Annotated in this window: 55 protein-coding genes (2 of these 55 cut by a window edge); 28 read left to right on the top strand and 27 right to left on the bottom strand. The window is 72.5% G+C overall.

What is annotated here, in order from left to right; translation table 11 throughout:
* The 10 genes from FDO65_RS16360 to FDO65_RS16315 form a co-directional block, all read right to left on the bottom strand.
* Positions 1-106 carry the beginning of an FAD binding domain-containing protein gene (locus FDO65_RS16360; RefSeq protein WP_137450804.1) on the bottom strand. It extends 734 nt beyond the left edge of the window, so only the first 106 of its 840 coding nucleotides appear in the window; it begins with the start codon at positions 104-106; the stop codon falls past the left edge of the window.
* A 68-nt stretch (positions 107-174) separates the two neighbouring features.
* A complete protein-coding gene (locus FDO65_RS16355; RefSeq protein ID WP_137450803.1) occupies positions 175-489 on the bottom strand; it encodes a hypothetical protein in 315 nt (104 codons plus the stop codon).
* Positions 490-537: 48 nt separating this feature from the next.
* Positions 538-1,548 carry an LLM class flavin-dependent oxidoreductase gene (locus tag FDO65_RS16350; protein ID WP_137450802.1) on the bottom strand — a complete coding sequence of 337 codons (1,011 nt, stop codon included), beginning with the start codon at positions 1,546-1,548 and terminating at the stop codon, positions 538-540.
* Positions 1,545-2,690 carry a branched-chain amino acid ABC transporter permease gene (locus FDO65_RS16345; RefSeq protein ID WP_137450801.1) on the bottom strand — a complete coding sequence of 382 codons (1,146 nt, stop codon included), beginning with the start codon at positions 2,688-2,690 and terminating at the stop codon, positions 1,545-1,547. The genes FDO65_RS16350 and FDO65_RS16345 overlap by 4 nt, the downstream gene beginning before the upstream one ends.
* Positions 2,687-3,568, bottom strand: a complete 882-nt coding sequence (locus FDO65_RS16340) for a branched-chain amino acid ABC transporter permease (protein WP_137450800.1) — start codon at positions 3,566-3,568, stop codon at positions 2,687-2,689. The genes FDO65_RS16345 and FDO65_RS16340 overlap by 4 nt, the downstream gene beginning before the upstream one ends.
* Complete coding sequence (locus FDO65_RS16335; RefSeq protein ID WP_137450799.1) at positions 3,565-4,335, bottom strand: ABC transporter ATP-binding protein; 771 nt, start codon at positions 4,333-4,335, stop codon at positions 3,565-3,567. The genes FDO65_RS16340 and FDO65_RS16335 overlap by 4 nt, the downstream gene beginning before the upstream one ends.
* Positions 4,328-5,146: an ABC transporter ATP-binding protein gene (locus FDO65_RS16330; protein ID WP_137450798.1), complete on the bottom strand. Its 819-nt coding sequence runs from the start codon at positions 5,144-5,146 to the stop codon at positions 4,328-4,330. The genes FDO65_RS16335 and FDO65_RS16330 overlap by 8 nt, the downstream gene beginning before the upstream one ends.
* On the bottom strand, positions 5,146-6,432 hold the full coding sequence (locus FDO65_RS16325; RefSeq protein WP_137450797.1) for an ABC transporter substrate-binding protein: 1,287 nt from the start codon (positions 6,430-6,432) through the stop codon (positions 5,146-5,148). Before FDO65_RS16325 ends, FDO65_RS16330 begins: the two co-directional genes overlap by 1 nt.
* An 84-nt stretch (positions 6,433-6,516) precedes the next feature.
* Positions 6,517-8,082 carry a hydantoinase/oxoprolinase N-terminal domain-containing protein gene (locus tag FDO65_RS16320; protein ID WP_137450796.1) on the bottom strand — a complete coding sequence of 522 codons (1,566 nt, stop codon included), beginning with the start codon at positions 8,080-8,082 and terminating at the stop codon, positions 6,517-6,519.
* Positions 8,066-9,157, bottom strand: coding sequence for a DUF917 domain-containing protein (locus FDO65_RS16315; protein ID WP_137450795.1), 1,092 nt, complete (start codon positions 9,155-9,157; stop codon positions 8,066-8,068). The genes FDO65_RS16320 and FDO65_RS16315 overlap by 17 nt, the downstream gene beginning before the upstream one ends.
* 181 nt (positions 9,158-9,338) lie before the next feature.
* On the opposite strand from FDO65_RS16315, the gene FDO65_RS16310 reads away from it, so the two are divergent.
* The 7 genes from FDO65_RS16310 to FDO65_RS16280 all read left to right on the top strand — a co-directional run bounded on the left by FDO65_RS16310 (position 9,339) and on the right by FDO65_RS16280 (position 17,236).
* A complete protein-coding gene (locus FDO65_RS16310; RefSeq protein WP_137450794.1) occupies positions 9,339-10,862 on the top strand; it encodes a PucR family transcriptional regulator in 1,524 nt (507 codons plus the stop codon).
* 27 nt (positions 10,863-10,889) lie between these two features.
* Complete coding sequence (locus FDO65_RS16305; protein ID WP_137450793.1) at positions 10,890-11,225, top strand: YnfA family protein; 336 nt, start codon at positions 10,890-10,892, stop codon at positions 11,223-11,225.
* Between the two features lie 58 nt (positions 11,226-11,283).
* On the top strand, positions 11,284-12,249 hold the full coding sequence (locus tag FDO65_RS16300; protein ID WP_137450792.1) for an aldose 1-epimerase family protein: 966 nt from the start codon (positions 11,284-11,286) through the stop codon (positions 12,247-12,249).
* Positions 12,250-12,395: 146 nt separating this feature from the next.
* Positions 12,396-12,656 carry a phosphoribosylformylglycinamidine synthase subunit PurS gene (purS, locus tag FDO65_RS16295; RefSeq protein WP_137450791.1) on the top strand — a complete coding sequence of 87 codons (261 nt, stop codon included), beginning with the start codon at positions 12,396-12,398 and terminating at the stop codon, positions 12,654-12,656.
* Positions 12,653-13,396, top strand: a complete 744-nt coding sequence (purQ, locus tag FDO65_RS16290) for a phosphoribosylformylglycinamidine synthase subunit PurQ (RefSeq protein ID WP_240757668.1) — start codon at positions 12,653-12,655, stop codon at positions 13,394-13,396. The genes purS and purQ overlap by 4 nt, the downstream gene beginning before the upstream one ends.
* Before the next feature lie 53 nt (positions 13,397-13,449).
* A complete protein-coding gene (gene purL / locus FDO65_RS16285; RefSeq protein ID WP_137450957.1) occupies positions 13,450-15,819 on the top strand; it encodes a phosphoribosylformylglycinamidine synthase subunit PurL in 2,370 nt (789 codons plus the stop codon).
* A gap of 259 nt (positions 15,820-16,078) precedes the next feature.
* Positions 16,079-17,236 (top strand): polysaccharide pyruvyl transferase family protein, encoded by a 1,158-nt coding sequence (locus FDO65_RS16280; RefSeq protein WP_137450789.1) that lies wholly within the window; start codon positions 16,079-16,081, stop codon positions 17,234-17,236.
* 15 nt (positions 17,237-17,251) lie between these two features.
* On the opposite strand, the gene FDO65_RS16275 is transcribed toward FDO65_RS16280, so the two are convergent.
* Complete coding sequence (locus FDO65_RS16275) at positions 17,252-17,908, bottom strand: alpha/beta hydrolase (RefSeq protein WP_166442247.1); 657 nt, start codon at positions 17,906-17,908, stop codon at positions 17,252-17,254.
* A gap of 110 nt (positions 17,909-18,018) precedes the next feature.
* Between FDO65_RS16275 and FDO65_RS16270 the strand changes: the two genes are divergently transcribed.
* From FDO65_RS16270 to FDO65_RS16195, 16 genes are all read left to right on the top strand, one after another.
* A complete protein-coding gene (locus FDO65_RS16270; RefSeq protein WP_137450787.1) occupies positions 18,019-18,678 on the top strand; it encodes a response regulator in 660 nt (219 codons plus the stop codon).
* Positions 18,675-19,895, top strand: a complete 1,221-nt coding sequence (locus tag FDO65_RS16265; protein ID WP_137450786.1) for a sensor histidine kinase — start codon at positions 18,675-18,677, stop codon at positions 19,893-19,895. The genes FDO65_RS16270 and FDO65_RS16265 overlap by 4 nt, the downstream gene beginning before the upstream one ends.
* A 42-nt stretch (positions 19,896-19,937) precedes the next feature.
* Entirely contained in the window at positions 19,938-20,315 is a 378-nt protein-coding gene (locus FDO65_RS16260) for a sterol carrier family protein (RefSeq protein ID WP_166442246.1), read from the top strand.
* 205 nt (positions 20,316-20,520) lie between these two features.
* Positions 20,521-21,714: an SIS domain-containing protein gene (locus FDO65_RS16255; protein ID WP_137450785.1), complete on the top strand. Its 1,194-nt coding sequence runs from the start codon at positions 20,521-20,523 to the stop codon at positions 21,712-21,714.
* On the top strand, positions 21,711-22,586 hold the full coding sequence (locus FDO65_RS16250) for a carbohydrate kinase family protein (RefSeq protein ID WP_137450784.1): 876 nt from the start codon (positions 21,711-21,713) through the stop codon (positions 22,584-22,586). The genes FDO65_RS16255 and FDO65_RS16250 overlap by 4 nt, the downstream gene beginning before the upstream one ends.
* A complete protein-coding gene (locus FDO65_RS16245) occupies positions 22,583-23,305 on the top strand; it encodes an aspartate/glutamate racemase family protein (RefSeq protein ID WP_137450783.1) in 723 nt (240 codons plus the stop codon). The genes FDO65_RS16250 and FDO65_RS16245 overlap by 4 nt, the downstream gene beginning before the upstream one ends.
* Positions 23,302-24,873, top strand: a complete 1,572-nt coding sequence (locus FDO65_RS16240; protein ID WP_137450782.1) for an amidohydrolase family protein — start codon at positions 23,302-23,304, stop codon at positions 24,871-24,873. Before FDO65_RS16245 ends, FDO65_RS16240 begins: the two co-directional genes overlap by 4 nt.
* Complete coding sequence (locus FDO65_RS16235) at positions 24,870-25,781, top strand: polysaccharide deacetylase family protein (RefSeq protein ID WP_137450781.1); 912 nt, start codon at positions 24,870-24,872, stop codon at positions 25,779-25,781. The genes FDO65_RS16240 and FDO65_RS16235 overlap by 4 nt, the downstream gene beginning before the upstream one ends.
* Positions 25,778-27,403, top strand: coding sequence for an ATP-binding cassette domain-containing protein (locus FDO65_RS16230; RefSeq protein WP_166442245.1), 1,626 nt, complete (start codon positions 25,778-25,780; stop codon positions 27,401-27,403). Before FDO65_RS16235 ends, FDO65_RS16230 begins: the two co-directional genes overlap by 4 nt.
* Positions 27,400-28,263 (top strand): ABC transporter permease, encoded by an 864-nt coding sequence (locus FDO65_RS16225; protein ID WP_137450779.1) that lies wholly within the window; start codon positions 27,400-27,402, stop codon positions 28,261-28,263. Before FDO65_RS16230 ends, FDO65_RS16225 begins: the two co-directional genes overlap by 4 nt.
* Positions 28,264-28,268: 5 nt before the next feature.
* A complete protein-coding gene (locus FDO65_RS16220) occupies positions 28,269-29,261 on the top strand; it encodes an ABC transporter permease (RefSeq protein WP_137450778.1) in 993 nt (330 codons plus the stop codon).
* A gap of 133 nt (positions 29,262-29,394) precedes the next feature.
* Complete coding sequence (locus FDO65_RS16215; RefSeq protein ID WP_137450777.1) at positions 29,395-31,002, top strand: ABC transporter substrate-binding protein; 1,608 nt, start codon at positions 29,395-29,397, stop codon at positions 31,000-31,002.
* 124 nt (positions 31,003-31,126) lie between these two features.
* On the top strand, positions 31,127-31,888 hold the full coding sequence (locus FDO65_RS16210) for a GntR family transcriptional regulator (protein WP_137450776.1): 762 nt from the start codon (positions 31,127-31,129) through the stop codon (positions 31,886-31,888).
* Between the two features lie 224 nt (positions 31,889-32,112).
* Complete coding sequence (gene purF / locus FDO65_RS16205) at positions 32,113-33,687, top strand: amidophosphoribosyltransferase (RefSeq protein WP_240757666.1); 1,575 nt, start codon at positions 32,113-32,115, stop codon at positions 33,685-33,687.
* A gap of 82 nt (positions 33,688-33,769) precedes the next feature.
* Positions 33,770-34,906 (top strand): phosphoribosylformylglycinamidine cyclo-ligase, encoded by a 1,137-nt coding sequence (gene purM / locus FDO65_RS16200; RefSeq protein ID WP_137450775.1) that lies wholly within the window; start codon positions 33,770-33,772, stop codon positions 34,904-34,906.
* A gap of 195 nt (positions 34,907-35,101) precedes the next feature.
* The gene (locus tag FDO65_RS16195; RefSeq protein ID WP_240757665.1) at positions 35,102-36,055 is read left to right on the top strand and encodes a magnesium transporter CorA family protein; all 954 of its coding nucleotides are present in this window, start codon (positions 35,102-35,104) and stop codon (positions 36,053-36,055) included.
* Between the two features lie 16 nt (positions 36,056-36,071).
* Here the strand turns inward: FDO65_RS16195 and FDO65_RS16190 are convergent, their stop codons facing one another.
* Together FDO65_RS16190 and FDO65_RS16185 are read right to left on the bottom strand one after the other, a co-directional pair.
* Positions 36,072-37,100: an AraC family transcriptional regulator gene (locus tag FDO65_RS16190; protein WP_166442244.1), complete on the bottom strand. Its 1,029-nt coding sequence runs from the start codon at positions 37,098-37,100 to the stop codon at positions 36,072-36,074.
* Positions 37,101-37,232: 132 nt separating this feature from the next.
* Entirely contained in the window at positions 37,233-38,666 is a 1,434-nt protein-coding gene (locus FDO65_RS16185; RefSeq protein ID WP_205850106.1) for a purine-cytosine permease family protein, read from the bottom strand.
* A 195-nt stretch (positions 38,667-38,861) separates the two neighbouring features.
* Between FDO65_RS16185 and FDO65_RS16180 the strand changes: the two genes are divergently transcribed.
* Entirely contained in the window at positions 38,862-39,365 is a 504-nt protein-coding gene (locus FDO65_RS16180) for a VOC family protein (protein ID WP_137450772.1), read from the top strand.
* A 91-nt stretch (positions 39,366-39,456) separates the two neighbouring features.
* Here FDO65_RS16180 and FDO65_RS16175 read toward each other — a convergent pair whose 3' ends face one another.
* From FDO65_RS16175 to ygfZ, 5 genes are all read right to left on the bottom strand, one after another.
* Positions 39,457-39,669, bottom strand: a complete 213-nt coding sequence (locus FDO65_RS16175) for a hypervirulence associated TUDOR domain-containing protein (protein WP_137450771.1) — start codon at positions 39,667-39,669, stop codon at positions 39,457-39,459.
* Positions 39,670-39,747: 78 nt separating this feature from the next.
* Positions 39,748-39,981 carry a DUF3073 domain-containing protein gene (locus FDO65_RS16170; RefSeq protein WP_137450770.1) on the bottom strand — a complete coding sequence of 78 codons (234 nt, stop codon included), beginning with the start codon at positions 39,979-39,981 and terminating at the stop codon, positions 39,748-39,750.
* 161 nt (positions 39,982-40,142) lie between these two features.
* Complete coding sequence (locus FDO65_RS16165; RefSeq protein WP_205850105.1) at positions 40,143-41,114, bottom strand: asparaginase; 972 nt, start codon at positions 41,112-41,114, stop codon at positions 40,143-40,145.
* Complete coding sequence (locus tag FDO65_RS16160; RefSeq protein ID WP_166442230.1) at positions 41,111-42,139, bottom strand: threonine ammonia-lyase; 1,029 nt, start codon at positions 42,137-42,139, stop codon at positions 41,111-41,113. The genes FDO65_RS16165 and FDO65_RS16160 overlap by 4 nt, the downstream gene beginning before the upstream one ends.
* Complete coding sequence (gene ygfZ, locus FDO65_RS16155; protein ID WP_137450768.1) at positions 42,132-43,298, bottom strand: CAF17-like 4Fe-4S cluster assembly/insertion protein YgfZ; 1,167 nt, start codon at positions 43,296-43,298, stop codon at positions 42,132-42,134. Before ygfZ ends, FDO65_RS16160 begins: the two co-directional genes overlap by 8 nt.
* Before the next feature lie 147 nt (positions 43,299-43,445).
* On the opposite strand from ygfZ, the gene coaA reads away from it, so the two are divergent.
* Positions 43,446-44,495 (top strand): type I pantothenate kinase, encoded by a 1,050-nt coding sequence (coaA, locus tag FDO65_RS16150; protein ID WP_137450767.1) that lies wholly within the window; start codon positions 43,446-43,448, stop codon positions 44,493-44,495.
* A 42-nt stretch (positions 44,496-44,537) separates the two neighbouring features.
* Complete coding sequence (locus tag FDO65_RS16145; RefSeq protein ID WP_166442243.1) at positions 44,538-45,482, top strand: aminotransferase class IV; 945 nt, start codon at positions 44,538-44,540, stop codon at positions 45,480-45,482.
* Positions 45,483-45,497: 15 nt separating this feature from the next.
* On the opposite strand, the gene FDO65_RS16140 is transcribed toward FDO65_RS16145, so the two are convergent.
* The 6 genes from FDO65_RS16140 to FDO65_RS16120 form a co-directional block, all read right to left on the bottom strand.
* Positions 45,498-45,980 (bottom strand): hypothetical protein, encoded by a 483-nt coding sequence (locus tag FDO65_RS16140; RefSeq protein WP_137450765.1) that lies wholly within the window; start codon positions 45,978-45,980, stop codon positions 45,498-45,500.
* Between the two features lie 64 nt (positions 45,981-46,044).
* Complete coding sequence (locus FDO65_RS16135; protein ID WP_137450764.1) at positions 46,045-47,031, bottom strand: hypothetical protein; 987 nt, start codon at positions 47,029-47,031, stop codon at positions 46,045-46,047.
* Positions 47,028-50,015 carry a helix-turn-helix transcriptional regulator gene (locus tag FDO65_RS16130; RefSeq protein WP_137450763.1) on the bottom strand — a complete coding sequence of 996 codons (2,988 nt, stop codon included), beginning with the start codon at positions 50,013-50,015 and terminating at the stop codon, positions 47,028-47,030. Before FDO65_RS16130 ends, FDO65_RS16135 begins: the two co-directional genes overlap by 4 nt.
* Before the next feature lie 115 nt (positions 50,016-50,130).
* Positions 50,131-50,298: a hypothetical protein gene (locus tag FDO65_RS22250; RefSeq protein WP_166442242.1), complete on the bottom strand. Its 168-nt coding sequence runs from the start codon at positions 50,296-50,298 to the stop codon at positions 50,131-50,133.
* A 167-nt stretch (positions 50,299-50,465) separates the two neighbouring features.
* Positions 50,466-50,741 carry a DUF2277 domain-containing protein gene (locus FDO65_RS16125; RefSeq protein ID WP_137450762.1) on the bottom strand — a complete coding sequence of 92 codons (276 nt, stop codon included), beginning with the start codon at positions 50,739-50,741 and terminating at the stop codon, positions 50,466-50,468.
* Between the two features lie 73 nt (positions 50,742-50,814).
* Entirely contained in the window at positions 50,815-51,957 is a 1,143-nt protein-coding gene (locus FDO65_RS16120) for a GTP-binding protein (RefSeq protein ID WP_240757663.1), read from the bottom strand.
* A gap of 145 nt (positions 51,958-52,102) precedes the next feature.
* Between FDO65_RS16120 and FDO65_RS16115 the strand changes: the two genes are divergently transcribed.
* The gene (locus FDO65_RS16115; RefSeq protein WP_137450761.1) at positions 52,103-52,384 is read left to right on the top strand and encodes a DUF1490 family protein; all 282 of its coding nucleotides are present in this window, start codon (positions 52,103-52,105) and stop codon (positions 52,382-52,384) included.
* 4 nt (positions 52,385-52,388) lie between these two features.
* Complete coding sequence (locus FDO65_RS16110) at positions 52,389-54,668, top strand: heavy metal translocating P-type ATPase (protein WP_137450760.1); 2,280 nt, start codon at positions 52,389-52,391, stop codon at positions 54,666-54,668.
* On the opposite strand, the gene FDO65_RS16105 is transcribed toward FDO65_RS16110, so the two are convergent.
* The 3 genes from FDO65_RS16105 to FDO65_RS16095 all read right to left on the bottom strand — a co-directional run.
* Positions 54,657-54,977 (bottom strand): putative quinol monooxygenase, encoded by a 321-nt coding sequence (locus tag FDO65_RS16105; RefSeq protein WP_137450759.1) that lies wholly within the window; start codon positions 54,975-54,977, stop codon positions 54,657-54,659. The two genes, FDO65_RS16110 and FDO65_RS16105, sit on opposite strands and share 12 nt — an antisense overlap.
* Positions 54,978-55,036: 59 nt before the next feature.
* A complete protein-coding gene (locus FDO65_RS16100; RefSeq protein ID WP_137450758.1) occupies positions 55,037-56,416 on the bottom strand; it encodes a glycoside hydrolase family 30 protein in 1,380 nt (459 codons plus the stop codon).
* A gap of 240 nt (positions 56,417-56,656) precedes the next feature.
* Positions 56,657-57,107 carry the 3' end of an acyltransferase family protein gene (locus tag FDO65_RS16095; RefSeq protein WP_166442241.1) on the bottom strand. It continues 1,661 nt past the right edge of the window, so only the last 451 of its 2,112 coding nucleotides appear in the window; its start codon lies beyond the right edge, outside the window — the gene reads right to left on this strand; it ends in the stop codon at positions 56,657-56,659.

The following is a 57,107-nucleotide window of genomic DNA, read 5'->3' as shown; positions in this document are numbered from 1 at the left end:
GCTGCCGGTCACGCATCAGCCAGGTGCCGCCGGCCAGGAATGCCCCGTGCCGGCCCAGGTCGGCCGCCCGGCGGAGGGCGTCGGTCATCGACGTGGGCACCACCACGGCCGGACGCTGCAGCGGGTCGGTGCCGACCGGCCCGGCGCCGGTCCGAACTGCCGTCGGAGATCCCACTACTGCACGACCGTCCCGGCCACCGCGTCGAAATCGGCGATGTAGCTGCGGAACTGGTCGAAGAAGTCCGGCGGCGCGGTGGCGATGGACTGCTTGTACAGCTCGAGGTCGCTCAGCTCGATGATCTCGATGTAGCTGTAGGTCGGCAGCGCGACCCCGTCCATCACCGGACCGCTGAGTCGGACGACCCGGTACCGGTCGACGCCGGGCAGGTTGTCGGCCAGCGGTTGGTCGACCTCCTTGACCCAGGTCTCGTAGGCCTCGCGGACCTCCTCGGAATGCAGGGTGGTGAGAAAGAAGACGATGTCGCTCATGGGTTCTCCTGACGGCCGGGCTGGTGGGGATGTCCGCGCGGGGTGGGTCTAGAGGTGGGGCAGGACCTGCTCGGCGGTCAGCGCGAGGATCTCGTCGTTGGCCGCGGCCGGATAGGGAGCCAGGACGACGGAGGTGGCCCCGGCGGCCAGGAACTCCTTGATGCGGTCGACGCATTCGGGCGGGGTGCCGCAGATGGTGAAGGTGTCGACCCACTCGTCGGGCAGGGCATCGGTGATCGCCGCGAGGTCGCCCAGCGCCAGGATCTCGCCCAGCTGGTCGTTGATGCCGTAGACCCCGGTCATCGGGGTCGGGCCGACGGCCTGCAGGTAGAACGCGAGACCCTCGCGGGCGGATCGCCGCGCCACGTCCCGGTCGGTGTCCACCCGGTAGATGACGAACGTGGGCATGGCGTGCGGCTGCCCCTCGCGCGGCGAACCGACCGCCCCCTTCGCGATGGTGGTGCGGGCGTAGTCCAGGTACTTCGGCGCGGCGATGACCGACATGATCGTGCCGTCGGCGATCCGACCGGACAGTTCCAGGGACTTGGGTCCGATGACGCCCGAGTACAGCGGCACCGCACCGGGATTCGGGTGGGTCAGGGTGACGTTGTCGAAGACGTAGGGGCCCTCGTCGATGGTCAGCGTCTCGCCGTCCAGCAGGGCCCGCACACTGTCGATGACGACCTGCAGGGACTTCAACGGCGACTTCGGGTACAGGCCCATCTGCTTGGTCCAGAACGGCACCCCGTGGCCGATGCCGGTGATCAGCCGCCCGGGATGGGCCAGCGACAGGGTCGCCACCTCCATCGCGGTCACCGCCGGGTGGCGCACCACGGCGGACAGGATGCCGATGCCGACCGGGATCTCGCGCGTGCCCTGCAGGGCCAGCGCGGCGCTGGTCGGTCCGCCGAGCAGGAAGTAGTCCTCGGCCAGCCAGACCGCGCCGAAACCGGCGTCCTCGATCCGTCGACAGACCGGGACCAACTGATCCGGCTTGGTGTCGCCGTGCACGAGGACCCCGATGGGCGGGCGGGCGGTCACCGGTGGGGCGGCGGTCATCGGGTGTCCTCTCGGTGGGCCGGGACGGCGACGGGCGACCCGGTGGGCAGGGCGGTGGCGGGAACAGCGGCGAGACCCGCTTCGGTGGAGGGGAACTCGTCGGTCGGGACGGGCTTGGCCCGTCGCCGCCGGCGCAGGGCCAGTTCGCGGCCCCGGGTCAGACCGCCAGGCCGGCGGATCAGCATGACGATGAGGACGACGCCGAGGATGACGTCGGCCAGGCCCGGTCGGGCCGGGACATCCAGGCCGAACAGCGAACCGCCCTCGGCCCGGCGGAGCACCTCGGCCAGCGCCGACACCAGCACGCTGCCGGTCACCGCCCCGGTCAGGGACCCGGCACCGCCGAGGACCAGCATCGTGATGATGAGGAAGGTGTAGTCCAGGTAGAAGACGTCCGGGTTGAGCGAGCCCAGCTGCAGGGCGAACAGCGCCCCGCCGATGCCGGTGATGAAAGCGCTGAGCACCAGGGCGATCCCGCGCTGGATCGGGACCGAGATCCCGCTGGCCGCGGCAGCGATCGGGTCGGCCTTGGCCGCGCGCAGCCGGATACCCCAGGACGATCGCTGGTAGGTCCAGGCGATGAGCAGGACGACGGCCAGCCAGGTCAGCGCCACGGTCAGGGTCGTCGAGGTGGGGATGGACGACAGACCCTTCTGACCGCGGGTCACCGACTGCCACTGGGCGGCGACCACGGTGAAGGCGATCAGCAGCGAGACGGTGGCCAGACCGGCCGACAGGCCGCCGATGCGGGCCAGCGGGACGGCCACGACCACGGCGACCAGGGCGGCGGCCAGCCCGCCGATCACCACGGCCAGCACGGGGGTGGTCGACAGGGAGCGGACCAGGTCGGGCGCGTCGGGCAGCAGCTGGTTCTTCAGGCGGGCGGGCAGCGCCAGCAGGCCCGCCACGTACCCGCCGACGAGGGCGAAGCTCATGTGGCCGAACGACCAGACCCCGGAGTTGCCGACGAAGGTGTACAGGCCGACGACCAGGATGACGTTGACGACGGCCGCGATGGTCAGCCGGCCGATCGACGCCGGCCCGGTACTGGCCAGCAGGGCCAGCACGGCCACCCCGGCGAACAACACGACCGGTATGCCGACGGCGTCGGTCAACCGGCGGACGACGGTCGGCGCGGTCACACCCGCACCCCCTGCCGGGACGAGATGAGGCCCTGCGGGCGCACCACCAGTAGTCCGAAGACAGCGGCGAAGAGCAGGGCGTCCCGGAACGGCGCCAGCCCGACGGGCAGCAGTTCCTGCAGCAGTTGGCTGGTCGCGCCGAGGACGAACCCGCCGAGCACGGCCCCGGGCAGGCTGGACAGCCCGCCGACCACGGCGGCGATGAGACCGAACAGGACCGCGTTGAAGCCGAAGGTCGGGGTGACCGACCCGTTGGCGCCGAGCAGCAGGACCGCCGCCGCGGCGGCCAGCACTCCGCTGATGGCGAAGGCCAGGCTGATCACCCGGTCGGCCCGGACGCCCATCAGCCGGGCGGTGGCGAAGTCCTCGGCCGCGGCCCGCATCCGCAGACCGGCCGGGGTGCGGGTGAGGAACAGGCCGAGCCCACCGATCAGCAGGACCACGACCGCGATGGTCACCACGTTGATCTTCGGCAGGTACACCGAACCGAAGGTCCAGCTCTCCCGGAAGATCGGGTCGACGTCGGTCGACTTCGGCAGCTGACCGAACAGCGACTCGGCCAGGCTGGCCAGCACCATGCTGACCGCGAATGAGGTGACGAGCATGGTCTCCGGCGCGGCCGACCGGACGCCGCGGAAGGCGACCAGTTCCAACAGGACCGACAGGCCGACGCAGACGGCGACCGTGATGACCAGCCGCAGCACCAGCGGCAGACCGTCGGTGAAGACCATGGTGTAGCCGCCGGCCATGATCAGGCTGGAGTGCGCGAAGTTGACCAGCCGCAGGATGCCGAAGATCATCGCGACGCCGAGGGCGTAGAGGGCGTAGAGGCCCCCGAGGTTGAGCGCGTTGACCAGCGCCTGGACGAGGGAGCTCACGACGAGCTGCCCGGCGCCGCGGTGACCGGATCGCCGGGCCCGCCGAAATACTCGGCCGCCATGGCGGCGCCGCCGCCGAGTTCGGCGGCCGTGCCGATCCGCACCACCCGGCCGGTGCGCAGCACCGCGGTCCGGTCGGCCAGCTCGACCGCCCGTGTGGCGTTCTGTTCGACCAGCACGATGGTCAGTCCTTCCTGGCGCAACTGGGCCACGGTGTCGAAGACGAGGTCGACCAGGCGGGGGGCGAGGCCGAGGGACGGTTCGTCGAGCAGCAGCACCCGGGGCCGGGACATCAGGGCCCGGGCGATGGCCAGCTGCTGCTGCTCCCCCCCGGACAGCAGCCCGGCCTGCTGGGTGTAGCGCTCCCGGAGGATGGGGAACCGGTCGAGCTCGCGTTCGAGAGTCGCTGCGGTGTCGCTCTTCCCGTGGTGGATGGTGGCGCCGAGGGCGAGGTTCTCGGCGACCGTGAGGGAGGTGAAGATGTTGCGGCCCTCGGGGACGAGGGCGACCCCGGCGCGGACGATCCGTTCGGGTGGCCGCCCGGACACCGTCTCACCGAGGACCGTGACGGTGCCGGCGGTCGCCCGGACCAGACCGCTCACGGCGGCCAGGGTGGAGGACTTGCCGGCCCCGTTCGGGCCGACGATGGCCAGCAGCTCGCCGGCGGCCACGTCCAGGTCGATGCCGTGGACCGCGGTGACCGAGCCGTAGCGGACGGTCAGACCTCTGATGGACAGGGCGATTTCAGTCGATGCCGGCTCAGCCATGGCGGGTCACCTCCGGGACACCGGCACCGGGGACGGCGTCGGGGTGTTGCGCCGCGGCGGCGCCCAGGTAGGCCTCGATGACCGCGGGGTTCGCGCGGACGTCGGCGGGCGAGCCGCTGGCCAGCGTCCGGCCGTGGTCGATGACGTGCAGTCGGTCGCACAGTCGCATGATCAGCCGCATGTCGTGCTCGATGACGACCAGGCCGCAGCCGAACTGCTCGGGTACGGCGCGCAGCCGGCTGAGCAGCTCGTCGCTCTCGGTCTCGTTGAGCCCGGCGGCCGGTTCGTCCAGGACGACGTACCGGGGTTCGCCGACCAGGGCCCGGGCCACCCCGAGCCGCCGCTCCAGCCCATAGGGCAGAGCGGCGGCATCGTCGTCGGCGTGACCGCTCAGGTCGAAACGCTCGAGCAGGGCGGCGGTGTCCGTCCGGGCGGCCGTCCGGGACAGGCCGACGCCGAGGGCGGCGGCCTCCAGGTTCTGGGCGACGGTCATCCCGGTGAACAGTCGGACGTTCTGGAACGTCCGGCGCACCCCGGCCCCCGCCAGGCGTTGCGGGGACCAGCCGGTGACGTCCTGACCGTCGACCGCGACCGCGCCGCCGTGCCGCTGGAAGCCGGTGAGGACGTTGGTCAACGTCGTCTTCCCGGCCCCGTTCGGGCCGATCAGTCCGAGGATCTCGCCCCGGCCCACGGACAGCGACACGTCCTGCAGCGCGGTCAGTCCGGCGAAGCGGACGGTCACCCCGGTGGCCGTCAGGCCCTGGACGGGCGTCGGGCGCTGGGCGGTCTGGGTCGTCACCGGATGGGCCATCAGCAGGGCGCCTGACCCATCAGGGACTCCACGGTGCGGGTCTCGACCACCTGCGGCTTGCCGTCGGTGTAGGTCTTGATCAGCATCGGGCGCTGCGACGGGATGTGGCAGGTGTCGGTGAACGTCGTCGGACCGAGGATGACGTTCTCGTCGGTGAACTTGTTGAGTTCGGCGGCCACCGCTTCGGTCTCGGTGCTGCCGGCCCGCTCGATCGCGGTGGCCAGGGCCTGCACGTAGGAGTAGCCCTCGAGCGGGTAGTTCGCGCTGGCGACCGGTTCGCCGGTGGCCTGCTGCAGCCGGGCGAAGAAGTCGTTGCGGGCCGCGTCCGGGTCGTCGCCGTTGGTGGCGCCGGCCGAGGGGATGGTGAAGTCCGACAGTCCGGGGACCGCGTCGATCCAGTACGTGCCGTCGAACGCGGCCGCACCCAGCAGCGGCTGGGTCAGGCCGGCGGCCCGCAGCTGCCGCAGGAGCGTGGCCCCGCCCGGCGGGTAGCTGGCCACGAGGATGACGTCCGGGTTCGCCTGCTGTGCGGCCGATATCTGCGCCGCCGCCGACTCGTCGCCGTTCTGGTAGGTCGCCTCACCGGCCAGGGTGCCGCCCAGGTCGGCCCACCGCTTCTTGAAGAAGTCGCCGACCACCTGGGTGTACTCCAGGGTCTGGTCGGTGATGACGAACGGCTTGGTGTAGCCCTTGGACTTGGCGTACTCGGCCAGCATCGCCCCCTCGGTGGGGGAGCCCTGGTAGAAGTTGTAGGTCAGCGGGCCGATGCCGTCGTAGCCGTAGAGCGGGCCCCCGGCGCAGCCCATCGCGATGATGTTCGCGTCGTTGGCCACCCGTGCGGCGGGGCCACCGATGTCGAAGTCGCAGGACGTGACCACGAAATTGGCGCCCTGGTCGATGATGTCCTGCGCCGCGGTCTGGATCTTCGACGTGTCGGTCTCGTTGTTGGTGGTGATCATCTTCAGCGGCCGGCCGAGAACACCGCCCTTGGCGTTGATGTCGTCGATGGCCAGCTGCATGCCCTGCTGCACCGGGATGTCGAACACCGACATGAAGCCGGTCAGACCGGCGGTCTGGCCGATGACGATCGGGTCGCCGGTGGGCGCGGCACCGGAGGACCCGGTGTCGGCCGACGAGCCGGCGGCTGAACTCGTCCCGGTCCCTGGGGCCGAGCTGGCGCCGGTGCTCCCACCGGACGCAGTCTCGGATCCGGAGGAACAGCCGGCGGCCAGCAGGGCCAGGACGGCGAGGGGCGCGAGCAGGCGCGCCGTTCGGGTCAGTCTCATGGGGGTGGGGCTCCGTTCGGCGGGGGAGGTCGGGCAGGAGAAGAGGCAGGTGGATGGGGGAAGAGGCCGGCAGGGGAACGGCTGTCACATCTGACTGAGCGGGCCCGCGGCCTTCACGCGGATCCGCACCACGGGCTCGGTGAGGTAGGCCATCGGGATCTCCTCGACCTCGACGATCTCCACCGCCCGCGGATCGGCTCCGGCGCTGATGGCTTCGTCGCGGGCCGCCCCACAGGCCAGGTCCAGCACCTCCTGCCGGTCGCGTCCGGCGAGCTTGAAGACCTTGTCGACCTGTCCGGAGACCGACGCGATGGCGGCCCCGATGGCGTTGGCGACGTCATAGTTCTCCGGGCGGATAATCTCGGCCACGCCGGCGATCTCGTCGGGGAGGATGACGCTGCCGCCGCCCACCGCGACCAGCGGGATCGGACCGCGGGCGGTCTTGATCTGGTCGGTGGCCACCGCGACGAGCTCGTCGGCCCGGGTCAGGGCCGCAGCGAGCAGCTCCTCGCGGCCGGCCAGCGCGGCGGCGTCGCCGAATGCGGCCCGTCCGCCGGCCACCGCGGCGTCCGACAGGGTCGGGGTGGAACCGCCGAAGATCAGCGCCTCCTGGCGGAGCCGGTAGCCCACACTCTCCGGGCCGACCATCACCGCGCCCGGGGTGCCGGCGACCTTGGTCCCGCCGCCGACCGCGATGGCCACCAGGTCGGGCATCCGGAAATTGGTGCGCACGCCGCCGATGTCGGTCGGGGTGCTCGACTCGCGGGGAAAGCCGTTGAGCAGCATGCCGACGTCGCTGGAGGTGCCGCCCACGTCGACGACCACCGCGTCGGTGACGTCGGCCAGGAAGCAGGCGCCGCGCATGCTGTTGGCCGGCCCGCTGCCGATGGTCAGTACCGGGAAACGCAGGACGTAATCCAGGCCCATCAGCGTGCCGTCGTTCTGGGTGAGGAAGGCGACGGGGTCGATCCCGTTGCGGGCCAGCGCTTCCCGCAGCCCGTGCACGACCTTGTGGGCGACGCCGACCAGGGCCGCGTTGAGGATGCAGGCGTTCTCGCGCTCGAGCAGACCGAGCGCGCCGATGCCCTGCGACAGGCTGATCGGGATGTCGGGCCCGAGGATCTCCCGGGCGATCTGCTCGGCCTGCTGCTCGTGGTCACCCGATACCGGTGAGAACACCGCGGAGATGGCCAGGGCCTGTGCGGTGCCCTTGACCTTCTCGCAGAACCGGGCGACCTCCTCGGGCACGAACGGCACGATGGGCTCGCCGGTGACCTCGCAGCCGCCCGGCACGATCGCCTCGCCGGCCGACACCGCGTCCCGCAGGTCGTCCGGCCAGTCGGAGAACGGCGGGATGGAGATGGTGGCCGGCGCCCCGATCCGCAGCACCCCCACGCGCAGCAGGTCGCGGCGCTCCAGGATCGCGTTGGTGGCGTGGGTCGTCCCCAGCATGACGTGGGTGATGCGCTCGATCGGCTGGTCGACCTGTCCGAGCACCGCCTCCAGGGCGGCGTGGATGCCGCTGGTGAGATCCGGCGTGGTCGGCGTCTTGTACTTGGCCAGCAGGGTGTTCGCGGCGTCCAGGACGACGGCGTCGGTGTTGGTCCCGCCGACGTCGATCCCGATCCGCAGGTCAACCGACCCGGGCATGGCGGTCCTCCACAGGGACGTAGTCGATGTCGTAGCCGAAGGCGCGCGGTCCGACGGTGGCCAGGCCCCGTTCGCTGCGCCACTGGTCGGGCGCCCGGAACACGCCGATGACAACCCGCTGGCCGTAACGGATGTGCTCGGTGACGATGCCGTGGGCGGTGTGCCGGTCGAGCAGCGTGATGATGTCGGGGACGGTGGCCAACGCCTCGCCGTCCTCCATCGCGACCAGGTTCTCGTTCTGGAACTCCAGGCGGACCAGCCGCCCAGCGTCCTTCTCGGTGCCCTCGATGACGGCCGAGCCACGGACGAAGCCGCCTGCCGTCCGGCGGTCGACATCCAACACCTTGCCGGTCAGCAGCGGGTACAGGCCGACGGTGTCGTCCAGCGCCCGGAAGGGGTCGTCGCCGGCCTGCCGGATGGTGCGACCGATGTGGACGGCCCGGCTGACCGTGCCGGCCAGCATGGGTGTCGCCGCGGTGCGGGCGTCCATGGGGTACAGGCCGGCGCAGGCGCAGCCGCCGAGCCGGGACACCGCGTTGCGGGCCAGGCGTTCGCCCCAGATGTTGTCCATCGTCTCGAATGTCATGACCTGCGACCGTTCGTCGACGACGACCAACGGGGACACCGGGATGTCGTAGAGGTGCGGGGTGCACATCTGCAGTTCGGGGAACGCCCGGCCCATCAGGTCGCCGTCGACCAGCGGCAGGCCGGCGATCGCCGCCCAGGCGACGGGGAGGACGCCGTTGATGCCGCCCATCTCCATCGGCATCAGGGCGGCGACCGGGCGGCCGAGGCGCGCCTCGTAGGCGGCCCGGATGACGTCGCCCTCCCGGCCGTGCGGAATCTTCTCCACCATCACGGTGGGGGCGCCGATCATGCCGGCGGGGATCACCAGGTCGTCGGGATCGAGGTCGTCGAGGGCCACCAGGGGGACGGGTCCGGTGCGGCGGATGGCGCCGAGGGCCATCAGCACGCCGATCCGCGGATCGCCGCCACCCCCACCGGCCAGCACCGTGCACCCGACGGACAGGTCCAGCAGGTCCTGTTCGTCCAGACGGTCGAGGGCGGAGGTCATGGGGGACAGCCTGGGTCGGCATCACCCGGACGGCTATGGCCACATCGACAAGACTGCTGCGATTCTTGGGCAGATCGACAAATAGTTTCCGGCGGGGAACGCGGTGGTTTCCGGTCACACCTGCGCTGTCTGGGTGACGAATCCGGCGGAAGGGGCAGTCGCACATGATCGGGACGTCTCGATGAACACGCTGCAGGAGGTGGTCGACCAGCTCCGTGACCGGCACCCCGGTGAGATCGAGGTGCTCGTCGGGCCGCTGCACCGACGCGTCGGCGAGATCCGGATCGTGGAGTCCGTCGAGCAGGTCGACGAAGCCCCGTCCGACGCCGTCGTGGTGCTGGAACGGGGACTGTCGGCACTGGCGTCGGACTATCGGTTCGACGTCCTCGTCCGCCGCGCGGCCGCCCGGTCGGCCGCCGCGCTGCTGCTGATCGGGCCGGCCGACCTGCGGGTGTCGATGACCGCGATGGCGTTGGCCCGACGGGCCGAGGTGGCGATCGTCCGCCTCGGGCCCGCTGTCGAACTGGCCGAGGCGGTCGGATCACTGGTGCGACGGGCCTCGGACCGGCTCGCCGTCACCGTCGACCGGGTGCGCGCGGTGTGTGCGGCCGTCGACGCCGGCTTTGCCGACGTGGAGGGCCTGCTGGAGTCGGTCGGTCTGCTCTTGGGGCGGCCGGTGCTCCTGATCGACGAAAGCTCCGAGCCTCCGCATCCGGACGTCGCGGTCGGCTTGAGCGTGCCGGCCGGTCCCGAGGGGGCCGCCCGCCTGGCCACCGAACGGCCGGGGGACGACGAGGCCGACGCCCTGCTGGAGATGGTGCTGTGGCGGGTCGCCGCCGAGGTCACCCGGCTGACTGCTGCCCGGGTCCGGGCCCAGCAGACGACCCGGCGCTCCACCGGGGAGGTGCTCATCCAGCTGGTCGACGCCGACCGCGCGACCCGAGCGGCCGTCGCTCCGTCCGCGCGTCGACTGGGCGTGCCCATCGACGACTGGCACGTGCTGACCCGCATCGAGTTGGACAACCTGCTCGAGGTGGCCGGCGACGATGTCACCGCCTACGAGATCCGGGACCGACTCGCCGATCTCGCGCTCCTGGCGGCCCGGAGTCTCGCCGGTAGCTGGCATGTGGGGCACGACCCCGGTGTGCTGCTCCTGCTGTGGACCGGGGAGGTGCCTCCCTCGGACGACGACCGTTCCCGCTTTCGACGTCAGATCGATTTCGTCCTGGCCACTCTCGGTCGGCATGTACCCCGACTGCGGATGTACTGCGGCTCCGGTACGCCCCGCCCCGGGGTGGCCGGTCTGGCCTCGACGGCCACCGAGGCCCGTCTGGCCGTGTCGTCCGCCCGGTTTCGCCGCCGACCCGGCACCCCGGTCTTCTACGACGCCGTGGGCATGCGCGCGACGCTCCTGGAGTGGTACGGCTCGCCGACCGTCCAGCAGTCCATGGACCGGCTGTTCGCGCCGCTGGCCGACCTGCCGCCCGGCAAGCGGCAGGCGTTGATCGACACCCTGGCCACCTACCTGGATCTGCAGGGGTCGGCGGCGCGGGCCGCCGAGGTCCTGCACCTGCACCGCAACGCCGTGCGCTACCGGGTACAACGGGGGCTGACCCTGCTGGGCATCGACGAGCAGGACGTCGATCAGCGGCTGTTCCTGCACCTGGCCTGCCGGGCGCAGCGTCTGGGCGACGAGATCTCCTGACCCGTCGATGGTCTGAAGGAGGCAGGCATGACCGTGGTCCGCTCGGTGCTGCTGTTCTTCGTCGCTGCCGTCTTCGAGATCGGCGGCGCCTGGTTGGTCTGGCAGGGGCTCCGCGAGCACCGGGGCTGGCTGTGGGTCGGCGGCGGGGTCGTCGCCCTCGGGCTGTACGGCGTGTTCGCGACCCTGCAACCGGACGCGTCCTTCGGGCGGATCCTGGCCGCGTACGGCGGGGTGTTCGTGGCCGGCAGCCTGCTCTGGGGGGCGCTGGTCGACGGCTACCGGCCGGACCGCTGGGACGTCGTCGGCGCCCTGATCTGTCTGGCCGGGATGGCCGTCATCATGTACGTGCCGCGATCGGGCTGATCGGGACGTTCCGGACCGGGAGTTGCCTCGCGGTCGTGCACCCGCCAAGGTCGGCCCCATGAGTGCCCCCGCCGATCCTGCTCCCACCCTGCTCACCGCCGACGCCGACCCGTTGCCCGGCGGCCCCGAGTGGACGATCAGCGGTGGCGGCTACACCGCTGTGATCTCCGCCGTCGGTGCCACCACGCGCGTACTCACCCACGACGGCCGCGATCTGGTCGTGCCCTTCGACGCCGACCGCATCCGGCCGGTGTTCCGCGGCGCCACCGTGGCCCCGTGGCCCAATCGCATCGTCGACGGGCGCTACACCTTCGGCGGGGTCGAGTACCAGGCCCCGATCAACGAGGTGGACCGCGGCCACGCCCTGCACGGGCTGGTCAGCTGGGTGCGGTGGACCGCCGCCGAGGTGACCGGCGACCGGCTGGTGCTGCGGCACAACCTGGTGCCGGTGCCCGAATACCCGTTCCCGCTGATCCTCGAGCTGACCTGCACCGTCGACGCCGACGGCTTCCACTCCACCCTCATCGCGGTCAACACCGGCGAGGGCGACGCCCCCTACGGCTGCTGTCCGCACCCGTACCTGCGGGCCGGATCGTCGCCGCTGGACACCTGGGAGCTGACCCTGCCGGCCGCCACCCGGCTGGAGGTGGACGAGCGACTCGCCCCGGAGGGCACCGCGGCAGTCGACACGGTGGACGCCGACTACCGCGCGGGCGCCGTCATCGGGGACCGGTTCATCGACCACGCCTTCACCGATCTGACCGCCGGCGCGGACGGGGTGGTCCGGGTCGAGCTGCGTGACCCGGCCGACGGCACCGGTGTCGCGCTGACCTGGCCGGACGACTGGGCGCCGTGGGTGCAGATCCACACCGGCGACCGACCGGAACCCGAGCACCACCGCGCCGGGCTGGCCGTCGAGCCGATGACCTGCGCGCCCGATGCGTTCAACGACCCGGCCGGGCCGCCCGTCATCGCCGCCGGGGAGCGGTCGGTCTCGCGGTGGACCATCGCCGCCCTGGGCTGATCCGCGTCGGTCGACAGGTCGACCCGACGGGCAGCCCCGGGCGGCCCCGGGACACCGGGAGAACGGCGTCGCCCCCCGCACTAGACTGGACGCGGTCGGATCGCGCGTGATCGGCCGTCCCAAGACCCGATACCTGGGGGTGTGTGGTGGCTCGCGTGGCCGTCGACGTCGTGATCAAGCCCGAAATCCTGGACCCGCAGGGCAAAGCCATCGTGGCTGCCCTGGCCCGGACCGGACACCCCGGGGTGAGCTCCGTCCGCCAGGGCAAGCACTTCGATCTGGAGGTCGACGACTCGGTCACCGACGCCGACCTCGAGGAGATCGCCGAGAACCTGCTGGCCAACCCGGTCATCGAGACATGGACGATCACCCGCCTGCAGGACGCCGACGCCCCGGTGGCCCGGTGACTTCCGGCTCGGGCGCCCCTCGGATCGGCGTCGTCACCTTCCCGGGCACGCTCGACGACGTCGATGCCGCCCGGGCCGTGCGGTACGCCGGCGCCGAGGCCGTCCCCCTCTGGCATGCCGACGGCGACCTCAAGGACGTCGAGGCCGTGGTCATCCCCGGCGGGTTCTCCTACGGCGACTATCTGCGGGCCGGGGCCATCGCCTCGCACGCCCCGGTGATGCGCTCGGTCGTCGACGCCGCCCGCGGCCCCCGCAAGCTCCCCGTGCTCGGCATCTGCAACGGCTTCCAGGTGCTGTGCGAGGCCGGACTGCTGCCCGGCGCGCTGATGCGCAACGCCGCCCTGAAATTCATCTGCCGCGACCAGTGGCTGCGGGTCGAGAACGCCGACACCGCCTGGTCGTCCCGGTTCGACACCGGCGCCGAGATCCTGGTGCCGCTGAAGAACGCCGAAGGCCGCTACGTCGCCGACGACCACACCCTGGACGAGCTGGAGGGCGAGGGGCGGGTCGTGTTCCGCTACGTCACCGACGGCGCCCAGGACGGCGCGACCAACCCCAACGGCGCGCTGCGCGACATCGCCGGGATCAGCTCGGCCGACGGCCGCATCGTCGGTCTGATGCCGCACCCCGAGCACGCCATCGATCCGCTGACCGGCCCGACCGACGACGGTCTGGGCCTGTTCCTCTCGGCGCTGGACGCCATCACCGGCGCCCCGACCCTCACCGGAGCCTCCTCGTGACCGTGCGCCCGGAGCAGTTGCTCGACATCACCGATCCGGTCGGCGCCGTCGACCTGGTCGAGGAAGATGGAGTCGGCTCGAGCGGTGACACCGTCGCCCGGGCCGAGCAGACCCCCGACCAGCCGCAGCCCTACCGCGAGCTGGGCCTCAAGGACGACGAGTACGCCCGCATCAAGGAGATCCTCGGCCGTCGACCCACCGACGCCGAGCTGGCCATGTACTCGGTCATGTGGTCCGAGCACTGCTCGTACAAGTCGTCCAAGGTGCACCTGGGCTACTTCGGCAAGACCACCACGGCCGAGATGAAGAGCAAGATGCTCGCCGGTATCGGCGAGAACGCCGGCGTGGTCGACATCGGCGACGGCTGGGCGGTCACCTTCAAGATCGAGTCCCACAACCACCCGTCGTTCGTCGAGCCGTACCAGGGCGCGGCGACCGGCGTCGGCGGCATCGTCCGCGACATCCTGGCCATGGGTGCCCGCCCGGTCGCCGTCATGGACCAGCTCCGGTTCGGCCCGGCGGATGCGCCCGACTCGCAGCGCGTGGTCCCCGGCATCGTCTCCGGTGTCGGTGGCTACGGGAACTCCCTCGGCCTGCCCAACATCGGCGGCGAGGTCGTCTTCGACGCCAGCTACGCCGGGAATCCGCTGGTCAACGCGGCCTGCATCGGTGTCCTGCGGGTGGAGGACCTGCACACCGCGCACGCCAGCGGTGCCGGCAACAAGATCATCCTGTACGGCTCGCGGACCGGTCTGGACGGCATCGGTGGGGTCTCCGTGCTCGCCTCCGACACGTTCGCCGCCGACGATCCGGCTGCCGGGACCACCGGCTCCGGCGGGTCGCGCAAGAAGCTGCCGTCGGTCCAGGTCGGCGACCCGTTCGCCGAGAAGGTGCTCATCGAGTGCACCCTCGAGGTCTTCCACGCCGGCCTGGTCGTCGGCATCCAGGACCTCGGCGGCGCCGGGCTGTCCTGCGCGACCAGCGAGCTGGCCGCCGCCGGAGACGGCGGCATGCACGTCGAGCTCGATGCGGTGCCGCTGCGCGCCGAGGGCATGACCGCCGCCGAGATCCTGTCGAGCGAGTCGCAGGAGCGGATGTGCGCGGTCGTCACCCCGGACAAGGTCGACGCCTTCCTCGCCGTCTGTGCGAAGTGGGACGTGCAGGCCGACGTCATCGGTGAGGTGACCGAGACCGGCCGCCTGGTCATCGATTTCCAGGGCCAGACCGTCGTCGACGTGCCGCCGCGCACCGTCGCCCACGAGGGCCCGGTCTACGAGCGGCCGATCGCCCGCCCCGAGTCGCAGGACGCGCTGCAGGCCGACACCACGGCGTCGCTGGCCCGCCCGGAGCTGTCCGAGCTGCGCGAGCTGGTGCTGCGGATGATCGCCTCGCCGAACCTGTGCGCCCGGAACTGGATCACCGACCAGTACGACCGGTACGTCCGCGGCAACACCGTGCTGGCCCAGCCGGCCGACGCCGGGATCGTCCGGGTCGCCGAGTCCTACGGCGCCGACTCCGGGGACGGCCCGGAGCGGGGCGTGGCCATGGCCACCGACTGCAACGGTCGCTACACCCAGCTCGACCCGTACGCCGGGGCGCAGCTGGCGCTGGCCGAGGCCTACCGCAACGTGGGCACCACCGGCGCGGTGCCGATCGCCGTCACCAACTGCCTGAACTTCGGCTCGCCCGAGGATCCAGCCGTGATGTGGCAGTTCTCGCAGGCCGTCCGCGGGCTGGCCGACGGCTGCGCCGAGCTGGGGATCCCGGTCACCGGCGGCAACGTCAGCTTCTACAACCAGACCGGCGGCACGGCGATCCTGCCGACCCCGGTGGTGGGCGTGCTCGGCGTCATCGACGATGTCCGCCGCCGCACGATCCCCGGCATCGGTCACGACACCGGTGAATCGCTCATCCTGCTCGGCGAGACCCGCGACGAGTTCGACGGTTCCGAGTGGGCGTCGGTCGTGCACGGCCACCTCGGCGGCCGCCCGCCGGTGGTCGATCTGGCGGCCGAACGCCGGCTGGCTGAGGTGCTGGTCGCCGGTTCCCGGGACGGCATGATCTCGGCGGCCCACGACCTGTCCGAGGGCGGGCTCGCGCAGGCGGTCGTCGAGATGTGCCTGTCGGGCGAGACCGGGGCGCGCGTCGTGCTGCCGGTCGATCCGGACGAGGACTTCGGGGCCGCGGCGTTCCGGTACCTGTTCTCCGAGTCCACCGCCCGGGTGCTGGTCGCGGTGCCGCGCACCGAGGAGCTGCGGTTCACCGAGATGTGCTCGGCCCGCCAGCAGCCGTGGGCCAAGGTCGGGGTCGTCGACGCGGACAACCCGGCCGGGCCGACGCTGGAGATCCAGGATGTCGCGTCGTTCCCGTTGGCCGAGCTCCGACAGGCGTGGGCGGGAACACTGCCGGCGCTGTTCGGCTGACGCCTACCGCAACGAGGTGAGGGGCGTCACGGCCGGGAAAGCGGTCGAATCCTCGCGATTCAGTCCCCGGCCGTGACGACCGTGTAACACAGGGTGGCGCGAAAGTGGCTGTGGGTGATTGACTGTCACCCGGTCAGGATTGGATGGTCGTCGCGCTTGTCGCTCTGACGACCAGTTCCCGATCGGATGACCAGCCGGAGGCTGACAACGAGGTAGACGACCGGCGCGCCCCTGACATCGTTCGAGAAGGACGTGCCCCGTGAAGTCGACTCTGCCACCGGCGGCCCGCCGGGATGCCCGCTCGTCGGACGGGCTGGACACGACCGGTCCGGCCATCTTCCTGTCCCTGTTCGGTCAACACGACAACCTCGGCGACTCGGTGCTGCGGCGACCCTGGTACGAGTCCTTCCGGGGGCTCGGGCCCATCCACGCCGCGGTCGGTGACCACGCCGAGGACTATCTGTCGGCCTTCCCGCTGGACCGGCGGACCGCCCTCTACTCGTCGAACCTGAAGTGGACGGCGGCCGCGCTCTGGTCCGCGGCCCGCCGCCGCACGGTGATGGCTTTCGTGGCCGGCGAGGTCGTCACCACCCCCAAGTCCGCACTGGTCTATCTGATCTACGGCGCCATCGCCCGGGCGGCCCGGATCCGCGGTGGCCACGCGGTGTTCGCCGGGGTCGGCGTCAAGATCAACTCCCGTCCGTGGGTCGTGCGCGTCCTGCGGTGGATGATCGAGCCCTGCGAGATCGTCGTCGCCCGCGACCCGGCCAGCGCCGCGCTCCTCGGCACCGACAACGTCGGACCCGACTGGGCGTTCCTGGACGGTCGGACGACCGCGCCGGCCGCGGCCACCGGCCCGCAGGACCGGCGAACGGTGGCCGTCAGTCTGCGGGGCGACCAACCCGCGCCGGCGGCCGACACTGTGTCCGCGCTGGGGCGGGCGGCCAAACTGGCCGATCTGGATGTGGTCGTCATCAGCCAGGTCCGCCGGGACAACCAGCGGTGCTGCGACCTCGCCGCCCAGCTGGGCCGCGAGGTGCCCACCACCGTGGTCACCTGGGAGAGCGGGAACCACGCCGAGCACGAACGACTCGTCCGCGAGGTCTACGGGCGTTCCGCGGTCGCCGTCGGCGACCGGCTGCACGCTCTCATCGTCGCGATGACCGAGGGTGCGGTCCCGTTGACCCTGGGCAGCGAGTTCAGCCGCAAGGCCGAGAACGCGCTGCGGGCCGTCGGGTACGAGCTGCCCGGCGGTGGCCTCGGACCGGCGGTGCCCGGGGGAGGCGAGGCGATGGCCGAGGTGCTCCGTCAGGCCGCCGGATCCTCGGCGGCCAGCTGGGCCTGCGTCGAGCGGGCCCGCCGCCAGCTCCGGCAGACCCGCTCCCGCATCCGCGGTCTGCTCACCGACGGTTCGTGAGACCGGCCGGCCCCGTCAGCGGGTCCGGGCAGCCGCGTGCCGCACCCAGCTCACCCCGGCCGTCGTCGCGGTGTGCCATCGGCGCCAACCGCGCAGCATCGTGTGATCACCGCCGTCGATGACGGTCTCGTCCAACTCGGCCCCGGCCGCCGCGGCCCGGGCAAGCCAGGGCCGGGTGGTGGGCTCGGGGATGGTCCGGTCGGCCGTGCCCTGCACCACCGCCAGGGGGACCCCGTCCAGGTGGTCCACCGGATCCTGCTCGACGGCCCAGGGGGCCAGACCCACCGCGCCGATCACTGCAGTGGCACCCGCCGGCCCGGCCAGCCGGAACGCGACCCGGCCGCCCAGGGAGTGCCCCACCAGCACGATCGGCCGGTCCGGTCGCCGCGTCGAGGTCCGGGAGATGGTCTCGATCGCGGTGCGGGCGTCGTCGAGCACCGCGCGTCCGTCGCCGTTCCAGCCCCGCACCGAGTTCCGCAGGCGGTAGACCGCGGGCCGTTCCGGGCCGCGGGCGATCGCCCAGGCCACCGGGATCAGGCGCGCCGCGGCCAGGCTGGTCCGGGCGACCGGTTCGAAGGAATCGGACGAGCCGCCGTGCAGGACGAGGACGGCCAGGTCCGCCTCCGGACGGTCGGCAACCGGGACGAGGACGGCTCGGGGATCACTGCTCACCACATCCAGTATCCGGGGCCACGCGACCGGCGGATGGGTCCGCGCTTCGCACCCCTTCGTGTACGGGTGCAGGCTGGTGATCGCCGAGGGCGGCATGCCAAGCTCGTCCGATGCGCGGCGGCTCGCAGACCAGCGACGATCTGGTCACCGTTGGGGTGGTGGACGATCACCCGTTCTTCCGGGACGGCCTGATCCGCGGACTGACAGCCAGCGGCCGCGTCCGCGTGGTGGGGGACGCCGGATCCGCCCAGGAGGGTCTGGAACTGATCCGCCGCGAGCGTCCCCAGGTCGCGGTCGTCGACTACGCCATGCCCGGCATGACCGGGGCCGACCTGGTCCGGATCGTCACCCGGGACGCGCTTCCCACCCGGATCCTGATGTTGTCGGCCGACGTGGACGGGTCCGTCGTCTACCAGACCCTGCAGGACGGGGCGTCGGGTTACCTGTCGAAGGATTCCCGTCGGAGCGAGATCGTGGCCGGTGTGCTGACGGTCGCGCAGGGCCGCACCGTGCTCCCGCCCGAGCTGGCCGTGGGTCTGGTGGATCAGATCCGGTTGCGCCGCGAGACCGTGGCCGTGTCCCTGAGCGAGCGGGAGAGTCAGGTGCTGGCCGGATTCGCCGCCGGCAAGAGCATCCCGGCCCTGGCCAAGGAGCTGTTCCTGGAGCCGAGCACGGTCAAGACCCACACCCAGCGGCTGTACGAGAAGCTCGGGGTGTCCGACCGGGCGGCGGCGGTGGCCGAGGGTATGCGCCGGGGGCTGCTCGAGTGACCGGTCCGGTCCTGCGCTGGCAGGTCGGCATCCGGATCGCCCTGGCGGTCTTCGTCCTCTTCACGCTGGTCGTCCTGCCGCCGGGGGACGTGGCCGGACCGGCGTTGTTCGTCGGCCTCGGCTACGCCGTCGCGGTGGCGGCCACCTCCTGGTGGTTGCTGCGACCCGGTCCACCCGGCGGGTCGGCCGACCGGTGGGGGTGGACGGTCGCCTACCTGGACCTGGTGGCCCTCAGTGCGTTGACGATCATCAGCACCATCACCGCGGACCTGGACTGGACGGCGGACGTGCTGCAACGGGCCATCTTCGTGCTTCCCGTGCTGGCAGCCATTCAGCTCCGGCCCGCGGTGTGCGTGAGCGTGTGCGGTCCGACAGTGGTCCTGTACGTCGTCACCGGCTTCCTCACCCAGGCCGACAACGACGAGCCGACCGCCTCGATCCTGCTGCGGACGCTGCCGCTGCTGATCGTCTGCGCGGCCGCGATCGGCCTGTCCGTCGTGCAGGCCCGGAACCTGCGCGGCATTCGGGACCTGTTGCGGCAGCGGTCCGTGCTGATCGCCGACCTCGCCGCCGTCGGCCGGCGGGAACGGCGCCGGCTGGCCGACGACCTGCACGACGGCGCCCTGCAGTATCTGCTGGCCGCCCGGGGTGATCTGGAGGACCTTCGTGACACCGGCGACACGGTGGCGGCCGATCGGGTCGACGAGGCGCTGCGGCTCTCGGCCGAGCTGCTGCGCGGGACCGTCCGGGCCCTGCATCCGGCGGTGGTGACGGAGAGCGGGTTGCCCGCCGCGCTGCCGTCGCTGATCGCCCAGGTCGCCCCGCACGGTGACGAGGCACCCGAGGTGACGCTGAGCGTCGTCGACTGGCCGGCCGACCTGCGCAGCACCTCCGACCAGCTGGTCTACCTGACGGCGCGGGAACTGCTGATCAACGTCGTCCGGCACGCGGGTGCGCACCGGGTGACGGTCGACCTCCGGAAGGACCACGGCGATGCCGTGCTGGTGGTCGCCGACGACGGTCGCGGATTCGACGAGGAACGCCGCCGTCGTCGGGTGGCCGAGGGACACGTGGGCCTGGAGTCCCGGCGGGTCCGCATCGAGGCGTCCGGGGGCCGGATGTCGATCGGGCCCACCCCGGGTGGGGGGACCACCGTCACCGTTCGGGTACCGCTGGAACCGCCCGCACCGGTGGTGCCGGCGTCGTCCGCCGTCTGACGCCGGGGGAGAACGGCACGATCTGCTCCCTAGGCTGACGGGATGGCCCGCCGCACCGTGACCCCCACTGAACTCACCGAGGCCCTGCTCACCGCCCGGGACCTCACCGAGCCCGGGGCCGAGCCGGATCGCCCGACGCTGGCGGCGACGGTCCGGACCACCCTGACCGGGTTCGCGCAGCAGCATCCCGGCCGGTCGGTGGAGGTGCGGGTCCCGCCGTTCGCGGCGGTCCAGGCCATCGAGGGGCCCCGCCACACCCGCGGCACCCCGCCCAACGTGGTCGAGACCGACGGGGCCACCTGGCTGGCGCTGGCCTCCGGTCGGCTGGCCTGGGACGAGGCGGTCGCCGAGGGGCGGGTGACCGCCAGTGGAACGCGGGCGGATCTGTCGCCCTGGCTGCCGCTGGTCGCCGCCGGCTGACGGTTCGCGGGTTTCGGCCAGGACGACGGAACACCTCGGTCGGTGCGCGTCGAGGTGGCCCGGGTTCCGACGGTCGCCGGGTCCGCGAGGGCGCTCTCCGTTTACCGGAACGGCATCGGCGGCCATCTGCTGGAAACACAAACGGTATACCGTTTTTCTCGTGATCGGGAGACAGTCCTGATCTCCTCCCGATCCGAGGACGGCGATGACGGTACTGGCCACTCCCTTGCTTGATCCCGCCGCGACGGTCCTGGACGACCGGCAGCGAGCGGTGGTGCAGCGGGTCTCCGACGCCGAGCGAGCCCACATCCTGGCCCTGCCCAGCAACGACCCGCTCGATGCGAAGCTGCGGGCCCGGGTGCTGGCGACCGGCCCGGAGCTGACCGCCCAGCCCGATGCCGTCACCGCCACGCTGCGTTGCAATACAACAACTCTCGATGACGTCGCCGACCGGCTGGCGGGGGGCTTCGACCGGATCGTCCTGGTGGGTTGCGGTGACTCGCTGGCCGTCATGATGGCCGCCCGGTCCGCCCTGGAGGCCGCGCTCGGGGTGCCGTGCGAGCCCCGGCAGAGCCTGGAGTTCGCGTATTACGGACGGGACCTGCTGTCGCCGCGGACCGCGGTGCTCACGCTGTCGAGTTCCGGCGAGACCACCCGCACCGTGGAAGCGCTGATGGTTGCCCAGGGAGCCAAAGCGTATACCGTCGCCCTCACCAACGCCCCGTCCTCGACGCTGGCCACCGAGGCCGACGTCGCCCTGCTGGTACAGGCGACCCGGGTCGGCTGGCCGACCCAGTCGTCCACCGCGGCGCTCGCGCTGCTGTTGGAGCTGGCCGTGCGGATCGCCGAGCGACGCGAACTGGCGGTCGCCGCTGTGTGGCGGACGGCCCTGGACGCCCTGCCCGGCCTGATGGCCGACACCATCGCCCGGCTCACCCCGGCGATCGCCGTGATCGCCGCGGCCGAGATCGCCGCCGGGGTCGGCACCGTGCTGTTCGCCGGGGCCGGACCGAGCCTGGCCGCCGCGGTGATCGGCGCCGCCAAGGTCAAGGAGTGCACCCAGCTGCACGCGGCCGAGATCCAGACCGAGGAGTTCCACCACTACAACTCGCAGAAGGCGGGCGAGCCGCTGTTCCTCACCGCGCCGAGCGGACCGGTGGTGCCGCGGTCGGTGGACACCGGCCGGGACGCCCATCGCTGGGGTGGTCGGCTCTACGTCGTCACCACCGCGGGCGAGACCGCCTTCGACGACCTGCATCCCGAGGCGGTACTCACCGTTCCGGCCGTCCCCGAGGTGCTGTCGCCGCTGCTCACCGTGCTGCCGGCGCAGCTCGTCGGGTATCAGCTCGGCCTGGCCGCCTACGCCGCGGCCGAACGCGCCGCCGGAAGCCGATCATGAGCGGGACCCTCTGCTGCGTCGGCAATCTCACCATCGACGTCGCCGTTGCTCCGGACCTCTCGGCCGTCGAGTCGGCCGGCGGCGACGCCCTCTACGCCGCGCTGGCCGCCCGGCTCGTCGGTGGCCGGCCCCGGGTGCTCGCCCCGATCGGCGCCGACGCCACCCCCGCCCTGGTCGATGCGATCCGCGCGAGCGGCACCGACCCGTCCGCCCTGCCGCGCCGGGCCGACCCCACCGTGCGCAACGTCGTCCGCTACGACGCCACCGGCGGGCGGACCTGGGAGCTGGTGCACGGCGAGGCGAACTTCGAGGCGATGTCCGTCTGGCCGGCCGATGTGGACGACGAGGCCCGGCAGGCCGACGGGATCCTGCTGTCGGCCATGGCGTTGCGCCCCCAGGTCGAACTGGCCGGCTGGCTGCGGCCCCGGACCGCGGCGGTCGTCTACTTCGACCCGCAGGAGGACTACATCGCCGGGAACGAGGACGCCGTCCGCGCCGCCGTCGCCGGCTGCGACGTCTTCCTGCCCAGCGAGGTCGAGGCCCACGCCCTGGCCGGCACCACCGATCCGGCCGTTGCCTGCCGGGAGTTCCTGGCGCTCGGCCCCCGCGTCGTCGTCATCACCCTGGCCGAGAACGGGTGCTGCATCGCCACCGCCGAGGCGCCCCAGCCGGTCTTCCTGCCGGCCGAGCGGGTCGAGCCGGTCGACAGCACCGGAGCCGGGGACGCCTTCGCCGGCGCCTTCGCGGCCGTCCACCTGCGCACCGGCGACCCGATCGCCGCGGCGCGGGCCGGGTCCCGGGCCGCCCGGGCCGCGGTGTCCGGCCACGGGATCGACGGTCTGCTGACCGCCACCGCGGAGCCGGCCCGATGACCCGCATCACCGTCGTCAACCCCAACACATCGGCCGAGCTGACCGCGGCGATCACCACCGCGGCCCAGGCGGTCGCCCCGCTCGGCGTCGAGATCCACGGTGCGCAGCCCGATGTCGGGGTGCCCAGCGTGGAGAGCCACACCGAGGAGCAGTTCGCCGCCGTCGGCGTGCTGGAACTCGTCCGTCGGCACGATGCCGTCACCGACGCGTTCGTGGTCGCCTGCTTCGGGGACACCGGGGTGGCCGCCGCCCGCGAGGTGGCCTCCGGCCCGGTGATCGGGATGACCGAGGCCGCGTTGCAGACCGCCTGCCTGGTGGCCGAGCGGTTCGCCGTCATCACCCTGCCGCCGCGCACCGCGGCCCACAGCCACCGCGTCGTGCACGCGCTCGGGCTCGGACACCGCTGTGTGGTCTCCGCGGTCGACACCGGGGTGGCCGACCTGCTGGACGGGTCGACCCACCTGCTGGAGACCTTCGCGACGGCGGCCTGGGCGGCGCGGGAACAGGACGGCGCCGAGGCCATCGTGCTCGGCTGCGCCGGACTGGCCGACCTGGTCGAACCGCTCTCGGAAACGGTGGGAATGCCGGTCATCGACGGGGTCGCCGCCGCGGTCGGCCTGGCCAGCAGCCTGCTGGCCATGGGCGTGGGCACCTCCCGGGCCCAGACCTTCGCGCCGATGACGGTCCCCGCCCTCCGGCTGGCCGAGGGCATCGCATGACCACCCTGTTCCGCAACGTCCTGGTCTACGACGAGACGGCCCCCGCCGGGATGACCGGGCCGACCGACGTGCTGGTCGTCGGTGACCGGATCACGGCCGTCGCGCCGGCCCAGCTCCCGCCGGACGGTGCCCGGGTGATCGACGGTGCCGGGCGACACCTGGTGCTGCCTGGCCTGATCAACGCCCACTTCCACTCACCGGCCAACCACCTGCGCGGTTCGGTCCCCAGTCAGCCGCTCGAGACCTTCATGCTGGCCGAGTCTCCCGCCGACCCGGCCCTGGCGCCCACCCCGCGCGAGGCCTACCTGCGCACCATGCTCGGGGCCATCGAGATGCTGCAGCGCGGCATCACCACCGTGCAGGACGACGCGTTCCTGATGCCCACCCCGGACCCGGAGATCATCGACGCGGTCGCCGCCGCCTACCGCGACAGCGGCATCCGGGCCTGGCTCGCCCTGGATCAGCCCGAGCTGGCCGAGGCGCAGAAGCTGCCCTTCGTCGACGAGATCACCGACCCGGCCATCCGTTCGACCTTCGACGCCCCGGCCCCGGCGCCGGCGTCGGAACTGCTCGCCGCCTACGACCACCTGATCGGCACCTGGCACGGCGCCGCGGACGACCGCATCCGGGCGGCGGTGTCCGTCTCCGCCCCGCAGCGGGTCGGGCTTGGCTACTTCGCCGCGCTGGACGACCTGGCCCGCCGGCACGACATCCCGCTCTACGTCCACATGCTCGAGACCAAGGTGCAGCGCACCCTGATGACCGAGCAAGCCCGCTTCGGCGGACGGTCGGTGGTCGGCTGGACCGCGGACGCCGGGCTGCTCGGGCCGCAGACCAACGTCATCCACGCCGTCTGGGTCGACCACGTCGACATGGCGACCCTGGCCCACAGCGGCGCCACAGTCGTGCACAACCCGGTCAGCAACCTGCGGCTGGGCAGCGGCGTGATGCCCTGGCGGGCCATGCTCGACCACGGCGTCCCGGTCGCCCTCGGCACCGACGAGGCCATCTGCGACGACACCATCAACGTGTGGACCGTGGCCAAGCTGGCCGGCCTGCTCCACAACGTCGCCGGCCGTGGCATGGACGAATGGCCCACCGCCCGCGAGGTGCTCGACGCGCTGTGGAGCGGCGGTGCGCGGGCCGTCCGGCGCTCCGGTGAGCTGGGGGTCGTCGCCCCCGGCGCGCTGGCCGACCTCGCGCTGGTCGACCTGCACGGCATCGCGTTCACGCCCTTGAACGACCTACGCCAGCAACTGGTCTACGGCCAGGACGGCCGGGACGTCGTGCTGACCATGGTCGCCGGGACGGTGGTCGCCGAGCACGGCCGGCTGTCCCTGGTCGACCAGGACGCCCTGCTCGACGAGGCCCGCGACACCTTCGCCCGCCGGCAACCCGCCCTGGCGGCCGCCCGGGCCGAGTCCGGGAAGCTGCTGCCCGCCTACCGCCACATCGCCGACCGCGCCGCGGCCACCGACGTCGGGTTCAGCCGCTGGCTGGTCCCCGCCCCCGGTGATGCGAGCCCCGCGCCCGTCGTCCCGCACGCCTTCCGGAAGGACACACCATGACCAGCCCAGCGGGGTACCGGTACTCGGCCCTGCCCACCCGCCCGCACGGCCACTGGCCCCGCGGGAAGTCGCTCGCCGTCGTGGTCTGCGTCGGGGTCGAGGCCTACCGCTTCGGCGACGGTCACACCGAGGACGTACTGCCCGGTGTCCCGGCGCCCGACCTGGTGAACACCGCCTGGCGCGACTACGGCAACCGGGTCGGGGCGTTCCGGCTGTTCGACCTGCTCGGCCGCCTCGGCATCCCGCCGACCGTGCTGCTGAACACCGACGTCTACGACGAGGCGCCGCAGGTGCTGGCCGCCGCCCGGGCGATCGGCGGCGAGATCGTCGCCCACGGCCGGTCCAACTCCGATTCCCTGGCCGGGATGAAGCCGGACGCCGAGGGCGCGTACCTGGCCGACGTCGCCCGGCGCATCGAGCAGGAGGAGGGCGCCGCACCCGGCGGCTGGTCGAGCCCGTGGCTGACCCACACCCCGGCGACGCTGGATCTGCTGGCGGCCAACGGCTATCGCTACCTGCTCGACCTGCGGCTGGACGACCAGCCCGTCTGGTTGCCGACGGCGTCGACCCCCCTGCTGGCGATCCCGTACAACGCCGAGATCAACGACTCGTCGACGATGATCGGCCGGCAGGTCGGACCGCACGAGTTCGCGGCCATGATCGACGACGAGTTCGCGGTGCTCCGCGCGGAAGCCGCCGAGCGGCCCCTGGTGATGAGCATCGTCCTGCACTCGTTCATCAGTGGGGCCCCGTTCCGGGCGCACGCGGTCGGTCAGGCGCTGCAGCGGCTGGCCCGCGACGGGTCGGTCTGGTTCACCACCCCGGCCGCGTTGCACGAGGCCGTCATGGCCCAGCCCGAGCTGTTCCCGCAGCCGGTCGACCGGCTGCCGGCCGGGGCCGCGTCGTGAAGCGCGGTCGCGGGGCAGTCGGGAAGACGGCCACCCCCGGGTCGACCCCCGACGGGCCGGTCGCGGTGGTGCGGGACTACTCGTTGTCGCTGGTGCGCAACGGTGTTCGTAGCGAGGTGCTGCACGGGATCGACCTGGAGATCGGCCGCGGCGAGGTGCTCGGCCTGGTCGGCCAGTCCGGATCGGGCAAGAGCATGCTCGCCCTGAGCCTGCTCGGGTTGCTGCCGGCCGACTCCCAGCCGCAGACCGGCGGATCGGTCGTCGTCGCCGGGGTCGACATGGTGTCGGCGCCGGAGTCGCAGCGCCGGGCCGTGCGGCGCGACTCGCTCGGCGCGATCTTCCAGGACCCGATGACGTCGCTGAACCCGACCATGCGGATCGGCCGGCAGATCGGCGAGGTCACCGGCGACGACGCCGTCTCGATCGGGCTGCTGCAGACCGTCGGCGTCCGGGACGCCCCGGCCCGCCTCACGGTGTTCCCGCACGAGCTCTCCGGTGGGCTGCGCCAGCGGGTGATGGCCGCGATCGCCGTCGCCGGGCGCCCCGCGCTGGTCGTGGCCGACGAGCCGACGACCGCGTTGGACGTCACCGTCCAGGCCCAGCTGCTGGAGCTGCTCCGCGAGCTGCGGGACGACTTCGGCTGTTCCGTCCTGCTCATCACCCACGACCTCGGCGTGGCCGACCAGATCGCCGACCGGCTGGCCGTCCTGCACCACGGCGAACTGGTCGAGGTCGGCCCGGCCGCCGCCGTCGTCCGCGACCCGCAGCACGAGTACACCCGCTCCCTGCTGGCCGCCCGGCTCACGCTGCGGATGCCCCGTGACGACCGGTTCGACCGCGCCACCGACGCCGACGACGCGACGGACACCCCGCCGGCGGTCCGACTCACGTCGGTGCGCAAGGAGTTCCGCGTCCGGGCCGGCCGGCGCCGGGGGACCACGCTCATTGCGGTGGACGGCGTCGACCTGGACATCCCGCCCGGCGAGTCGCTGGCCGTGGTGGGGGAGAGCGGCTCGGGCAAGTCGACCCTGCTCCGCATGATCGCCGGGCTCGAGCAGCCCACCGCCGGGTCGATCACCCTGCACGGCCCCGGCGGTGGGCCGCAGATGGTCTTCCAGGACGCCGGGTCGTCGCTCACCCCGTGGCTGACCATCGGCGAGCTGCTCGGCGAACGGCTGCGCGGCGAGCACCTGAGCCGCACCGCGACCCGGGAACGGGTGGTCGCCGCGCTCGGCGCGGTCGGTCTGCCCCCCGAGGTCGCCGACGCCCGGCCCGGTGAGCTGTCCGGGGGCCAACGGCAGCGGGTCGGCCTGGCCCGGGCCACCATCGTCCCGCCCACCGTCCTGCTGTGCGACGAACCGACCAGCGCACTCGACACGTCGATGGCCCGCACCGTGCTCGCCCTCATCCGTGACCTGCGGGCCCGGCTGGGGATGACCGTGCTGTTCGTGACCCACGACCTGGCCGTCGCCCGGCTGATGGGCGACCGGATCGCCGTCATGCAGCAGGGCCGGGTCGTCGAGCTGGGACCGGCCGAACAGGTCATCGCGGAACCCCGCGAGGAGTACACCCGGACGCTGCTGGCGGCCGTGCCCGAGATCGTCGGAGAGGTGGCCTCATGAGCAGTATCGCGGTGGCCGCGCCGTCCCGGTTCCGACGGTCCGTGGTCCGGGCCGGCGGCATGCCCCGGCCACTGGCCCTGGCCGGGGTCGGACTGCTGGCCCTGATCACCCTGCTGGCGCTGACCGCCCGGCTGCTCGCGCCGCACGACCCGGTGCAACCGGTCGGCGCGATCAACCTGCCGCCGCTGTCCGCCGGGTTCCCGCTGGGCACCGACGGGATCGGTCGGGACCTGTTGTCCCGCACGCTGGTCGGTATCCAGGTCAGTTGGCTCTCCGCGCTGGCGGTGGTGGCCAGTGGCCTGATCATCGGCGGCCTGGTCGGGCTCGTCGCCGGCGCCACCGGCGGCTGGGTCGACACCGTCCTGATGCGCGTCACCGACCTGTTCCTGGCCCTGCCCGGCGCTCTGGTGGCCATCGCCATCGTCGCCGCCCTCGGCCCCGGTCTGACCAACACGCTCGTCGGTGTGGCCATCGTGTGGTGGCCGTACTACGCCCGCATCGTGCGGGGTGAGGTGCGGGCGCTGGCCGTCCGGCCGCACGTCGAGGCGGCCCGGCTGGCCGGAGTCGGACCGGTCCGGATCGTCACCCGCCATCTGCTGCCCGGCATCGTGCCGACGGCGATCGTCACCGCCAGCCTGGACATCGGCAACGTCGTCCTGCTGCTGGCCGGGCTGTCGTTCCTGGGGTTGGGCCAGCAGGCCCCGGCCCCCGAACTGGGCGCCGACAGCGCCCGGGCGCTGTCCCAGGTGCTGTCCCAGTGGTGGGTGCCCGGCATCCCGGGTCTCGCCGTCCTGCTGCTGTCCCTGGTCGCCAACGTCGGCGGCGACGCCGTCCGCAGTCTCGTCCCGGTCCGGAGGTAACGGCCATGCTCTCCTTCCTGGCCCGACGGGTCGCCGCCGCGGCGGGCATCCTGCTGGTGCTGACGTTCGTCATCTTCTGGCTCGGGCAGATCGCGCCGGGCGACCCGGCCCGGGCGTACGTCGGCGCGAATGCCTCGCCCGAGGCGGTCGCAGCGGCCCGGCAGCAGCTGGGGATGAACGACCCGTTCCTCACCCAGTACCTGCACTTCCTGGGCGGGTTGCTCACCGGCGACTTCGGCCAGTCGCTGCGGACCCGTCAACCGGTCGCCGCCGACCTCGGCGTCTACGTCCCGGCCACGGTGCAGCTGGTGCTGGTCGCCTTCGTCATCGCGCTGGTTCTGGCGGCGCTGTACGCGATCTCGTCCGTGCGGGGCTGGCTGGGGGGCACCGTCGGCCGCAGTGCGCTGCTGCTGCTGGCCACGGCGCCGCCGTTCCTGCTGGCCATCGTCGGGATCATCGTGTTCTTCGGCCAGCTGCACTGGCTGCCCGCCCGCGGCGCCGGCGACTACGAGGACCCGGGGCCGACCGGGATGCTGCTGGTGGACACCGCGCTGCACGGCCAGGTCGACGCCTTCCTGGACGCGCTGGCCCACGTGGTGCTGCCGGCCACCGTGCTGGCCATCGCCCCGGCCGTGGCCATCGGCCGGATCCTGCGGTCGTCCCTGGAGGGGGTGCTGCACATCGACTACGTGCGCACCGCCCGGTCCAAGGGCCTCACGGAGGGCCAGGTATTGCGCCGGCACGTGGTGCGCAATGCCATCGGCCCCGGTCTGTCCATGGCCGGTCTGCAACTCGGGTTCATGTTCGCCGGGGTGGTCGTCGTCGAGCAGGTCTTCTCCTGGCCCGGCATCGGCAACTACCTGGCGGCGTCGATCCCGGTCGACGACTTCCCGGCCATCGCCGGGGTGACGCTCGTCCTCGGAACCATCTACGTCCTCACGACCCTCGTCGTCGACCTGCTGCAGGCCGTCGCCGACCCCCGGGTCGCCACCGGCTGACGCGACCCACCCGCGCCCGCAGTGTCGCGGGACTGCTCCACCCGCACCCGTCCGCACCGTCCAACGGTGCTTGCCGCACGCCCCCGTGCCTCCCGTCGTCCCGCGCCCACCTCGCCCCGCCAAGGAGTCTGTCGTGTCTGCTCGCCGTCCACTGCGCCGGATCGGCTGCGCTGCAGCCGCTCTCGCGCTCGTCCTGTCCGTCGCGGCCTGCAGTTCAGGCACCAAGACGTCGTCGGCCGCGGCCAGCGACCCGGCCGCCGCGCCGACCGACGGGGTGCTCACCGTCGGCCTGCTCGGCGACATCGGCCAGCCGCCGGACCCGGACATCTACTACGCCAACAACGGCACCGCGATCATGATCAACGCCTACGAAGGCCTCGTGCAGTACAAGAACGACACCGACCAGGTGGAGATCGCACCGCGGCTGGCCGAGTCGTGGGAGGTCAACTCCACCAACGACGTCTACACCTTCCACCTGCGCAAGGGCGTCACGTTCCACGACGGCACCCCGTTCACCTCGGCCGCCGTCGACGTCGCCTTCCAGCGCCGCATCGCGGTCAAGGGCGGCGCGGCGTACATGGTCGCCGGGGTGACCAAGGTCGAGACCCCCGACGACTACACCGCTGTCGTACACCTGGACGCTCCGAACACCGCGTTCCTGAGCTACCTGGCGTCGCCGTTCGGCCCGAAGATGGAGTCGCCCACCGGGTTGCAGGCCAACGCCGGCTCCGACAACGCCCAGACCTACCTCACCACCCACGATCTGGGCACCGGGCCCTACCAGCTGACCACCGCGCAGACCGGGGTGAAGTACACCCTGACCCGGTACGACGGCTACTGGGGCACCAAGTCCCCGTTCACCACCGTCGAGCTGCCGGTCTACACCGACCCGTCCGCGCTGGAGCTCGCCTTCGACAACGGCACGGTGGACACCATCGTCGCCGCGCTGCCGTCCTCCAGCCTGGGCAAGTACACCGGCAACTCAGCCGTCTCGAACTACTTCCTGCCGACGCTGCAGGGCGCCATGGTGACGGTCAACCCGAGCCACGCGTTCTTCGCCGACGCCCCCGCCCGGGTCGCGTTCCTCAAGTCCATCGACCAGTCGGCGCTGGTGTCCCAGGTGCTCGGCCAGCGCTCCGAGGTCGCGACCACCATGTACGCCAAGGGCATGATCCCCGGCGGTCAGGACAAGCAGGCGATCTCCTACGACGCCTCGGCGCTGAAGGACTACGTCGCCGGGCTGCCGGCCGGGACCGAGAAGAAGCTGGTCATCGGCTACGCCAACGGCAACGTCAACGCCCAGTCGATGACCAACATCGTGGTGGCCAACCTGCAGGCCGCCGGGCTCGACGCGTCGGCCCAGGGCTACGACACGTCGACCGTGTTCGGCTGGATCAACGACCCGACCCAGGGTCCGGACGCCTTCATCGACGGCAACAACGGCCCGGACGGCGGTGATCCGTACATGTGGGGTCACGTGTTCTGGGACGCCTCCGGCGGCATCAACTACTTCGGCTGCCAGTCCACCGAGGTCAACGACCTGCTCAATCAGGCCGTCGGCACCGGTGACACCGCCACCTACGTGAAGGCCGGTGACCTGTACGGACAGACCGGCTGCTTCCTCAACCTGTCCTACAACAAGGACTGGGTGGTGGCGCGGCCCTGGCTGACCGGGGTGCCGGCCAGCCAGAATCTGGGGGCCAACGAGCTCAACTTCTCACTGCTGGGCATCGGCAGCTGACCGGACGCGGGCCGGGACCGTGCCGTCACGGTCCCGGCCCGCGCACCATCTGCGCCGTCCGCGACGATCGGGTGGCCGCGCAAGACCGCCGGGCACCATCCGGCGGAACCACAGAGGGGGATCGATGACCGGGACCGCGACGCCGATCGGGGCGGCCGCCGGCGCGGGGCGGGCCACCGCCGTCGACGCCGGCCCGCCGGGGGACCACGCTGCCGCCGCGGGCGACGGGCGCTCGCCGTCGCTGTCGCGCAGCATCTACGCCACGGTGCGGGAGCGCATCATCCTCGGCCAGTACCCGCAGGGCAGCCGCCTGCCGGAGGCCAGGATCGGTGAGGAGCTGCACGTCTCCCGGGTGCCCCTGCGCGAGGCGGTGCCGCTGCTGGAACGCGACGGATTCGTGCACACGTTCCCGCGGCGTGGCGCGGTCGTGGCCAGCTGGGACGGCAAGGCCATCGACGACCTGTTCGACGTGCGGCTCGCCCTGGAGGTCGGCGCCGCCCGTCACGCCGCCCGGCGCGCCGCGCTCGGCCGCTCGCTCGATCCGCTGGACGCGGCCCTGGCGGCCTCCCAGCGGGCGGTCACCGCGGGGGACGCCTACGGCATCGCCTGCGCGTCCACCGCCTACCACGAGGCCGTCGTCGCCGTCGCCGCCAACGACCTGCTGCTGCGCATGATGCGGACCATCTCCGGGCGCATCACCTGGCTCTTCTACCTGTCCAGCGGACTGCCGGCCGACGATGCGCTGACCGAACACGTCGCCCTGCGCGACGCCATCGCCTCGGGCAACGAACGCCTCGCCGAGTCCGTGGCCTACGCCCACATCGAGCACGACCGCCGCCCGACCTTCGCAGCCATGGGGATGGCGGCGGACGTCGTCCGCCCGTGAGGGGATCGGCACTCTCACACCGGTCGCATCTTCCGGGAGCCCTCCGGCCAGGTACAGTGGGGTACCGCTGATTCCCCCGCAGTCGCCCGGCAGAGGAGCACGGTTTCGTGGGTAAAGGTCCGTCTCCGGCCCTGACTAGTTCCGATCCCCTACCTTCGGCTCGATCCCTCCCGATCACCCCGGTCACCGGGAGTCCGGGTTGTGGTGGTCCGTCCGGTATCGAGGTGGACGCCGACCCGCGTGAGGAATGCGGTGTCTTCGGCGTCTGGGCCCCGGGTGAGGAAGTCGCCAAGCTCTCCTACTACGGCCTGTACGCGCTGCAGCACCGCGGCCAGGAGGCCGCCGGCATCGCCGTCGCCGACGGCTCGCAGATCGTGGTGTTCAAGGACCTCGGCCTGGTCTCCCAGGTCTTCGACGAGCAGACGCTGTCGTCCCTGCACGGGCACATCGCCGTCGGGCACTGCCGGTACTCCACCACCGGGTCCACCACCTGGGAGAACGCGCAGCCGACGTTCGCCACCACCGAAGTCGGCTCCGGTATCGCGCTCGGCCACAACGGCAACCTCGTCAACACCGTCGAGCTGGCCGCCCGGGTCGCCGCCCTGCCGGACACCTTCCGCCGCGGCAAGTGCTCCACCGATTCCGACGTCCTGACCCGGCTGCTCGCGGCCCAGTCGGCCGACTCCGGGTTGGAGGCGGCGGCCATGGAGCTGCTGCCCACCCTGGAGGGCGCGTTCTGCTTGGTGTTCTGCGACGAGCACACCCTCTACGCCGCCCGCGATCCGCACGGCGTCCGCCCGCTGGTGCTCGGCCGGCTCGACCGTGGCTGGGTCGTCGCCTCGGAGACCGCGGCGCTGGACATCGTCGGCGCGTCCTTCGTCCGTGAGGTCGAGCCGGGTGAGCTGCTGGCCATCGACGCCGACGGTCTGCGCAGCGAGCGGTTCGCCAACCCCACCCCCAAGGGCTGCGTCTTCGAGTACGTCTACCTGGCCCGCCCGGACACCACCATCTCCGGCCGCGGGGTGCAGGCCACCCGCCTGGAGATCGGTCGCCGGCTGGCCCGGCAGTCGCCCGTCGAGGCCGACCTGGTCATCCCGACCCCGGAATCGGGTACGCCCGCGGCCATCGGGTACGCCGAGGCCTCCGGCATCCCCTACGGCCAGGGGCTGGTCAAGAACGCCTACGTCGGACGGACCTTCATCCAGCCGTCGCAGACGATCCGTCAGCTCGGCATCCGGCTCAAGCTGAACCCGCTGCGCGACGTCATCCGCGGCAAGCGGCTCGTCGTGGTCGACGACTCGATCGTCCGGGGGAACACCCAGCGGGCCCTGGTCCGGATGCTGCGGGAGGCCGGCGCGCTCGAGGTGCACGTCCGCATCGCTTCGCCGCCCGTGCGGTGGCCCTGCTTCTACGGCATCGACTTCGCCTCCCGCGCCGAGCTGATCGCCAACGCCGGGGACGTCGAGTCGGTCCGCCGGTCGATCGGTGCCGACACCCTCGAGTACGTCTCGATGGACGATCTGGTGGCCGCCTCCGAACAGCCGAAGAACCGGCTCTGCGCGGCGTGCTTCACCGGCGAGTACCCCATCCCGATCCCCGCCCAGGTCGGCAAGCACGTCCTGGAGGGCATCGCCCGCGGCGTGTCCAGCCCGAACGGGGTCACCGCCGTTCCCGGCCGCCCGGCCAGCGATCCGCACCTGCGGCCCGGGGTCGGTGAACCCGCCCGCGGTGTGGCCGGGCCCGCCGCCCCGGTGACGTCCGCCGGCTACGGCGCCGAGGACGCGCTCAGCCGACCCTGACGGCGTCGCTCCGGCCGGAGCGCGCCCCCTGTTCCCCTGCACCAGTCGTCACCGACGACCCCAGCCGGAAGGCGACCCACCAGTGAGCACGCGACACCCCATCGGATCCGGCGCCACCTATGCGGGAGCGGGTGTGTCCATCCAGGCCGGTGAGGACGCCGTCGACCTGATCCGCCCGCACACGCAGCGGACCCACCGGTCCGAGGTCATCGGCAGCATCGGCGGGTTCGCGTCCCTGTTCCGCATGCCGCAGCACAAGTACCGCGACCCGCTGCTGGCCTCCTCCACCGACGGCGTGGGCACCAAGTCGGCCATCGCGCAGGCGATGGACGTCCACCACACGATCGGCATCGACCTGGTGGCGATGGTCGCCGACGACCTGGTCGCCTGTGGTGCCGAACCGCTGTTCCTGCAGGACTACATCGCCTGCGGGCAGTTGGATCCCGAGAAGATCGCCAAGGTCGTCGAGGGCATCGCGACCGGTTGCGTGCAGGCCGGCTGCGCACTGGTCGGCGGCGAGACCGCCGAGCACCCCGGTCTGATGGCCCCCGAGGACTACGACCTGGCCGCCACCGCGGTGGGGGTCGTCGAGGCCGAGAACGTCCTCGGCCCGGAGCGGGTGCAGCCCGGTGACGTGGTGCTCGGCCTCGGCTCCTCCGGGATCCACTCCAACGGCTACTCGCTGGTCCGCCACGTGCTGCTGGACATCGCCCGGTTGCCGCTGGACGGGCACGTCGAGGAGTTCGGCCGCACCCTGGGCGAGGAGCTCCTGGAGCCCTGCCGGATCTACGCGCTGGACTGCCTGGCCCTGGCCCGGGAGACCGACGTGCACGCCTACGCCCACATCACCGGCGGCGGCCTGGCCGGCAACCTGGCCCGCGTGATCCCGGCCGGACTGACCGCGCACCTGGACCGGCGGGCCTGGACTCCGCTGCCGGTCTTCAACTACATCGCCAGCCACGGGCGGGTGCCCAAGGAGGAGATGGAGTCCGCCTTCAACATGGGCATCGGCATGGTCGCCGTGCTGCCGGCCGAGGACGTGGACCGCGCTCGCGCGATGCTGACGGCCCGGCACGTCTGGAACGTCGTCCTCGGGACCGTCGAGAAGGCCGACGGCGTCAAGAGCGTGGACGCGGCCAAGGTCGACGGGGCGGCGAAGACCGCCACCCGCGCCAACGTCGACCGGGTCGTCATGACCGGGGAGCACCCGCGCTTCTGAGCGCCACCCCGGGTCGTCCCCAGCGATTCCGTCGCGCCGGTCGACAGGTCCGGACGTAGGCTCCGTGACCGGTCGGCCGCCCGGGCGCCCCAGCCCGGGTGCCGGTGGGAGGCACCTGTGGACATCCGCTTCGTTCGGACGGCGCACCCGGCCCCGGGGTCGCCGGCGCCCGACGGGCCGGTGACCGAGGGGCCGGTGACCGATCACGAGCCGGCCGAGCTGCCCGTGCTGCTCACCCGGACGGACGGCATCGTCTGGGTCGACGTCCCGACATGGGACGACGCGGCCGAGCGCATCCTCGCCGACGCCTTCGCCTTCCACCCGCTGGCCATCGCCGACTGCCGCGAACGGCGTCAGGTGCCCAAGGTGCACGTGTATGGCGACCACGTGTTCGTCGTGCTGCACGCTCCGTCGGCGGGTCGGGCCGGTCACGTGCACTACGTCGAGCTCGACCAGTTCATCGGGCCGAACTATCTGGTCACGGTGCACGGCCCGTTGAACCCCGCCGTCGACCCGGACGAGGCCATGGTCGAGGTCAGGTCCGCCCTGCGCCGGATCGTCGACGGCCGGTTCCGGCCGGAACTGCCCTTCGAGATCTCCTATGCGTTGGTCTCAGCGCTGTGCGGGCGGCTGCGCGACTACACGGCCACGCTCACCGGTGAGGTGTGGGACCTCGAGAAGCGGGTGACCGGGGGACATCTCGGTGACGTCGAGCAGTTCCTGGAGGAGCTGTTCCGGACTCGTCACGGCCTGATCACCGTCCGCACGATGGCCGCCCTGAGCCGGGAGGTGTACGCGCGGATGGCCCGCATCAATGTTTTCGGCACGAAGCGGGGGCACCGCCTGCTGCAGGACACCGTCGACCAGTTCGATCGGCTGGCCGCGATGGCCCACAGCCAGAAGGACTACCTGCAGGGCACGATCGAGTTCTACCAGACCCGTACCAACACCAAGATGACCATCGCCGCCGAACGGTTGGCCGTCATCGCCGCCGTGACGCTGCCGATCACGGCCCTGTCCTCGGTGCTCGGGATGAATCTCATCGTCAACGACGAGACCCACTACGTCAGCCTGTCGGTGACCCTGACCGTCATGCTGATCATGTCCGTCACGCTGCTGGTGTGGGCCAAACGCAAAGGCTGGTGGTGACCTCCCGGTCGGCCCTTCAGGAGCGCAGGGTGGTCGACGGGGCCTCCCCGAAACGACGCCGGTAGTCGCCGGCGAACCGTCCGAGGTGCGTGAACCCCCAGCGGAACGCGACGTCGGTGACGGTCAGGGAGCTGCGATCGGCGGCCCGCAGGGCGGTGTGCACGCGTTCCAGGCGGACGTCACGCAGGTACTCGGTGGGCGTGGTGTCGAGGTACTGCCGGAAACCCTGCTGCAGGGCCCGCACGCTCATCCCGGTGGCCTGCGCGATGTCCTCGACGGTCAGCGGTTCGTCGGCGTGATCGTCTATGAGTTCCGCGGCCCGGCGGACGAGCCGGGGGATCGGGGCCCGGGCCGGCCCGTGCAGGGCATCGCTATGGCTGTGCGGCTGCAGCGTGAGGAGCTGGGTGAGCAGCAGACTGCGGAACTGCAGCAGGGCCGCGGCGTCGTGCACCAGGGTGCCCTCGTCGTCCGCTTCCAGCCGGAACAGGTCGACCAGCCGACGCCAGGATCGCGCGGCGGCCGTGGTGAGGTCCAGCTTCGGCGAGAAGCGCAGCGGGCCGCGCACCACGGACCCGGTGAGGGCCCGCAGCTGCTCCTCCAGCGCGGCGCGTTCGATCCGGACGATCAGTTGCGGGCTGTGGGCCGCGCGGCGCACGGTGGTCGGTTCCCGGAGTGACAGGACGGCGCCGGTCGACCGGTCCGCGTCGACGGTGTCTCCCGCGCACGTCACGGTGGAGTGGCCGCCGAGCGGGATCTCGACCAGGATCACGTCGCCCGAGCCATGGGTCGTGATGTGCACGGCGGCGCCGTAGTCCAGGACGGTGACGCCGATGTCGCCGGCCTGGACCGCGCGGTAGCGGGTGGCCAGCGGGGCCGAGCGGTCGGCGAGTTCGAGGGTGTGCGGGCAGAAGGCGGCACCGACGACCTCCCGGGTCTCGTCGACGTCGGCGCTCCGCAGCACCGTGCGGGCGAGCGTCGGCAGCGGCCGGGGCCCGCGGAGTCCGGGATGCGGGGCGGGTGCACGTTCGGCGGTGGCGGCGGTCACGGGGCTCACACTCCTTCACGACGGCGGACGTCGCGGGCGGAGCGTATGACTGTTTTCGATCGAACGTCAACGAAATGACATGTCGACGGTGTAACGAACGGGCGGCCGGGGCTACCCGGCCGCCCGTCCCGATCAGCGGACGGCGACCCGGCGGTCGGCCGGACGGAGCACGGTCGTCCGCAGAGCCGGGTAGGCGATGAGCACCACGACGAGCGCGACCACGAAACCGAGGGACGTCACCCCGGTCTCCTGCAGGACGCCACCGAGGACGGCCGCGCCGACCACGGAGATCACCCCGGCCCAGTTGACCGACTCGGTCTCGGCCGGGTCGGCCACCCGGCGGCGGCGGACGATGAAGTAGTCGGCGATGATCACGCCGGCCAGCGCGGTGGTGGTGACACCGAGGATGCCCAGGTAGCTGCCGATCAGGCCGAGGATGTCGCCGGCGACCATGATCAGGGCGATGACGTTGCCGACGACGACCATGGTGACCCGGCCCGGGCTGCGGCCGAAGAGCCCGTCGGCCAGGTTCGACAGCGAGAGCGAACCGCTGTAGGTGTTCAGCACCTGCGCCTTGACCTGCGCGACGTACATGAGGATGAAGCCGAGGGTGCCGGCCAGCACGATGAAGAACGCGCCGGAGTTGTTGGCGATCATCCAGGCCAGCTTGTCGGCGACGGTCTCGCCCTGCTGGGTGGCCGCGATCGCCGGATTGGCGGTGAGGTAGTCGCTGACCACGCCGGACCCCGCGTGGATGAGGATGGTGCCGAGCACCACGACGACGACGTCGATCATGATCGCGCCACCGACGGCCAGGATGCCGACGTCCCTGGTCGACCGGGCGTACCGGGCGAAATCGGCATCGACCAGGGCCAGCGCGCCGGCTGAGCCGGCCAGGATCGACAGCACCGCGGTGAACCGGGCCCCGTCGCTCTCGAAGCCGGGCACCGCGGGTCCGGCGGCGAACAGTTCACCGAGGGACAGCGACGAGTCGCGCAGCGCCACGAAGGCCAGGACGACCGTGAGCGCGACGAACGCGACCAGCAGGATCATCGACGTCTTCTGCACCAGGGGCAGCCCGAAGACGGTCAACGCGATCCAGACCAGGGTGAGCACGCCGTAGATCAGCACCGCGTTCAGCAGGCTCGGGGCCCACCCGAACATGAACAGCGTGCCGTAGTACAGCAACGCGTTCTCCAGGGCCAGGAAGCCCAGGATCATGAACGCGAAGATCAACGAGGCCAGTGCCGATCCCCGCGTGCCCAGACCGTAGAAGCGGGCCGTCACCGTGCTGGACGTGCCCGACTTGTACGCGACGTGACCGACGAGCCAGCCGAGGGTCCCGCCGAACACCGTCACCACCACCCCGGCCAGCAGGCCCCACCAGACACCGGCGATCAACGTCACCGTTCCGCCGATGGCCAGCTGGATGAGGGTGGAGGCGATGCCGGCCGTGTTGGTCATCAGACCCCACCCGGAGCGCCGTTCGGAGTCGGGGACCGCGGTGAGGGCGTGATCCTCCATCTGGGCCCGGCGGGCCGGCTCCGCCGCGAAATCGTCTGCCATCGGTCGTCCTTTTCGAAGGTGGGTCCTGCGAGTGGGCGAGACGTTAGGGGTCCCACCCGGACCGCACCATCCGCCCGACGCGCCCGTTGTCCGCATTCCGCCGACGACCTCAGCGGCGCGTTGACAGCGCTGTGACCAGCCCTTTCGATGCCCACATCCCGCTCGACACCCCGTGCTGCGCAAGGAGTCCGATCCATGACCGAGCCCGTAGCGGCGCCCCGCGTCTCACCCGCCTTCTCGCACGTGGGGGTGACCGTGCCGGATCTGGACGCCGCGATCCGCTGGTATACCGAGACGCTCGGCGCCTACCTGCTGACCGGCCCGCTCGAGGTGCGCGAGGACGGCTCGCCCCTGGGCGACGCCGCCGCGACCGTCTACGGCCGGGGGTTCCGGCGGTTCCGCTTCGCGCACCTGGCGTTCGCCGACGCCGTCGGCCTGGAGCTGTTCCATTTCGACGAACCGGCGACGGCGGCCCGCGAGGACAACTTCGAATTCTGGATGACCGGGATCAACCACTTCGCCCTGACGTCACCGGACCTGCACGGCCTGTCCGACCGGATCGTCGCGGCCGGGGGACAGCGCCGAGCCGCACCCGTCGTCATTGACGCCGAGAAGGGGTACGCCATCGTCTACTGCCAGGACCCGTGGGGGACCGTCATCGAGATCTGCTCCCACCCGTACGCGCAGATGTGGGGCTGATCGCCCGGCGGGTGGGCGAAACACCGCGCCCCGCAGCACAAGTCGGACGGTGACGAACGAGGACCGGGGGTGAACCCCCGGTCCTCGGCGCCTACTTCTTGTCCAACGCGTCGGGCTTGTGGACTGCGTCCTTACCCGATTTGTCACTCTCGACGAGGTACTGCGGATCGTCCTTGGACGCCCGCACGGTCCGACCAGCGGCCTCGGTGTCCTCGGTGATCTTCTTCTTGACGGTGCCCTCGACGGTGCTGCCGTGCGACTTCCACGTCACGTCGTCGCCGCGGCTGAGATCATCGTCGGCCATGGTCCACACCTCTCGTTCGACAGTTCGGTCGAACGGCGTGTACCCCGGCGGCAATGACCTCAGCGCGCGGGTGGACGGTCAACGACGGCGTGCGTAATCCGGCTCGTCGTCGTCCTCAGCCACGAACTTCGCGTAACTGGCGTATGGATCGTCATCATCGTCGTCGTCATCGACGACCGGTGGTGATTGCTGCGGGGAGAACGTGCCTCCACCGAGCTCGCGCTGCAAGGCATTCACGTCGATCGACGAGGAGCTGTACTTCAACTCCCGAGCGACCTTCGTCTGCTTAGCCTTCTGACGGCCGCGCCCCATGGCCGACCCCCTTGCAGTAAGAAGCGGGGCGGCCGAAGAACGGCGGCCCCGGAATCAGATATTTGTCGTGAGACCCAGAGTACAGGCTCCGACGCCCCGGACCTACCCGTCCGGGAGAGTCGACGCGCCGCCCTTCGTGCGGGCATCCGGGCGCGGCCGGATCACCAGAGCCCGGGTGCCACCGACACGGTGCCGACCGGCTGCCCGCCGCCCAGCACCGTCCCGGTCCCGAGCTGGTCGAAGACCGGGTCCGGACCCAGTCCGAGCTCCCGGAGGGCACCAATCAGGACCGGCATCCGGGCCCGGTCACCGCCGTCGGCGATCTTCACCGCCACGCAGGTCCCGTCGGGCAGGGCGGCGCAGTGGACGCCCTCGGCGCCGCCCTTGACCAGCACGCCGGGCAGGGCGGTCATCAGCAGGGTGTCGTCCCGACCTGTGCCGCCCACCATCTCCGGCGCGGCCCGCATCGCCGACGCCACCTGCTGCTCCGTCGAGCCCGCCGGCGCGGCGTTGACCCGCCCGAAGGCGCGGGCCAGCCCGGTCAACGAGATCGCGAACAGCGGGGCCCCGCACCCGTCGATGCCCACGGCCGACGGGGTCTCACCGGCCAGCCGGGCGACCACGGCACCGACCCGCTGTTGCAGCGGATGGTCGGTGGACAGGTAGCCGGGCAGGTCCCAGCCCTGCACCCGGCTGGCCCGGAGCATCCCCGCGTGCTTGCCCGAACAGTTCATGTAGACCCGGCGCGGTCCGCCGCCGGCCCGCAGCACGTCCAGCCGCGCCGCCTCGCCGTAGGGCAGGGCCTCCGGGCACCCCAGGTCGTCCTCGGTGAGGTCGTCGGCCGCGAGCATCGCCTGGACCCGGTCCACGTGCTGGGGCTCGCCCGAGTGCGAGGCCGACGCCAGAGCCAGGTCCGCCCCCGCCAGGTCGGCCCCGGCCTCCAGCATGGCCACGGCCTGGAACGGCTTGTTCGACGAGCGGGGGAACACCGCGGCGTCGACGTTTCCGCGGGCGTGCACCACCTCGCCGTCAGGGTCGGTCACCACCAGGGCCCCGAAATGCGAGCCCTCATGGAAGCCGGACCGGTACACGCGGACCAGTTCCACCCAGCCGGCCTGCTCGGGGCTCGTCACGAGGTCACCTCCGGCGGCGCGATGCGCGGTCCGGCCGGCGGTTCCCCGGCCAGCAGGGTGCGCAGGACGGTCGGGTCGATGTTGCCGCCGGACACGACGGCCACGGTCCGCCCCGGGGGCAGTCGGTCCCGGTGGTGCAGGAAGGCTGCCGCGGCGACCGCCCCGCTCGGCTCCGCCACCAGGCGGGCCTCCAGCAGCAGGCGGCGGGTGGTGTCGGCGATCTCGTCCTCGGTCACCGTGACGATGTCGTGGACCTGGGTGCTGATGTGCCGCCAGGGGAGTTCCCCGATGCTGAAGGTGCGCAGGCCGTCGGCCATCGTCCGGGCGGTGGCGGCCGGCTCCCAGGCCACCCGGCGGCCGGTGCGCAGCGACTCGGCGGCGTCGCCGGCCAGTTCCGGCTCGACGCCGATGACGACGGCATCCGGGCAGCGGGCGGTGATCGCCGCGGCCACCCCGGAGATCAGGCCACCCCCGGAGACCGGCACCAGCACGACGGCGACGTCTGGGGCGTCCTCGGCGATTTCCAGGCCGATGGTGCCCTGGCCGGAGATCACGTCCGCGTCGTCGAACGGCGGGATCACCGGCTTGCCGGTCTGTGCGGCCAGTTCGGCCGGGCGGCTGAACCGCTGCGTCACCGGCACCAGTTCGACCGTCGCCCCCAGGTCCCGGGTCGCCTCGACCTTGCGGGCCGGAGCGTTGTCCGGGATGACGATGTGCGCGTCGATGCCGTAGGAGCGGGCCGCCCAGGCCACCGCCTGGGCGTGGTTGCCCGAGGAGTGCGCGAGCACGCCGCCGGCCCGGACGTCCGGGTCCAACCGGGACAGGGCGGTGACCGCACCCCGCAGCTTGAACGCGCCGATCGGCTGCAGGTTCTCGGGCTTGAGTTCCAGACCGGGCCAGGGCGAGGGCAGCAGCGGAGTGCGGACCACCTGACCGGCGATGCGTCGGGCGGCGTCCTCGATCAGCTCGATCGTGACCAGCGCAGGGGCGTCGGGTCCGGCGGCGCCGGCGAGCGGCTCAGCCACGGGCCACCGACCGGAACGCGCGGTGGTCGATGGCCGACAACGGGGCGCCCGCCGCGTCGTCGGCCACGTCGGTCGGGTCGACGGCCGCGTCCACCGGACCGGCCAGCAGGGCGGTGGACGCATCGACGGTGCGCTTGACCAGCGCCAACGCGATCGGGCCGTCCTCGTGGTGGTACGCGACGCTGCCGACCCGGCCGACCGCGCGGCCACCCGGCAGGGTCACCGGGTCGCCCGTCTCCGGCAGGCGGTCGGCCGACCCGTCGAGGTTGAGCAGCACCAGCCGACGGGGTGGTCGGCCGAGGTTGTGCACCCGGGCGACCGTCTCCTGCCCCCGGTAGCAGCCCTTCTGCAGGTGGACGGCGGTGTGCAGCCAGGGCATCTCGTTCGGGATCGTGCGGGCGTCGTTGTCGATGCCGAAGCGGGGCCGACGGGCGGCGATGCTCAACGCATCCGCGGCCCAGGTGCCGGCCGGGACCGCCCCGGCCGGCCGCAGCGCGGACGCCACCGCGCCGACCGCCGCCCGGGGCAGGCTCAGGACCACGTCACCCTCGGTCCCGGAGCCGGACGGTCCACGCAGCAGCACCCCGGGACCCGGCGGTGTCTCAATCACGACCGCCCGGCCCGGCTCCGGGACAGTGACGCCGAGGGCCGCGGACACCACCGTCACCGCGTCGGTCCCGCGCACCGTCAGGGTCGCGAGATCAGCGCTGGAGTCGACGGTCTCGACCTTCGACCAGAATGTCATCCTGGTCAGGTAGTCGGCCAGCGGACCGGCCGCGCCCGGCTCGGTGAGCAGTCGCACCGTGCCGCCCAGTTCGACGAAGACCATCTCGTGCTCGACGTGACCCTGCGGCGAAAGCACCAAGGCCTGCGTCACCGTGCCGTCCGGGAGGTCGGCGACGTGCTGGGTGGTGAGGTTGTGCAGCCAGCTCAGCCGGTCGGGTCCGGTCACCGTCACCGTCCCGGCCGTCCACCCGTCCAGCAGGACGGCGCCCCGCTCGGCGGCGCGCTGTTCGACCATCGGGTCGCCGTAGTGCCAGGCCACCCCCGGACCGGTCGACCCACCACCCTCGGTCGGGGTGTCACCGGCGGGGGGAACGGCGACCGCGCCGGGGAACGCGAGCAGCGGAGACGGGCCGAAGGACGGGGAACTGGCCATACCGCCATGGTAGGCACCGGTCCTGCCTGACCCGGCCGCCGACGGTGCCGGACGGCAGGAGGGCCGCAGAACACCGTCGGCAGGGTCACAGCCCGCGGGCCGGCGGGCGGCGGGCGGGACCTTCCGGGCCGGGCAGAATGACCCATCATGGCCGCCCATGCCCCCCTGTCGGACGGGACGCCGCCCGCTCCCGCCCCGGGGGCCGCGGCGAGCCCGGCCCCCGGGCACCGCCGGTCCCGCACCCGGCCGGTGTTCAACGGCCACGGGCCGTCCCCCTTCGTCGAACTCGACCGTCGGCAGTGGGCCGCGCTGGCCCGGTCGACGCCGTTGCCGCTGACCGGAGCGGACGTCACCCGGCTCCGGGCCCTCGGCGACCCCATCGACCTGCTCGAGGTCGACCAGATCTACCGTCCGCTGTCCCGGCTGCTCAACATGTACGTGGGCGGGATCGGCGAGCTGCACCAGGTCACGTCCACCTTCCTCGGCGAGCATTCCGAGCGCACCCCGTTCGTCATCGGCGTCGCCGGGTCGGTGGCCGTCGGCAAGTCGACGACGGCGCGGCTGCTGCGCGAGATGCTGGCCCGCTGGCCGGACACCCCACGGGTGGAACTGGTCACCACCGACGGGTTCCTGTATCCCAACGACGTGCTGGCCCAGCGGGGCCTGATGTCCCGCAAGGGTTTTCCCGAGTCCTACGACCGTCGGGCGCTGCTGCGGTTCGTCGCCGAGGTCAAATCGGGGGCGCCGGAGGTCCGCGCGCCGCGGTACTCGCACCTGACCTACGACATCGTGCCCGGCGAGGAGATCGTCGTGCGCCGGCCGGACGTGCTCATCGTCGAAGGCCTCAACGTGCTGCAGCAGGCCGTCCCCGACGAGTCCGGCCGCAGCGCACTGTCGCTGAGCGACTTCTTCGACTTCTCGATCTACGTCGACGCCACGGTGGACCACGTGCGGCGCTGGTACGTCGAGCGCTTCCTGTCCCTGCGGCAGACCGCCTTCGCCGACCCGGACTCCTACTTCCACCGCTACGCCGACCTCACCGACGCCGAGGCCGTCACCCGGGCCCAGGAGATCTTCGCCTCCATCAACGAGCCCAACCTGGTGCGCAACATCCTGCCGACCCGTGGGCGGGCCACCCTGGTGCTCACCAAGGGCGCCGACCACAAGGTGACCCGCATCCGGCTCCGCAAGCTCTGACCGGCGCGGCCGTCGCCCGTCGGCCTGTCCTACGGTGACCCGGTGACCGAGCGAGCGAACGAGTGCGTGGTGGCCCTCCTGGACGGCACGGTGCAGTCCGTCGACGTCCCGCTGCTGCGTCCCGACGACCTGGCCGTGCTGCGGGGCGAAGGGGTCTTCGAGACCACCCTCGCCGTGGACGGCGAACCCCGCGACCTGGACGATCACCTGGCCCGGCTGGCCGTCTCGGCCGAACTGACCGACGTCGTCGTTCCCGAGCCGGACCGCTGGCGCACCGCCGTCGAGGCCGGGCTGGCGGCGTGGTCGTCGGGCCGGTCGCCCGACGGTCCAGCGCCCGACGAGGCGGTGGTGCGGCTCATCGCCCCGCGGGGCCCGGAAGGCGCGCCCGAAGCCGCCGGGTACGTGATGGTCAGCGCGCTCCCGGCGGTCAGCCGCCGGCAGCGCGCCACCGGGGTACGGGTGGTCCTGCTGGACCGCGGGTTCACCCCGTCCGGCGCGGCCGCCGCGCCCTGGTTGCTGGCGCAGGCCAAGACCCTGTCCTACGGGATCAACATGGCCGCGTTGCGCTGGGCCCGTTCCCAGGGGGCCGACGACGCCGTCTTCGTCGCCGGCGGGGCCGACGCGACGCACCGGTCGGCGGGGGAACGGGAGGTCCTGGAGGCGCCGACCTCGTCGGTCGTCCTGGCCCGCCGGACACCGTCCGGGGAACGGACCCTCGTCACTCCGACGCTCGACGGCGTGCTCGACGGCATCACCGTGCGCCGCCTGCTGGCCGCCGCGGGCGCCGCCGGCTGGGCCACCACCCGGGCGACGGTCACCATCGACGACCTGCACGCCGCCGACGGAATCTGGCTGGTGTCCAGCGCCCGCCTGCTCGCCCCGGTGACCGCCATCGACGGGATCGCCCGCGACGACGGCGATCTCACCCGTGAGATCGCGGCCCTGCTCGACGTCCCCGGGGGCGGGACGGGCCCGGCGTCGGCCTGATCCTCAGCGTTGCGGCTACGCCGGTGGATGCGCGACGACGTCGATGACGGTCGTCGGGTGTGCGAAGGCCTCCGCGTTGCTCAGCCACCAGCCGGTCCCCAGGTTGGTCCGTAGCCGGTAGGTCGAGGAATCCGGGTCGACGAAGAGGAAGGACAGCGTCACCCGGCAGTTCCGCTCCGCGTCCATGGCCCCCGAGGGCATCTGGGTGCTGTTGAGGCGCACCCCGGCGTCGTTCTCCAGGAAGAAGGTGGCGTCGACCGTGAAGGGGCCATCGGGAAGGCCGGGGGGATCGATCACGCAGCCGCCGTCCGCGGTCCTCTCCCCCGTGGGGCCGCGCAGGTCCACCACGATGGCGTGCTCCGACACGGTGTCCGCGGGATCGGCCAGCCGGCGGGAGCAGGCCGGCGTCGCCAGCAGCAGGAGGGTCGCGGCCGCGCCGATCAGCGTCCGGCCGGGTCGCGACGAGCCGGGTGGGTAGGGACGGACGGGGGCGCTCATGGTGGTGGGACGGCCGGTGGACCGCCGTCGGTTGCCGTGCCGTCGATCGACCCCATCCGGCTCATTACCGGTCGCTCAGCCGCTCGAGCGCGGTACGGGCCCGGCGCTGCACCATTTCGGCCCGCCGGATGGCGACCCGGATCTCGTCCAGCCGGATCTGGGCCTCGGCCAGCTCGTCCTCGAGATCGGCCACGTGATCCTGCTGCTCGCGTTCGGACCGTTGCTGCGTCTTGAGGTCCCGCTCCGCCAGACGCAGCACCTCCCGGGCCTCCGTGATCGGACCGGCGACGTCGTCCTCGTCGTCGTCCTCGTCGTCTGCCGGTTGGTCGTCTTCGGGTTCTTCGTCTTCCTCCTGCTCCTCCGGTTCGTCCTCGTCCCCGTCTTCGTCGTCCTCAGGCTCGTCCGGCTCATCGCCCTCGGTGTCGTCGAGTTCGTCGTCGTCCCCGCTGGGCTGGTCCTCGCCCTCCTGGTCGTCGGGCTCCAGGTCCTCCTCGTCAGCGTCATCGCGGTCGTCGTCGGTCTCGGCCGGGTCGTCGTCGGGGACGAGCGCGAGATCAGCGGCGCTGAAACCGAACCCGGCCCACTCATGGCTGCGGACCAGCCGCCCCTCGGCCAGCTCGGTACCGACATCCGGATCACCGAGTGCGGCGTTCAGGGTCGCCACCACCTCGTCCCGCAACGCCGTCGTGGGGGAGTCCTCGCCGGCCCCGGCGAACGCGCGGTCGGCGAGGTCGTCCACGAGTCGGCGGCGACGGGTCGTCAGCTCGCGCATGGCCTTGAGCGCGTCCCGCCGGGACCGCCCTCCGCCGGTGTCGGGTGAGTCGGTCAGCCGCAGCAACGCGTCCACCCGTTCCGGTTCGCGAAGCGAGAGCTGGTTCAGCAGGTGGGCCGACCGGGTCGGTTTGCGCAGGGCGGCAATGGCTTTCGCGGCGTCCCGGTCCTTGGCTGCGCGCGCCTGCGCGGTCAGCTCCTTGCGGTGGGGGAGGAAGTCGGCCGGGTCACCGCCGTACAGCGCGTCGACCGCCTCCTGCACGCGGTCCCGGGCGATCACAACCCACTCCCCGTCGGCCGGCTCGTGCCCAGCAGACCCCGGTCGAGCGCCACCGCAACCGCCTCCGTCCGTCCACCGACACCGAGCTTGCCCAGCACGTTCGACAGATGCACGCTCACCGTCTTGGGACTGATGAACAGCTGCTCGCCGATCTGCCGGTTCGTCATGCCCCGGGCGACCAGCTGCAGCACCTCGTCCTCGCGTTCGGTGAGAACGGCCACCGCACGGGCGGTTCCGGGTAGATCGAGCCGAGCCTGCCGTCCCAGGGCCAAGATCCGCTCGGTCAGGGGACGGGCCCCCATCTCCCGGGCTTCGCCCAACGCCTGGGTGGCCGCGGCCGACGCCGCCGGTCGATCGCCCCGCCCGGCCAACGCGACGGCCAGCCGGAACCGACTGCGCGCCGCTTCGTAGCGGTAGCCGACATCGAACTCACCGGCCGCGGTCCGCCACCGGTCCGGATCGTCGGACCCGTGCAACCGGGCGTGTTCGGCCCGGGCCCGGTGCAGCCAGGCCCGGCCCTCGGGGCCCAGCTGGCCACCCCGCGGGCGCCCGCGGTCGGCGGTCCTTTCCACCTCGGCCAGCAGGTCGTCACCGTGGCGGAGCCGGGCGGGATCGGGCCCGGCGGAGCGGCGGCGGTCGTGGTCGGTCTGGTCGGCGAGTGCGGCCAGGGCCAGGGCACCCAACCAGATGCCGCCCAGGAAGTACGCGTTCCACGACCGGCGCAGGTACCCGAGGAGCTCGGTGGCCACGTCGACGGCCTCGGCCCACTCACCGGCCAGGGTGAGCGCGTCGATCAGGGTGCCGCCGGACACCAGGGCCAGGAACGGGTCCCGCTGCGGGTCGGCGTGCACGGCCCGGGCCCGGGCGATGACGTCCCGGTCGCCGCGGGCCACGGCCGCGTACAGGCCGACGACCGCCAGTGACTCGACCGCCGAGTCGGGCGCCCACTCGGTGGGCAGCTCCGGCGGGCGGAGGTCGCCGCCGACGTACCGCAGCAGTTCGTGGAAGTGGAGCAGCGAGATGCCGTACCCCGCCCACAGCAGTCCGCTCTGGCGCGTCCGCTCCACCACCTCGTCGCCGAACTCCCGGGCCTCGTCGAGCCGACCCGCGTAGTAGAGCGTGGACACCAGATTGTGGGCGGCCCGCAGTTCGATGAACTGCTCACCCGCGGTCCTGGCCCGCTCCACCGCTCGACGTAGCAGGTCGACGGCAGTCTGCGGGTCCGGTGCCTCGACGATCGCCAGGGACGACAGGGCGTCGGCCTCCGCGTCGGCCACGTCGAGGTCGCGGGCTTCGGCGATCGCCCGGGCGGCGACGGTGCGGGCCAGCTCGTCGTCGTCGACATTGACCGCGGCCCGCGCGTACGCGGCCAGCAGCCGTACCCGGTCGACCGACGGCCCCTGGGTGTCGAGGGTGTCGAGGGCGGCGCGGGCCCGGGTGATGACCTCCGGGCCGCGGTCGGCGTCGATGAGGTGGAAGGCGGCGATCGGGGTCAGCCGGGCGGCGCGCTGCGGATCCGCCTGGTCCAGCGCGAGGCCGGCCAGGGCGGCCGCCCGTCGCGGCTCACCGGCGCGGCTGGCGGCCGTGGCCGCGGCCATCTGCACCTCGACCAGATCGGCGCCGATCAGCTCCGCGGCGTCCGGGACCGCTGACCAGAGTTCCAGGACCGTCTCCCAGCGGCTCAGTTCCTCGGCCGGGGCCAGCAGCCCGGCCGCCTCCCGGGCCGCAGCGGCGGAGGCCGCCAGCGCGGCCGGCAGGTCGTGCGCACGGACGGCGTGATGGGCGATCTGGGCCGCCGATCCGAGACCGGGCTCGGCCTGCAGTGTCTGCAGATAGCACCGGTGCAGGGTCACCTGCTCACTGGGCAGCAGGTCGGCGTAGACGGCCTCGGCCAGCAGGGCGTGCCGGAAGGCCCACTCCGCACGGCCCTCGGCGACCAGCAGGTTGTGGGCGACCGCGTCGCGCAGAGCGGCCTCGACGGCCGCGCCGGTGGCCTGCTCCGCGCCCGCGCGTGACCAGGCGGCGACGAGCAGGCGTTCGCGGACGCGGCGACCCCCGACGGCGGCCACCCGGGCGATGCGCTGGACGGGCTCGGGGAGGGCCTCGACCCGCGCCCGCAGCACGTCGGCCAGGGTGCCGGGCAGCTCGACGGGCCCGGGCCGCCCGGTCGGTTCCGGCGCGTCGGCCAGCAGTTCCTCGGCGAAGTAGGCATTGCCCTCGGACCGGTCGAGCACTCGCTGCACCGCCGCATCCGGTACCGGGGCGCCGGTGACGGCGGCGGCGAAATCCGACAGCTCGTCCCGCGAGAAGGCCGGCAGATCGATCTGGCGTACCCCGGGCCGGCGGAGCAGCTCGGCCAGCATCGGTCGCAACGGATGTCGACGGTGCAGGTCGTCGGTGCGGTAGCTGGCCGCGATCAGCAGGTGCTGGCCGCGGAGCCGGGCGGCCAGGAAACGCAGGACGTCACGGCTCGACGGGTCGGCCCAGTGCAGGTCCTCCAGGACGAGCAGCAGGGGATGCCCCGGCCGGCCGGCGGCGGCCAGCGCGGCGGCGATGCCGTCCAGCAGTTGCAGGCGGTGGGCCGGGGCGTCGGCGCCATCGGGTTCCGGGGAACCCAGGTCGAGCAGGCGGCGCAGCGCGGGCCGGGCGGCCAGCACGGCCTCCACCGCTGACGGGCCGCCGGTCGGGCCGGCCGGCCGTTCCCGCAGCTCGGTGAGGGCCTCGGCGAACGGCAGGTACGGCACCCCGACGTCGCCGTCGTCGACCCCGAAGAGGTCGACACAGTGGCCGAGGACGACCCCGGCGCCGGCCGATTCGGCGTCGCGGGCGGCCTCCGTCAGCAGCCGCGTCTTCCCGACCCCGGCGTCTCCGGCGAGCAGCAGCAGGCCCGGTCGACCGGCCGCGGCCCGCGCGACGGCCGCGGCGAAGTCGGCCCGCTCGCCCACGCGGGCGACGAACGGCGTGGCCGTCACGGACCGGGACATGGGCTCATCCTGACAGGCGCCGCCGACAGTGCGCCGTGCCTGATCGAGGGGTTCGAGCAGCAGCGACCTTCCCGACGGCCGGACCGTGGTGGGTCCTGGTACCGCCGGGGCGGGCTCAGTGTTCGACGCGCTCGTGCCGCTCCGGCACCACCGGGTGCCGGTGGCGGGAGAGCAGGCGGCTCAACCCGCCCCGGTCGCGGCGGGCCCGGGCGAACTCGCGGCGGGCGCGTTCCTGGCGGTAGGCGATCTCGGCGTCGAACTGCGGTCCCAGCAGGCTGTGCATGGCCCCTCCTCGGCGGGTCTGTTCTCGTGGTCGACGAGAACGGTGCCGCTGAGGTGGGGGTGGGCGGCATCGGTGATCCGGGCAGTCCGGCCGCCCCAGGTCCTCAGACCCCAGGCCCCGGGGCTCCTCAGATCAGGGTTGCCGGGGCGGGGGCGGGTCTGAGGACCTCAGCCGGTCCGGGCGTAGCGCTCGGCCGCGCGGGCCCGGGCCTTGGCCGCCTCGGTCTCCCGGTCCTTGGGCGGGGCGCTGGTGACCAGATCATCGAGCAGGTGCCGGGTGAGGTGCGCGATCTCGTGGACGGCCCGGTCGAACGCCTCCTGGTTGGCGGCCGACGGTCTGGTGGATCCGCTGACCTTGCGGACGTACTGCAGGGCTGCGGCGTGCACCTCGTCCTCGGTGGCCGGCGGCTCGAAATTGTGCAGGACCCGGATGTTGCGGCACATACCGCCAGGGTGGCACAGCGGGGCGCCGCGCGGCAGGGGGAGAACCGCCCCCCCGACGGGCGCCCGGGACCGCTCAGCTCCGGTCGTCGACCAGGTCGCGGTCGCCCAGCCACGGGTCCAGACCGTCGTCGACGGACCGCCAGTAGGCCGGCCCCCGGGACATCTCGCGGTCGTCCAGGGCCATCACCGCGAAGGCGCGGCGCAGCTGTTCCCGGGTGTCGGCCCCGCCGTCACCGTGTCCGGTGAAGACCATCCGGGTCGACGGACTGCAGTGCTCCCAGCCCCCGGCGTCACCGATCGACAGTTGGCCGCCGACGCCGTCCCAGACGCCGACGGTGCGGGGGCGGGTGGCCAGCTGGAACCGCCCCCGCGAGCGGGTCTCGTGCCCGACGAGCGCCTCCATCTGGTCGCGGAAGCGTTCGGGGTGCAACGGGCGGCGGGTGTGCAGGTCGATGGTCCACACGCCGTTCGCCTCGGCGCCGGAGGTGTCCGCGGCATCGGCCGGCACGACCAGGCGCGGATCCACCCGGGCCGCCGCCATGCGGGCGTCGTGACGGGGGAGGAACACCTGACCGGCCCGGGTGGTGAACAGGTCGGACCGGGTGGACCGGACGCCGCGCAGGTGGTCGAGCAGGGTCAGGCCGACCGGGTCGGTCCCGCTGGCCAGCACCAGGTCGGCGTACTCGACCTGGGCGGCGAGCGCCTCGCCGACGGACCGGCGGTCGTCCAGGGCCAACGCGAGCCCGCGATCGGCGAGCAGGTCGTCGCCCATCAGGTCCTGGCGGACCTGGTCGGCATCGCCCGCGGCGACGCTGGCGAGCAGCGTCACGTCGAGGTCGGCGGCGGTCTGCGGATCGTCCAGGGCCGAGACCACGGGCACCAGCTCGGCGGCGACCGGCAGGACGACGAGCACCCGCTGCCACCGGCCCGAGGCGGCCATGCCCGCCAGTGACGGCAGCAGGTCCTCCCGGATGGCGCAGCCCAGGCAGGTGTGCGCCAGCGGCATGGTGTGGTCGTCGATGACTCCGTCGCCGTCCAGGCCGCCACCGCCGTCGCTGACGACCCGGCGGAGGGTGCCGGCGGCCGGATCGAGATCGTGCCGCAGCACGCCGGTCTCGGGCAGATCGGAGACGAGGGAGAACTGGCTCAGGTCGCGGACCACCGGGTCCACGGTGGCCAGCACGACGACGGGGACGGACATGGAGCCTGCCTTCACGATGAGAAACCTAACGAGAACGATTATCAACCACGATACCGGTTAAGATCTTGGTGGGCGCGCAGGATTCCGGCATTCGCCGGAGCGGGCGCGAAGGACGTGGTCGGCCGGTCGTGGGCCGCCGACCCGACGAAAGGGGATCGGCGTGGTAGCCGGACATCTGCTAGCGCGAGCCGCCACCCTGGTGGTCACCGGCGTCGCCGGTGCCGCCGTCTTCGACCGGCTCAAGGCCGCGTCGACCGGCCGGGCCGTCCGTCGTGGGGCCGTGGCCGTGACCGCCGCCGCGATGGCCGGCAAGCGCAAGGTCGAGACGGGCGCGGAGAACCTGCGGCTGTCCGCCGGCGACATCGCCGCCGAGGCCCGCGAGAAGATCGGCGAAGAGGCGCGGCCGCCGGCCGCGGACGCCGGTCACGACCACGATCACTGACCTGATGAGCGCCGACGTCCCGGATCTGCACGTCGTCTCCGAAGCGGCCGGGCGGCTCCGGCTCCGCGTTCCCGAGCTACGAGGGTCGACGGCTCGCGCCGTCGCCGTCGAGGACGCGGTGGACGCGGTCGTCGGGGTGCGTGCCGTGCACGCCTACCCCCGCACCGGTGCCGTCGTGGTCTGGTTCCGGCCCGGCCGGCTCGACCGGGGCGCCACGCTCGCCGCCGTCGCCTCTGCCCTGCAGACGCCGGCCCGCCAGGCCGTCGCCCGGGCGCCCCGCTCGGCCGACGTCACCGCCGGTGATCTGACGCGCATCGTCGTCGGCGGGGTCGCGCTCCTGCTGCTCGGAGGCCGTCGGTACATCCTGCGTCGCCCGCCCGTGCTGGGACCCACCGGTCGCCTGGTGGCCAGCGGCGTCACGATCTTCACCGGCTACCCGTTCCTCCGGGGAGCGATCGCCGCGCTGCGCGGTCGCCGGACGGCGGGGACCGACGCCCTGGTGTCCGCGGCCACCGTCGCCTCCCTGGTGCTCCGCGAGAACGTGGTCGCGCTGACCGTGTTGTGGCTGCTCAACATCGGCGAGTACCTGCAGGACCTCACCGTCCGGCGGACCCGCCGCGCCATCGCCGATCTGCTCAGCGGGACGGCCGACTCGATCTGGGTGCGCATCGAGGTCACCGACGCCGACAACTCTGAGGGCTCCGCCCACGTCGAGGAGCAGGTCGACGTGTCCTCCCTGGTGGTGGGGGACGAGATCGTGTTGCACGACCACGTGGCCTCACCGGTCGACGGTGTGGTCGTCGAGGGCAGCGGGGTGCTGGACCAGTCGGCCCTGACCGGTGAGAGCCTGCCGGTCGCCGTCGAGGTCGGGGCGAAGATCTCCGCCGGCAGCGTGCTGCTGCGGGGCCGGCTCGTCGTCCGGGCCGACGCCGTCGGCTCGGACACCGCCCTGGGCCGGATCATCGCCCGGGTCGAGACGGCCGAGCAGGACCGCGCCCCGATCCAGACCGTGGCCGAGAAGTTCTCCCGCCGGTTCGTCCCGCTGTCGTTCGCGCTGTCCGCGGCGACGCTCCTGGTGACGCGGGACGTCCGCCGGGCCATGACGATGCTGCTGGTCGCCTGCCCGTGTGCGGTGGGTCTGTCGACCCCGACCGCGATCAGCGCGGCCATCGGCAACGGCGCCCGCCGGGGCATCCTCATCAAGGGTGGCTCCCACCTGGAGCAGGCGGCCCGGGTCGACGCGGTCGTGTTCGACAAGACCGGCACGCTCACCACCGGGCGTCCGGTGGTCACCAACGTGGTCGCCCTCGACAAGGCGTGGGAACCGGAGCAGGTCCTCGCCTACGCGGCGAGCTCCGAGATCCACTCCCGACATCCGTTGGCCCAGGCCGTAATTCGGTCGACCACCGAACGGCACATCGTGATCCCGCCCCACGAGGAGTGCGAGGTGCTGCTGGGTCTGGGCATGCGCACCCAGGCCGACGGCCGCACGATGCTGCTCGGCAGCATCGAGTTCATGCGGGAGCAGAAGGTCCGCATCTCGGCCAAGGCGAAGTCCTGGGTCGAGCGGCTCCGCGAGGACACCGAGATCCCGCTGCTGCTGGCCGTCGACCACAAGCTCGTCGGCCTGGTCAGCCTGCGGGACACCGTCCGCGCCGAGGCGCCGGCCGTCCTGCAGGCCTTGCGCGCCAACGGGGTTCGGCGCATCGTCATGCTCACCGGCGACCATCCGCAGACCGCGGAGAAGGTCGCCGCCGAACTCGGGATCGACGAGTGGCGGGCCCAGGTCCGGCCGGAGGACAAGCAGGACGTCATCCGGGACCTGCAGGAGCAGGGCCACACCGTCGCGATGGTCGGCGACGGCACGAACGACGCCCCGGCCCTCGCCCTGGCCGACATCGGCATCGCCATGGGGGTTGCCGGGACCGACGTCGCCGTCGAGACCGCCGACGTCGCCCTCGCCGGTGACGATCTGCGGCGGCTGGTCGACCTGTTCGAGCTGGCCCGCCGCACCCTGGGCGTCATCCGGCAGAACTACGGCCTGTCCATTGCCGTCAACGCCGTCGGGCTCTCGGTCAGCGCGGGCGGCGCGTTGACCCCGGTGCTGGCCGCGATCCTGCACAACCTGTCGTCGGTCGCGGTGGTCGGCAACTCCTCCCGGATCACCCGGCACGCCCTGCCCCGGGCGGCCGTCGATCCCGGCGAGGCCGTGGTCGCCGCGATCAAGCCGGCGCCGGTGGTGACCGTGCCCATGGAGCACGTCCCGGCCGGATCAACCGGCTGAGCTCCAGGCGGCCTCGGCGGCCGGGTCGACGACGTCGAACTTCTGCGACGAGCGGGGGACGGCCATCATGTCGGCCACGGTGTCACGCCACCGCTCGTAGTGCGCGGTCTCCTTGTGCGCGACGGTGGCCGCCACGTCGCGGTACACCTCGACGAGGGTGACGTGCTCCGGGACCGACTGGTCCTGGAGCACGTCGAACCGCAGGATCCCGGGCTCGGCCCGGGAGTTCGTGGCGTTGACGACGGTGGCGGCGAGGAAGTCCTCGAGACACTCGGGCTTGACCTGGACGGTCACCAGTACGACCAGCATCGGCCCAGTCTGGCACCCGGGTCCCGGTGACGGGTGGGTGGACCGGCGGCCGGACGGGGTCAGGGAATGGTGACCGTGGCCAGGCTGCGGGCCGGGATCGTCACCTGCAGGGTGCGGTCCCCGTCCTGCAGGTTCACGGTGCGGGCCCGGCCGTCCTGCGAGTAGAGGACGACAACCCGCTGGCCGCCGGGGTTGTCGAAGGCGACGGCGGTGACGGTGTCCCGTCCGCTGCGGTCGGCGTCGAAGCGGACCGCGCCAGGATCGACGTAGCGGCTCAGGTGCCCCAGGGTGTAGTACTCGGCGTTGCGGGTGATGGCCGCGGTCCGGCTGTCCACCGTCACCACGCCCGAGCAGGTCGAGCAGCCGCCCCGGTGCGGGCCATTGTCCTCATCCAGCGCCAGATTCCAGGTGACCACGGAGGACGACCCGGCCGCGATCGAGTCGATGACCAGGTTCCGGGCGTGCCAGCCCAGGGTGTCCGAGAAGCGTTTCGCGGCACTGTCCCCGGCTGCTGCGGAGCCGGAGCATTCGGTGACCATCAGCATGGGCGTCGCGTCCGCGAACGCGCGCATGTCGGACGGCTGCCCGGCGTAACAGTGGAACGCCAGCCCGGCCAGGTGCGGGGCCGCCGAACTGGCCAGCAGGGTGCGGACCATGTCGTCGCCGGTGCGCCAGTTGTGGTCGTAGCCCAGCAGGCGGGTCGGCAGCCCCTGGGCCGAAAGGGCCGGCGCCAGTGCGGTGATCAGCCGGATCTGCTGCCAGGCGGTCATGGGCATGCCGGGGTAGTCCGGTGGCGAGTACATCGGCTCGTTCTGGAGGGTCAGGTAGTCCAATGGCACCCCGGCGTCTCGGTAGGCGCCGACCGTCCGGACCAGGTAGTCCACGTAGGCCTGCTCGTAGGCCGTCCCGGTGCGCAGCCGGCCGCCGACGAGCGAATCCCCCGCCTTCATCCACGCCGGTGCGCTCCAGGGCGTGCCGATGATGGTGAGACGGCCGGAGATCTGCCGCGCCTGCCGGACCAACGGGAGCACGGTGGTGCCGTCCCGGCCGAGCGAGAAGTGGTCCAGGGCGAAGTCCCGCCGACCGATGGGGATGTCGTCGTAGGTGAAGTGACTGCCGGACACGAACTCCGAGCCGCCGAGGGGTTGCCGGAGCAGGCTGAGGCCGAGACCGTCGGTGGGGGAGAACAACTCGGTCAGCAGTGCGGTCCGCTGGGTCGCCGGGAGGGTTCGAAGGGCGGCGGCCGAGGACTCCGTCAGCGACGCGCCGAACCCGACTATCGTCTGGCGAGGCCGGTCCGGGTGCAGGATGACGACGACATCGGCCGCGGTGCCCGGGGTGACGACCCGGACGGGGGTCGACGCGAAGATCCGACCGCCGTCCGCGCTGGTAACGACGGCCGCCGCGACCGATGCCGGGGTGCTGGGAAGCAGCGTCATGGTGATCGCTCCGACAACCGGCAGAACCCAGCGGCGGGCCGCCCGTGACAGACCGCCGCGGAGCCACGAACTACTAAGCGTAACATCCACTGACTGAATGTAACTGTCAGTGGTCGGTGCTGGGTATCGCTTATCCCGGTGGCGTCGTCCGGGAACGACGGCCGGAGCCGTCCAGCGGGTAGCTGGACGGCCCCGTGCGGTGCCGACGGCGATGAGGGACGACCTCCGTCGTGGGTCGGGTCAGAGCGCCGGCAGGACCGCCGCGAGCAGCGGCGCCACCTGGCGGGCGTAGACGGTGGAGACGTGACTGTTGTCGCGGTAGACCAGCGCGTTGCCCAGGACGGCCGGGCAGTCGGTCGGCCCGCAGAACCAGGCGGTGGGGTCGACGACCGTGACACCGGCTCGTTGTGCCGCCGCCGTTGTCGCCGCCCGTCGTTGCGGGTCGCTCTGCCCGGCGTCGACGCTGAAAGCGCAGGACTGGGCGTCGGAGAGGTGGGCCGCCAGGCACTTGGGGATGTCCTTCCGGGGGAAGGGCGTGTCCGCGATCATGACGATCGTCGCCCCGGTGCTCTGCAACCGGGCGAGGGTGGTGTCTACCCCGGTCGACCAGCGAGCGGCGAAGTCGCCCTCCCGCTCGGAGAAGATCGCGGCGGACACCACGATCATCGCCGGTCGCTCGGCGGCCACCCGC

Origin of the sequence: Nakamurella flava (genome assembly GCF_005298075.1) — a bacterium.
Taxonomy (GTDB): Bacteria; Actinomycetota; Actinomycetes; order Mycobacteriales; family Nakamurellaceae; genus Nakamurella; species Nakamurella flava.
Note: the sequence above shows the minus strand (reverse complement) of the source record. Positions and strands in the feature narration are given on the sequence as shown.

Coding starts and splice junctions, on each gene's coding strand:
- FDO65_RS16300 (WP_137450792.1), top strand. CDS start 11,284: ATGAGTGCCCCCGCCGATCCTGCTCCCACCCTGCTCACCGCCGACGCC.
- ygfZ (WP_137450768.1), bottom strand. CDS start 43,298: ATGGCCAGTTCCCCGTCCTTCGGCCCGTCTCCGCTGCTCGCGTTCCCC.
- FDO65_RS16270 (WP_137450787.1), top strand. CDS start 18,019: ATGCGCGGCGGCTCGCAGACCAGCGACGATCTGGTCACCGTTGGGGTG.
- FDO65_RS16315 (WP_137450795.1), bottom strand. CDS start 9,157: ATGACCTCCGCCCTCGACCGTCTGGACGAACAGGACCTGCTGGACCTG.
- FDO65_RS16175 (WP_137450771.1), bottom strand. CDS start 39,669: ATGGCCGACGATGATCTCAGCCGCGGCGACGACGTGACGTGGAAGTCG.
- FDO65_RS16355 (WP_137450803.1), bottom strand. CDS start 489: ATGAGCGACATCGTCTTCTTTCTCACCACCCTGCATTCCGAGGAGGTC.
- FDO65_RS16220 (WP_137450778.1), top strand. CDS start 28,269: ATGCTCTCCTTCCTGGCCCGACGGGTCGCCGCCGCGGCGGGCATCCTG.
- FDO65_RS16305 (WP_137450793.1), top strand. CDS start 10,890: ATGACCGTGGTCCGCTCGGTGCTGCTGTTCTTCGTCGCTGCCGTCTTC.
- FDO65_RS16245 (WP_137450783.1), top strand. CDS start 22,583: ATGACCCGCATCACCGTCGTCAACCCCAACACATCGGCCGAGCTGACC.
- FDO65_RS16140 (WP_137450765.1), bottom strand. CDS start 45,980: ATGAGCGCCCCCGTCCGTCCCTACCCACCCGGCTCGTCGCGACCCGGC.
- FDO65_RS16330 (WP_137450798.1), bottom strand. CDS start 5,146: ATGGCCCATCCGGTGACGACCCAGACCGCCCAGCGCCCGACGCCCGTC.
- FDO65_RS16240 (WP_137450782.1), top strand. CDS start 23,302: ATGACCACCCTGTTCCGCAACGTCCTGGTCTACGACGAGACGGCCCCC.
- FDO65_RS16105 (WP_137450759.1), bottom strand. CDS start 54,977: ATGCTGGTCGTACTGGTGACCGTCCAGGTCAAGCCCGAGTGTCTCGAG.
- FDO65_RS16260 (WP_166442246.1), top strand. CDS start 19,938: ATGGCCCGCCGCACCGTGACCCCCACTGAACTCACCGAGGCCCTGCTC.
- FDO65_RS16180 (WP_137450772.1), top strand. CDS start 38,862: ATGACCGAGCCCGTAGCGGCGCCCCGCGTCTCACCCGCCTTCTCGCAC.
- FDO65_RS16255 (WP_137450785.1), top strand. CDS start 20,521: ATGACGGTACTGGCCACTCCCTTGCTTGATCCCGCCGCGACGGTCCTG.
- FDO65_RS16250 (WP_137450784.1), top strand. CDS start 21,711: ATGAGCGGGACCCTCTGCTGCGTCGGCAATCTCACCATCGACGTCGCC.
- FDO65_RS16225 (WP_137450779.1), top strand. CDS start 27,400: ATGAGCAGTATCGCGGTGGCCGCGCCGTCCCGGTTCCGACGGTCCGTG.
- FDO65_RS22250 (WP_166442242.1), bottom strand. CDS start 50,298: ATGCACAGCCTGCTGGGACCGCAGTTCGACGCCGAGATCGCCTACCGC.
- FDO65_RS16185 (WP_205850106.1), bottom strand. CDS start 38,666: ATGGCAGACGATTTCGCGGCGGAGCCGGCCCGCCGGGCCCAGATGGAG.
- FDO65_RS16210 (WP_137450776.1), top strand. CDS start 31,127: ATGACCGGGACCGCGACGCCGATCGGGGCGGCCGCCGGCGCGGGGCGG.
- FDO65_RS16350 (WP_137450802.1), bottom strand. CDS start 1,548: ATGACCGCCGCCCCACCGGTGACCGCCCGCCCGCCCATCGGGGTCCTC.
- FDO65_RS16130 (WP_137450763.1), bottom strand. CDS start 50,015: ATGTCCCGGTCCGTGACGGCCACGCCGTTCGTCGCCCGCGTGGGCGAG.
- FDO65_RS16110 (WP_137450760.1), top strand. CDS start 52,389: ATGAGCGCCGACGTCCCGGATCTGCACGTCGTCTCCGAAGCGGCCGGG.
- FDO65_RS16125 (WP_137450762.1), bottom strand. CDS start 50,741: ATGTGCCGCAACATCCGGGTCCTGCACAATTTCGAGCCGCCGGCCACC.
- FDO65_RS16320 (WP_137450796.1), bottom strand. CDS start 8,082: ATGCCCGGGTCGGTTGACCTGCGGATCGGGATCGACGTCGGCGGGACC.
- FDO65_RS16170 (WP_137450770.1), bottom strand. CDS start 39,981: ATGGGGCGCGGCCGTCAGAAGGCTAAGCAGACGAAGGTCGCTCGGGAG.
- FDO65_RS16325 (WP_137450797.1), bottom strand. CDS start 6,432: ATGAGACTGACCCGAACGGCGCGCCTGCTCGCGCCCCTCGCCGTCCTG.
- FDO65_RS16310 (WP_137450794.1), top strand. CDS start 9,339: ATGAACACGCTGCAGGAGGTGGTCGACCAGCTCCGTGACCGGCACCCC.
- FDO65_RS16235 (WP_137450781.1), top strand. CDS start 24,870: ATGACCAGCCCAGCGGGGTACCGGTACTCGGCCCTGCCCACCCGCCCG.
- FDO65_RS16100 (WP_137450758.1), bottom strand. CDS start 56,416: ATGACGCTGCTTCCCAGCACCCCGGCATCGGTCGCGGCGGCCGTCGTT.
- FDO65_RS16335 (WP_137450799.1), bottom strand. CDS start 4,335: ATGGCTGAGCCGGCATCGACTGAAATCGCCCTGTCCATCAGAGGTCTG.
- coaA (WP_137450767.1), top strand. CDS start 43,446: ATGGCCGCCCATGCCCCCCTGTCGGACGGGACGCCGCCCGCTCCCGCC.